Origin of the sequence: Alistipes sp. DJF_B185 (genome assembly GCF_964250025.1) — a bacterium.
GTDB classification, from domain to species: Bacteria; Bacteroidota; Bacteroidia; order Bacteroidales; family Rikenellaceae; genus Alistipes; species Alistipes finegoldii.
The window spans coordinates 1-57,671 of the sequence record NZ_CAXUDY010000003.1; the positions used below are offsets into that span (position 1 = coordinate 1).

Sequence of the window (57,671 nt, forward strand, 5' to 3'; positions counted from 1 at the left end):
CTTGTTGCCAAAACTCCGCAAGTCGTTACTTATGAACCGCTTGGAACACGGTACGAATCCTAATTACAAATATATCGCATCTGATAATCCGGAACAAATATCAGCAGGTAAAAATGAAAATAAACCTCGTTATTTTTGATTATTACCTGCAATAATATTATATTTGCAAACAAATAAGAGTTGTTTGACAGCATGAGAAATATAGTGTATCAAAGCACTTTACCAATTTCTTATCCGTTGCCCATTCTCATGCGAGTTTCTTTTAATCTATTTGTAGTCAATTAAATACCTTCAGACTACATCAAATATACAAAAAAAGCGCCCGCTGTAACAGGGGCGCTTCTCGATTGCGTAATAATTTATTACTTGCTCATGTAGTTCTTTACGTAGTGGTGGTGCTGGCCGAAACGCTCGAAAGCGGCGCGGTCCAGCTCCTCCTGAGCCGAAGGATCGGCCACCGAGATAATCAGGCGGGCACGCTCCTGCAGCGTCTTGCCGTAGAGGTCTACGGCGCCGTGCTCGGTTACGAACCAGTGGATGTGGTTGCGGGTCGTGACGACGCCTGCGCCCGGCGTGAGCACGGGAGCGATCTTCGAAATGCCCTTGTTGGTGACCGAAGGCATGGCGATGATGGCTTTGCCGCCCTTCGAGAGCGATGCGCCGTATACGAAGTCGATCTGGCCGCCGACGCCCGAATAGAACTTCGTGCCCAGCGAGTCGGCGCATACCTGTCCCGTGATGTCTACCTGCAGGGCCGAGTTGATGGCCGTCACGCGGTCGTTCTTCGAGATGATGTAGGGATCGTTGGTGTAGCCCACGTCCATCATCAATACGGCCGGGTTGTCGTCGATGAAGTCGTAGACGCGCTGCGAACCCATCAGGAACGTCGAGACCATCTTGCCCTTGTCGATATTCTTGGCTTCGCCGTTGATTACGCCGCTTTCCACCAGCGGAAGCACGCCGTCGGCGAACATCTCGGTATGGATGCCGAGGTTCTTGTGGCCGCCCAGCTGCGCCAGCACGGCATTGGGAATGGCGCCGATGCCCATCTGCAGCGTCGCGCCGTCCTCGATCAGGGCTGCGCAGTGCTTGCCGATGGCCGTCTCGGTCTCGTTCGGCTCGGAGAAGTGCGCCTCCATCAGCGGAGTGTCGTCCTGCACGAAGTAGTCGATCTTCGACGAGTGGATCATGGCTTGTCCGAAGGCGCGGGGAACGTGCTTGTTCACCACGGCGAGCACGTAATCGGCGGTCTCCACGGCAGCCAGCGTCGCGTCTACCGAGGTACCGAGCGATACGAAGCCGTGTTTGTCGGGCGTCGATACCTGAATCATCGCCACGTTGCAGGGAACCGCGCCGCAGCGGTACAGACGCTGCGTCTCGCTCAGGAAAATCGGAATGTAGTCGGCGTAGCCGCTCTGCGTCACTTTGCGGACGTTGCCGCCCACGAAGAACGAGTCGAGCTGGAACACGCCTTCGAATTTCTCGTCGGCATAGGGCGCCGGGCCTTCGGTGTGCAGGTGGTGGATGTGTACATCCTTCAGTTCACCGGCCTCGCCGCGCGCGCACATGGCGTTGATAAGGCACTGGGGAGCCGAAGCCACGGAACTCAGGTGTACGTGGTCGCCCGATTTGATAACCTTGACGGCTTCTTCGGCAGTGGTAAATTTGATCTGGGTAGTCATTTTTACTTTAAGTTTGTATTGGTTTTAGTTAGCTGGTACCTTGTTTGCGTTTTCCTGTACGTAGTTTTTGATGGCTTTGTCGGAGTAGGTCCAGAAGATCGGCACGTTACGCATCGAAATGATGTTCAGCGCGTTGAGCGCCAGACCCATGCTGACGTCCACGCGGTCGAGCCGCTCCACGCCCGGCGCGATGTTGTAGAACGTCACCACGATATGTTCGGGCTGGCCGCTGCGCATCGTGTAGATGCGGCCGTAATGGTCCGACGAAGGGTAGGCGAGACCTTTGGCAAAGGCGTAGGTGCCGTTGCGCTCGCCGCCCATGTAGAGCCGGAAGCCGCCGTAAAGCGGCGTGATGTCGAAATGCAGCATGACGGTGCCGGAGATGTTGTCTCCGGCGCAGATGACGTTCGAGATCCGGAAGTCGTTCACGAACGAAGGGGTGCTGATGTCCGAGGGCTGGTGCTCGCGGGCGAACTGCACGACGGCGTTGTTGCGCAGGCTCTCGAAGCGGCGGGCTTCCTGACGGATCTTCTTCTTCTGAGCCTTCTGCAGCGCCTTCTGCTCCTTCTGCGTGAGGTCGGTCCGGGGCTGAACGGCCGATGCCGCTCCGCACAGGGTGCAGAGCGACATCAGCAAAACAATCAGACGTTTCGGCAGCATAGCGTAGCTATTTGCGTTTCACTTCTACCTGTTCGTATCCCTCGACGATGTCGCCGACGCGGATGTCGTTGAACGATTCGATGTTCAGACCGCAGTCCTGACCGTTGGTGACCTCCTTGACGTCGTCCTTGAAACGTTTGAGCGAGCCGAGCTTGCCCGTGTAGATGACGATACCGTCGCGGATGACGCGGATCGGGGTGTTGCGCTGGAGCCTGCCTTCGCGGACGACGCATCCGGCGACGGTGCCGACCTTCGAGATTTTGAAGATCTCCAGCACTTCGACCGAAGCGACGATCTCCTCCTTCATGACCGGTTCGAGCATGCCCTCGATAGCGTCCTTGATGTCGTTGATGGCGTCGTAGATGATCGAGTAGAGACGGATTTCGATCTCCTCCTTCTCGGCCAGCTTGCGCGCCGAAGCCGACGGACGTACTTGGAAGCCGACGATGATGGCGTTCGAAGCGGCGGCCAGCAGCACGTCCGATTCCGAAATCTGACCCACGGCGGCGTGGATGACGTTGACCTGCACGGTCTCTTTCGAGAGCTTGATGAGCGAACCCGACATGGCCTCGATCGAGCCGTCCACGTCGCCCTTGACGATGATGTTCAGCTCCTTGAACGAGCCGATGGCGATGCGGCGTCCGATCTCGTCGAGCGTCACGTGCTTCTGGGTCATGATGCCCTGCATGCGTTGCAGCTGCTCGCGCTTGTTGGCGATTTCGCGCGCCGAACGGTCGTCCTCCATGACATTGAACGTATCGCCGGCCTGCGGGGCGCCGTTCAGACCCAGCACCTGAACCGGTGTCGAGGGGCCTGCGGACTCCACTTTCTTGCCGTTTTCGTTGAACATGGCCTTCACGCGGCCCGTGTAGGTTCCGGAGAGGATCACGTCGCCCACGTGGAGCGTACCGCTCTGTACGAGGATCGTCGAGACGTATCCGCGGCCCTTGTCGAGCGTCGATTCGATGACGGTGCCCTGCGCCTTCTTGTTGGGGTTGGCCTTCAGGTCGAGCATCTCGGCTTCGAGCAGCACCTTTTCGAGCAGTTTGTCGAGGTTCATGCCCTTCTTGGCCGAAACCTCCTGATCCTGATATTTACCGCCCCACGACTCGACCAGATAGTTCATCTGCGAGAGCTGTTCCTTGATGTGGTCGGGGTTGGCGTTGGGTTTGTCGATCTTGTTGATGGCGAAAACCATCGGCACGCCTGCGGCCTGCGCATGGTTGATGGCCTCGACGGTCTGCGGCATGACGCTGTCGTCGGCCGCCACGATGATGATCGCAACGTCGGTGACGGCGGCGCCGCGGGCGCGCATGGCCGTAAAGGCTTCGTGGCCCGGCGTGTCGAGGAACGTGATCTTCTGGCCGTTCAGCTCGACGCTGTAGGCGCCGATATGCTGGGTGATGCCGCCGGCCTCGCCCTCGATGACGTTGGTCTTGCGGATATTGTCCAGTAGCGAGGTCTTGCCGTGGTCCACGTGGCCCATGACGGTCACGATCGGCGGACGCGGCACGAGGTCCTCCTCCTTGTCTTCGTTGTCGTCGTTGATCGCCTCCTGAATCTCCACCGAGACGAATTCGACCTTGTAGCCGAACTCCTCGGCTACGACCACGAGCGCTTCGGCGTCGAGACGCTGGTTGATCGACACCATCAGTCCCAGATTCATGCAGGCCGTGATGACCTGAGTCGGCGTGACGTTCATCATCGTCGCCAACTCGCTCACGGTCACGAATTCGGTGACTTTGAGCGTCGAACGTTCCATTTCCTCGCGTTCGAACTCCTCGTTCATACGCTCGGCTACGGCGTCGCGCTTGTCCTTGCGGTATTTTGCACTCTTGCTCTTGGCGCCCTTGGCCGTCAGACGGGCAAGGGTGTCCTTTACCTGCTTCGAAACCTCCTCGTCGCTCACTTCGGGGCGTACGATCGGCTTGGGAGCCGCCTTGCCCTTGTTCTTGTTGCGGCGGCCTTCGCCCGGTCTGGGCTGGTTCTGGCCCGGACCTCCGGGACGGTTCTGGCTTCCCTGTCCGCCCTGATTGCCGCCCTGACGGTTGCCGCCCGGCGTGTTGCCTTTCGGGGCCTTGCTCACGTCCACCTTCTCTTTCTGGAGACGTTTGCGTTTATGCTTGCCGCCGGCGACGAATCCCGACACGTCCATCGTGCCGAGCACCTGCGGACCCGTCAGGGTCACGGTTTCGGGGCGGAAGATATTGTCTTTCGGCGCTGCGGGTTCGGGCTTGGGTGCCGGTGCTGCAGCCGCAGCTGGTGCCGCAGCCAGAGTCGTTGCCGGAGTTGCGGCCGGAGCGGGGGCCGCCGCGGGAGCCGGTTTTCCGGTTTCGGCCTGCGCCGCAGTCGCCGCGGCCGCAGCCGGTGCTGCGGGAGCCGCAGGTGCCGTCTTGACTTCGGGAGCTGCCGGTTTCTCTGCGGCGGGTTCGGGCTTCGCCGCGGGTTTCGGCGCTTCGACGGGCGCACTGGCGGGTGCGGGCTGGGCCGCACGGGGCTGTTCGGCCGGTTTCACCGGTTCCGCCTTCGGGGCGGGAGCGGGGGTCGGAGCCGCCTTGGGTTTGGGCGACAGGTCGATCTTGCCGAGGATCTTCGGCTGCTGGATTTCATCCTTGACGCTGATTACGTTGCTTTTGATGACCACCTCTTTTTCCTCCTCGCGCTCCTGCTTTTTAGCTTCTTCGAGAGTGATGGTCGTCTGCTTCAGGGAGATGCGCTCACGGATCGAATCGCGTGCGTTGCCTGCGGCGCGGTTCGCCCCGAACTCCTTCTCCAGAACGGCATAAGTCTCCGAATCGACCAGCGTGTTGGGCGATCCGTCGCTCTTGATACCCTTCTTCTGCAGGAAGTCCGTGATGGTATTCAGTCCCACCTTGAACTCCTTTGCAACCTGAATGAGCCTTAATTTTCTTTCGTTACCCATATCGTGTGTTTTCCTTTCTTTCGCTTGTGATTACTCTTCGAATTCCGCCTTCAGTATCGCTACGACCTTCTGGGCCTGCTCCAGTTCGAGGTCGGCGCGGGCCGCGATCTCCTCTACGGGCAGCTCCAGCACGCTCTTGGCGCTGTCACAGCCGACGCTCTTCAGGGCGTCGATGATCCAGCCGTCGATCTCGTCGGCGAATTCGGTGAGGGCGACGTCCTCTTCCTCCACTTCGCGGTATACGTCGATGTCGTAACCCGTCAGCATCTTCGAGAGACGGATGTTCAGACCTCCCTTGCCGATGGCCAGCGACACCTGATCGGGTTTGAGGTAGACCGAAGCGGTCATCTTCTCCTCGTCGATGGTGATGCTCGAAATCTTGGCGGGATTCAGCGCGCGCTGGATCATCAGCGACGGGTTGGCAGTGTAGTTGACCACGTCGATGTTCTCGTTGCGCAGCTCCTTGACGATCGAATAGATGCGCGAACCCTTCATGCCGACGCATGCGCCTACCGGGTCGATACGCTCGTCGTACGACTCCACGGCGACCTTGGCGCGTTCGCCGGGGATGCGGACGATCTTCTTGATGGTGATCAGTCCGTCGAAGATTTCGGGAACCTCCTGCTCGAACAGGCGTTCGAGGAACTGGTTGGCCGTGCGCGAAAGAATGATGCGGGGCTGGTTGTTGTTCATCTCGACCGACTTGACGATGGCCTTGATGGTGTCGCCCTTGCGGTAGAAGTCGTTGGGAATCTGCTCCGCCTTGGGCAGAATCAGCTCGTTCTCCTCGTCGTCGAGGATCAGCACCTCTTTTTTCCATACCTGATAAACTTCACCGGTGACGATCTCGCCGACCTTTTCCGAATACTTCTCGTAAAGGCTGGCCTTCTCCAGATCGAGAATGCGCGAGGCGAGGTTCTGGCGCAGCGACAACACGGCGCGGCGGCCGAACGACGAGAGTTTGATCTCGTCGGCGTATTCGTCGCCGATCTCGTAGGTCGGGTCGATGGCCTTGACCTCCGAGACGGCGATCTGCGCATTTGGATCTTCGACCGCGCCGTCTTCGACGACGGTGCGGTTGCGCCAGATTTCGAGGTCGCCCTTTTCGGGGTTGATGATGACGTCGAAATTCTCGTCCGTCTCATACTGTTTTTGCAGTGCGTGGCGGAAAACGTCCTCCAGCACGCCGATCATCGTACTTTTGTCAATGTTTTTCAGCTCTTTGAACTCGGCAAAGTTGCTGATAAGATTGAGATTGTCCATTGTGTCGTTTATCTTGTTTTTAGTTTATGCTTCTGTACCCCGCGGCTTTTTTTCGTCTGCATGCCGGATAGCGTCCCGCTCCGGGGGCTGCTTCTTGTCTGAGGGCCGCTCCAAGCCTGCGTACCGCCCCTCAGCTGCGTTTGCCTCTCATCTGCGTCCTGCTTCCGGTTTTTGTCCTGCTCCCGGTCTGCCTTCTAAGCCTGTGTTTGCTGTCTGCGTTGCCGGACGGCGGCCTATTTGAAATCCAGCCACTCCTTCGTGGACTTGATTTCGTCGAACGCATAGCGGCGCGTGACGGTCACCAGCTGCTTGCGTTTCTTGCCTTCGACGGCCTGCTTCTCCTCGTACGAGATCGTGATGCCCTCGTCGTCGGCAGCATCGAGTTTTGCGAGCATCTTGATCCCTGAATTGAGCAGCACCTCGACCGTGCCGCCGATCAGCTTGCGGTATTGCCGCAGGCTTTTCAGCTCCGAACCGATGCCTGCGGAGGCTACCGTGAGCGAAAAATCCTCTTCGTCGCGGTCGAATTCCGCTTCGACGGCCCGGCTCAGCTCCGCGCACGCTTCGATGGCTACCGACGTGTCGCTGTCGATCAGCAGTTCGATCTCGTTGCCGGGCGTGCAGGTGCAGCCCACGACGAACATATCCGTGCCCTGAAGTTTGCGTTCAGCCGCTTCGATTATCTTTTTCGTGTCGATCATGTTTCTGAAATTCGGTCGTATATGGTATAAAATAAGGGGACTTACCGTCCCCTTACCGCTTCGCTTTGTCTTTCGACACTGCAAATATAATGAAAAATTCCGATATACCAATATTTATACGAAATTTTTACTCCTCTTTGGCCTTGGATTCATAGGGTTTGATGATTCCGCGCTTCGATTCGCGGATGAATTTCACCAGTTCGTCGCGCTCGGCGCTTTGCGGGATCTGCTTTTCGACCTCTTCGCAGCCCGACATGTAGTTCAGTCCGCTCTGGAAGAGGATGCGGCAGGCGTCGTGAATCTCGGCGATGCGTTCGGGCGTGAAGCCGCGGCGCGAAAGCCCGATCTTGTTGATGCCCGCGAAGCGCATCGTGTCGTTGCGCACGATGATGAACGGCGGGACGTCCTGTCCCAGCAGCGCGCCGCCCTGAATCATGACGTGGTCGCCGATATGCGTCCACTGGTGTACGGCCGCATGGCCGCCGATCACCACCCAGTTGCCGACATGCACTTCGCCGGCGAGCGATACGCGGTTGGCGATCACGCAGTTGTCGCCGACGACGCAGTCGTGGCCCACATGGACGTAGGCCATCAGCAGGTTGCGGTTGCCGATGCGGGTCGTGCCCGTCGATGCGGTGCCGCGGCTGATGGTCACGTATTCGCGGATGTCGTTGTAGTCGCCGATCTCGGCCGTGGTCACTTCGCCTGCGAATTTCAGGTCCTGCGGCAGGCAGGAGACCGATGCGGCGGTATGGATCTTGCACCCCTTGCCGATGCGGGCGCCGTCGTGAATCACCGCGCCGGGACCTACCCAGCAGTCGTCGCCGATAACCACGTCGCCCGCGATGCAGGCGAAGGGCTCGACCGTGACGTTGTTCCCGATTTTGGCGTCGGGATGAACATATGCCAGCTTGCTGATCATCTCCTTTACTTTTTATTTTTTACGACCTGCGCCATCAGGACGGCCTCGCATGCGAGCGTTTCGCCCACGAAGGCTTTGGCCTCCACGACGGCCACGCCGCGGCGGATGGGTTCCAGCAGGTGGATTTCGAACTGAAGCGTGTCGCCCGGAACGACTTTGCGCTTGAATTTGACCCCGTCGATCTTCATGAAGTAGGTCGAGTAGTTTTCGGGATCGGGCACGTCGCCCAGCACCAGAATGCCGCTGCACTGCGCCATGGCTTCGACGATCAGCACGCCCGGCATGACGGGTTCGTCGGGGAAGTGTCCCACGAAGAACGGCTCGTTCATCGTGACGTTCTTGATGCCGGCCACGTCGGTGGCGTCGCGGTGGAAAATGCGGTCCACCAGCAGGAACGGCGGGCGGTGGGGCAGCAGGTGGCGGATGTCGTTGATGTCGTAGAGGGGCGGCTTGCGGCAGTCGTACTGGTAGCGGGGCTTCTCGCCGGCCTTGCGGATGGTGTGCTTGAGCTGCTTCATGAACTCCGTGTTGGCGTAATGGCCGGGGCGGGTTGCCCAGACGCGGCCCTTGATGCGTACGCCCAGCAGTGCGAAGTCGCCCAGCAGGTCGAGCAGCTTGTGGCGCGCCAGCTCGTTGTTGCAGCGCAGTTCGAGGTTGTTCAGGTAGCCTGCGTTGATCTCGATGTCGGGCTTGTTGAAGATCTTCTTGAGGTGCTCCAGCTGCTCGTCCGGAACGGGGTTCTCGACCACGACGATGGCGTTGTCCAGATCGCCGCCCTTGATGAGGTTCATCTTCATCAGCGGTTCCAGCTCGTGCAGGAAGACGAACGTGCGGCACGGGGCGATTTTGTCGGCGAAGTTGTCGCCGGGGTTGAAGGTGGCGTATTGGTTGCCGATCACCTTCGAGTTGTAGTCCACGTGCAGCGAGACGGAGAATTCGTCGTCGGGGTAGAGGATGATCGCCACGCCCTTTTCGGGGATCGTGTAGACCATCTTTTCGGTCACGTGGTAGAACTTGCGCTCGGCCGGCTGGTCGGTGATGCCGACTTCGGTGATGGCCTTGGCATAGGCGCAGGCCGAACCGTCCATGATCGGGGTTTCGCCCGCGTCGATGTCGATTACGGCGTTGTCCACGCCCAGCGTCCAGAGCGCCGACATGATGTGTTCGATCGTGCTTACGCGGTGACCGCCGGATTCGATGGTCGTACCGCGCGAAGTGTCTACGACGTTGTCGCACAAGGCGGGAATTATGGGTTGACCCTCGATGTCCGTGCGGCGGAATACGATTCCGGTGTCCGCATCGGCGGGGTTCACGGTCATGGTCACTTTGACACCCGTATGGAGGCCCTTGCCGGAGAAAGAGATCGGGGCCTTCAGCGTTTGTTGTTTTGTCGACATAAGCAGTGTTTCTGAATATTTGCGCCCAAAGATATGAAAAAATCGTTAAAAAACGCTATTTTTGCTCAAAATTATGACAACCTCCGATGGCCGAGAATATACCCGACAATAAACCCAAGACGGTGCGCCGTCCGCGTCTCAAATTGCCGTTCGACAACCGCAAAGAGGATGCCGGCGTGTGGGCCTATGACCACCGCATCGGCTTGTGCGTGACCATTATAGCCTATCTTGTGCTGATGATCGCCTTCGTTTCGTCGAAGATCGTCGTCGGCCGCAGGCCCCACACGCAGGGAATGTTTATCGACCTGCAGACGCTGGCCGAACTGGAGAAGGAGCGCGACCGGCTCGAACAGCAGGTCCGCGAGCGGCAGCAGCAGGACCCGATAGACTGGAAAAGCGTTCAGAATCAGGTCTCCAACGAAAACGCCCTGAACGAGAAACTCCGCGACGACCGCGGCACCAACGCCGCGGCGCTGAACGACGCCGCGGCCGAAGCCGAGCGGCGCATGCAGGCGAACCGCGAAGCCTACGAGCAGGGGCTGGCCGAAGAGCGGGCTATCCGCGAGCGCAACGGCGCGGGGAAGGACGAGGAGCGTCAGGACCGCAAGGTCAAGGGCCGCGTGACGGTCTCCTTTTCGCTGACCGATCCGGTGCGCACCTCGCGCAGCCTCAATATCCCGGCCTACCGCTGCGAGGGCGGGGGCGACGTGGTCGTCGAAATCACGGTCAACCGTGCGGGTGAGGTGGTCAACGCCCGTGTGCAGAGCGGCGGCGACGAGTGCATGCGCGAATCGGCCCTGCGTGCGGCACGGGTTTCGCGCTTCAATATCGACCAGTCGGCCCCTGCGCGCCAGCAGGGGACGATTACGTACATTTTTATCCCGCAATAAGTTCTTTTTGCCCGGCCGGAGTGGGATATTCCGCGGAAATTGTTAACTTTGCCGAAGTAAATTCCGGCTCGGACAGAGCGGTTTCGCCTGCGGCGAACCGATGCGGCCTGCATGCGGCCTGCGCTGTCTCTGTTCCTGCCGCCGACCGAATCGGAGATGCGTAAAATTCTCGTCATACTGTTGGGCCTTTTCGGCTGTCTGCTCTTTTGCGGGGGCGGCGGTCGGACGCTTGCGCATGACGCAGGGCATGTCTCCGTCACGCTTTCGGTCGATCGCGCCTCCGACGCCGTGTGGCTTTGCGAGCGCGAATACAACGCCGACCTGAACCTGCCCCGCGTGCTTGGGGAGGTATCGCCAGCTCCGGCCGCTCCGGTCTTCCAGCGCGGCGGCCATGCCGAATCCGGTCCGGCCGCCGACCGCTATGCCGCGGACCGGCATGCGAGGGGAAGCACGAAAGTAACCTCTGAATTCAAATCGTCTGACCTTTCCGTCGGTCTGCATGCGGTGGATTATTATGTCTACCGTCTGTGCCGGCTCATTATTTAGCCTACGTATTTTTGCCGGTTTCTCTGAAAAAATACTAACGTTAGATAATGAAAAGGATATGGATAAGAATAAAATCTGCGAGGCGTTGTACGCCTTGTCGGGAAATGTTGTGGTAAAACGCCGCAAGTTCCAACTGCTGCCCGCCGTGCTGTTTGTCGCCGGTGCAGCGCTGATCGTAGTGAATAACATGTATGGCGCCGATCTCACGAACAACCTGCGTTCGTCGATCGTGTTCATCGGCGGGATTATGGTCGTCGCAGGCATGATTATGGCCGCGGCCCAGATGTTCGGTTCGGGCGGAGCGCCTTTCCACCGGGAGGAGCGTTGTTTCCTGCTCTACGAGGAGCTCTATTTCGACCGCGGCATCCGCAGCGACGTGATGCAGGCCGTCTCGGACGGAGATGCGGAGCGTCTGTTCGGCATGAAACGTGCGCAGGTTCCGGCGCTGACGGTGGCCCTCTACCGCACGCCCGGCAACCGCTTCGCCGCCATGCAGGCATTCGAATATGCGGATCTGGAGTACAAGCCGCTGACGGAGCTGAAGATTGCGGATAAGACGGAACTGAAGGTCGCCGATAAAGTGCAAGCGTAAAGAAAAAGATAAGTAATGATAGACATCAGTGGTGAAAATGTAGTATTGGTAGGTGCGTTGCTGCTCTTCGTGGCGGTGATAGCGGGCAAGGTCGCGTATCGTTTCGGCGCCCCCGCATTGTTGCTGTTCCTCGGAGTCGGCATGCTGTTCGGCTTGAATTTCATCTCGTTCCGTTCGGTCGAGATGACCCAGTTCGTCGGTATGATCGCTTTGTGCATCATTCTCTTCACGGGAGGTATGGACACGAAGTTCTCGGAGATAAAACCCATCATCGGACCCGGCGTCGTGCTGGCCACGGCGGGGGTGGGCATGACGGCGTTCATACTGGCCTCGTTCGTGTGGCTGGTGGCTCCGTGGCTGGGGATCGAGATGCCGTTCGTACTGGCGCTGCTGCTCGCCTCCACGATGTCCTCGACCGACTCGGCGTCGGTTTTCTCGATCCTGCGAAGCAAGAAGCAGGGGTTGAAGCAGAACCTGCGGCCCCTGCTGGAGCTGGAGAGCGGCTCGAACGACCCGATGGCCTATATGATGACCATTCTGCTCATCAGCGTGGTGTCGCACAGTTCTGGCAGCGTGGGGATGGGCATGAGCGTGGTGTTCTTCGTCGTGCAGATGATCGTCGGCGCCCTGTCGGGGTACCTGATCGGCCGTCTGGCCGTCTGGACGATCAACCGCATCAACCTCGCCAACCATTCGCTCTACTCGGTGCTGCTGCTGGCGTTCATCTTTTTCTCGTTCGCCTTCACCGACCTGATCAAGGGCAACGGCTATCTGGCCGTCTACCTTTCGGGTCTGGTCGTCGGAAACTACAAGTTGCAGCAGAAACGTCCGCTGACGGTCTTCTTCGACGGTTTTACGTGGCTCATGCAGATCGTGATGTTCCTCACGCTGGGTCTGTTCGTCAACAGCGACGAACTGCTCGAACCCCGTGTGCTGATTCTGGGCGGACTGGTGGGGGCGTTCATGATTCTTGTGGCGCGCCCGCTGACGGTCTTCATCTGCATGGCCCCGTTCCGCAAGTTCACCGCCAAGGCGCGGCTTTACGTGTCGTGGGTGGGATTGCGCGGCGCCGTGCCGATTCTCTTCGCCATCTATCCCCTGATGGCGCATGTGGAGAACGCGGGACTGCTGTTCAACGTCGTATTCCTCGGCACGATCATTTCGCTGCTGGTGCAGGGCACCACCGTGAGCGGCATGGCCAACCTGCTGGGGCTGGCTTACGAAGAGCGCGAATCGGCCTTCAGCGTCGATATGCATCAGGATATGAAGTCGGCCCTTACGGAGGTGGAGGTCAACGAGACGATGCTCGAAAGCGGACACATGCTCAAGGACATCACGCTGCCGGAAAATACGCTGGTGATGATGGTCTGCCGCAACGGCGAGTATTTCGTGCCGCAGGGCAAGACCGAACTGCTGCTGGGCGACAAACTGCTGGTCATTTCGGACCGCAGCGAGGAGCTTGCGACCACTTATAAGGATATGGGTATCGACGACGTGATGAAGCTGGGATAGGCTTCGGCGGCGTCCGGCGCTCCGTATTCCGGAATCCTCCCGTGCGTGCGGCGCACGGGCAATGTCCGGGATTCAGTGACTTAAACCTTTACGGACATTCTATGGTCCCGGCGGCCTTTTCGGTCGCCGGGACTTGTGTTCTCATAGGTTTCGGATATTCCGGTGCGGTGCCGGCTGTTCCCGGCCAGTTGCCTGTTGTTCCCGGCCGGTTGTCTGTTGTTCCCGGCCGGTTGTCTGTTGTTCCCGGCCGGTTGTCTGTTGTTCTCGTTCGGCTCTTGTTGTCTCGTCCGATACCGGTTGTCCTGCGCAGCTTCGGGTATCCCGTCCGCTTCCGGATATTTCCCGGCTGGAACCGGAGCTGCCTGCCGTCGCAGTTTGCAGAAAAAGAACCGAATGTTTGTGCCGTTCCGTATTTTTTCATATATTTAAGGGTGTCTTTTCGTGCAGGCGGAGACCTGCCGATTTTTGTGCGCCTATGAAAACCAAACGTCGGAAAATTCTATTGTTGTGCATGCAGGTGCTGCTTCCTGTAGTGCCGGGGCTTTGGACCGTGCTGTTCAGGCCCGAAACGGCGGCGCTTTCGCCGCGCATGCTGGTCACTTGGATGCTGTGCCTCAACCTGCTCTTCATCCTCATCTATTGGCGGCGTCTGGGCTGGTCGCGCAGCGAGCGGCTGGACACGGCCCTGCTGCTGGTACTGTTCTGCTTTTTTCCGCTGCCCGGCCATTGGCTGCTCGACGGCATGCTTGACGGCAGTTTGTGGCTTCAGATCGCATTCTATTGCATGATGCAGGCCGGATTCTACGTGGCGATCGTGCTTGCGCCCGACTGGGTCGGCCGATTCCAGCAGCGCCGCTACGAGGAGCGTGTGTTGTCGGGCCGCGAGAAATTCGAATCCCGCAAGGAGGTGATGAAGGCCCGCGAGGAGCGTGAGAAGTCCGCGAACGACTCGAAGTCCGGCGAAAAAAGATGACTGAATCCGGGGCCGGAATGCCAAGAGGCTGTCTGACGAGTTCTGATTTTACGATTTCACCCGCGCTGCAATACATTGCAGCGCGGGTGAATTGCATTTTCCGGAGGGTAAGCAGCCGTCTCTGCGGGACTGCCTGCCGTGCGGATCGGTTGCCCTTTGCGGCCGTTAGGGAGCGTGTCTGTGCGTGCGGTTTCGGGAAGCGGTTTTGTCTCAGTGTTTCAGCATCCGGCTCGAAAACGGGATGCGCCGGCCTTCGGAGTCGATGATTCCGGCCTCCAGTACGCCGCCGTTGGTGTCGAAGTAGCGCAGCGAGAAGGAGTGCACGCCGCGCCGCAGGGCGGCCTGTCCGCTGCGTTCGGTACGGGAGTGCAGGCCGTCGTTGTCGACGACCGTTCGCCCGTCGATGGCGAGCGTGCTTCCGTCGTCGGAATAGGTGTAAAACGAATAGATGCCGTCGGCCGGAATGTCGATATAGCCGTCGCAGATCAATCCGATGTTGCCCGTCACGCCGTCGGGAATAACGACGCTGTCGGTGATGAAATTCGCCTGCAGGGGCGCTTCGTCAATATCCGCGCAGTTGTCGCCGTCGTAATCGTACCAGCGCACCAGCAGTCCGTTTTGCAGGTTCCCGGCATCGGCGCTCGGTTCGGCGTAGCGCGTGGGGCGGAACGAGGCCCGGCGAATCTCTGCCGCGACGCCGCGTCGGTTGTAGCAGCGCAGCGTGAGCGTGCAGCTGTCGGTGATGCTGAACGGCGCGGTGTAGCGTTGCGACGCGGTGTCGGGAACCGTTCCGTCGAGCGTGTAGTACAGTTCGGCCGATTCGGGCGGCAGCAGGCGTACCGTAGCGGCGCCGATAAAGACGTTGTCGTCGCAGACGCCCTCGACGTCGTCGAGCCGGTAGTTCCAGCCTGCGCGTTCCAGCTGACGCAGGTGCAGGGGGAGACGGCGCCGGAAATCGGCGAAGTCCCGCTTTTCCGGAGCGCTCCATGCCGTCTCGGCCACGGCCAGCAGCCGCGGGAAGAGCCGCTCGCCCGCCGCGTCGGCCGTCGGGACATCCTCGGTCCACATGTTGGCCTGAATGCCGAGCAGGCCCTCTTGCCATGCCCGCAGGGATTCCGGAAGGGGTTCCCAGCCGTAAACCTTGCTGAGCGTGTTGCGGTCGAGTTCGCCGTTGAGGTAGAGAAATTCCGAAGGCGACTCAATGACGCGGTGTCCGTTCTGGAGCGCCGCGGTCAGGGTGGAGGGCATCCAGCTGCGCCACCACATCACCGCGCTCTGCGGGGTCAGCCCGTCTTCGGTGATCTCGTCCCAGCCGAGCAGCGTTTTGCCGTGTGCCGCCAGAAACTGCTCCGTTTTACGGGTGAACCATGCCTGCAGTTCGCCTGCGCCTTCCAGCTTCTCGGCCCGGATGCGCCGCTGGCAGTCCGGGCACGTCTCCCACGGCGTGCGCTCCACTTCGTCGCCTCCGATATGTACGTATTGCGACGGAAAGAGATCGAACAGCTCTGTCAGCACGTTTTTGCAGAAGGCGATCGTGCTGTCGCGGCCGATGCAGAGCGGTGTCGAAAAGTGTTTGCCCCACCCGCCGCGGCCGTCGCACGCCAGCTGCGGATAACAGCCGATGGCCGCCAGCGAGTGCCCCGGCAGGTCGATTTCGGGAATGACCTCGATGCCGCGCTGTGCCGCGTAAGCGACTATCTCGCGGATGTCGTCCTGCGTGTAGTAACCTCCGTAGCGGATTTTGCCCTGTTCGCGGCGTATGTTTTTCTCCGGGAGGAGGAATTTCGGGTCGCGCTCGTCGGCCGCGCGCCGCAGGCAGACACTGTCGTGTTTGTTCGGAGTGCGCCATGCCCCGCGCCGGGTCAGGAGCGGGTAGCGTTTGATTTCGATCCGCCACCCTTGGTCGTCGGTCAGGTGCAGGTGCAGGCGGTTGAACTTGTAGCAGGCCAGCCGGTCCGTCAGCGACATGACCTCCTCCTTGGTGAAGAAGTGGCGCGCGACGTCGAGCATGAAGCCGCGCCATGCGAAGCGCGGGGCGTCGTCGATTTCGAGTGCCGGCAGCGATCCCTTTCCGCTCCACAGGAGCTGGCGCAGTGATGCCGCTGCCGAAACGACGCCCTCGCAGGAGCCGCCGCGCAGTTCGATCCGCGCCGGGGTGATTTTCAGGGTGTAGCCCTGCTGCGGCAGCCGGGGATCGAGTTCGAGCGAAAGATTGGCGTTCCCGGCGTCCTGAGCCGCCGCGACGTCTTCCTCCCGGAGCAGTTGTGCGAGGTAGTCGGCCGCCGGGCGGAGCAGCGGGTCGGCCGGGGCGATGCGGATGCCGCCGCCGAGGTCGAACGTTCCCTGTCCGGCCTTTACGGAGCGGGGCGTCGGGATGATTTCGGTGGCGGGGGAGTCTTTCCGGCAGGCCGCGAAGAGCAGGCAGCAGACCGGAAGCAGGTATGCAAAGTGTTTCATGACGTTATTCGAGTGTTACGGTTGTTTGCAGGCGGATATCTTGCGACGACGAGCCGACGGCGATGACGAAGTCGCCCTTTTCCACCACGCGGCGGCCCTGCGGGTCGATAAGCGCCAGCGCTTCGTCTCCGAGCGTAAAGCTTACCTGCCGCTGTTCGCCCGGTGCGAGCCGGATGCGCCGGAAGCCGCCGAGCTGTCTGGGCGGGCGTACCGTCGAGGCGACCATGTCCGAGATGTAGAGCTGTACGACTTCGTCGCCTTCGCGGTCCGAGGTGTTGCGTATGCGGCAGCTGACTTCGAGGACGTTGTCGCCGCTCTGCCGCGCTTCGAGGCTGCCGTATTCGAATGTCGAGTAACTCAGCCCGTAACCGAACGGATAGAGCGGCGCGGCCGTGAGATCGGTGTAGTCGTGGTTCGCAGGGCGTTTTTTGTTGTAGTAGACGGGAATTTGCCCTTCGGCGCGGGGAATGGTGATGGGCAGACGGCCCGCGGGATTGTTGCGTCCGAGGATCGTCTCGGCGACGGCGTCGCCGCCCCGTGCGCCCGGATACCACGCCATCAGCAGGGCGTCGGCCTGTTCGGAGGCCCTGCGCAGGTCGAGCGGACGGCCTGCGATGCAGACCACGATAAGCGGCGTTCCCGTCGCCTTTATGCGCCGCAGCAGCTCTTCCTGTTCTCCGAGCAGCGCGAGCGTCGCTCGGTCGAAACCTTCGCCGCACTCCATGTCGCGCACCTCGTCGTGCGCGGCTTTGGCCGCGCCCGTTTGCAGGAATTCCGTGTCGAAGTCGCGGGCGCTCGATCCGCCGATGACCACGACCGCCGCATCTGTGCCGCGGGCCGCGGAGACGGCCGCCGCGATTTCCGACCGATCGCCGCCGCGCACCGTACAGCCGCGGCTGTAGACGACGCGGTCGCGCCCCAGCAGTTTTTCCAGCCCGTCCCGGACGGTGTTCGCCGCTGTCTGCTGGGCCGTATAATCCCCTAACTGGTTGTAGATGTTGTCGGCGTTGGGACCGATGACGGCTACCCGCCGCAGGCGCCGGGGATCGAGCGGCAGGGTGCCGCTGCGGTTTTCGAGCAGCGTCACCGACTGCCGAGCCGCTTCGAGCGCCAGCTCCGAGTGGGCGGCGCATCCGACCTCCGCGGCGGCAGCTTCGTCGATATAGGGGTTCTCGAACAGTCCCATTTCGAACTTCAGGGCCAGCACGCGCTCCACGGCCCGGTCGATCTCCGCTTCGGCGACGTCGCCCGCTTCCGCGGCCTCGCGGAGTGAGGCGAAGGCGCCGCCCTTCAGGTCTGCGTCCACGCCCGCCCGCAATGCCTGCACGGCGGCTTCCCGGACGCTTCCGGCCACGCCGTGCGTCTCGTGCAGCCCTTCGATGCTCAGCAGGTCGGAGACCACGAAGCCGTCGAAGCCCCATTCGCCGCGCAGGATGTCGGTCAGCATGCGGCGGTTGGCCGTGCAGGGAATGCCGTCTACCGAGTTGTAGGCCGTCATCACCGAGCGCGCTCCGGCCTTTACGGCTGCTTCGAACGGCGGCAGGTAGGTCTCGCGCAGTTCGCGTTCGCCCAGCAGGTTGCTTCCGCCGTTCTGGCCGCCCTCCGATGCGCCGTAGGCGATGAAGTGCTTGAGTGTCGAGAGGGCGTGCCGCGACTGTGAGAGGTCGCCGGAACCCGTGCCGCGGACATAGGCTTCACCGATGCGCGCCGTCAGGTAACGGTCCTCGCCGTAGCTCTCTTCGGTGCGCGACCAGCGCGGGTCGCGCACGATGTCCAGCACGGGACCGTAACAGATATGTCCGCCCTGCAGGCGGATCTCGGCGGCGATGACCTCGCCCATGCGTTCGATCAGCTCCGGGTTCCATGTCGAAGCCTGTCCCGGCGCCGTGGGGAATGTCGTGGCCCCGATGGCCATGTGGCCGTGGGGGGCTTCCTCGGCGAGGAAGAGGGGAATGCCCAGCCGCGAGTGTTGCACGGCGTAGCGTTGCATTCGGTTGGCCAGCCGCGCCGCCAGCTGCGGGGGCAGCCCCGTCCGCAGGTCTTTCTGCGTCCATGGATCGGCGCGGAACGTACCCCATAACATGCCGATATGTCCGTTTTGCACCGCTTCGCGGAAAGCGTCGGTCAGACGGACCGAGTCGCCGTGCCGTTCGTACATCTCCCAGCCGTAAGGCGACGTCAGCTGTCCGATCTTCTCGTCGAGCGTCATCTCGGCCGTCAGCAGTTCGGCCCGTTTCTGCGGCGGAAGGCTTGTGTCGCGCCAGTCGGCGCTGCATGCCGCGGCGGCCGCGCACGCCGTCAGCAGTAAAAGTCGTTTCATAGGGGTTGCTGTTTTGTCCAGTCTGCGGGTTCGGGACCCATTTCGAAGCGGAGTTCCCCGCCTGCGGTGATCTCCGCGTAATCGATGTAATATTTTCGGTACGCTTCGCCGTTGAGCGTAATGCGCTGTATGTAGATGTTCTCCGGCGAATTGTCCGCAGCCGTGATGCGGAATTCCCCGCCGCGGACCCGCAGCGTCGCGCCGTCTACGGCGGGCGAGCCGAAGAAATAGCGTCCGCCGGCCGGCTCCGTCTGATACATGCCCAGCGCCGAGAGTACGTACCATGCCGACATCTGCCCGACGTCCTCGTTGCCGCAGAGTCCTTCCGGACGGTCGTGGTAGAGTTCGCCGAGGATGCGGCGCACCTTCTCGGCGCATTTCCACGGTTGCCCGATCATCGTGTAGATATAGGTTATGTGGTGGCTCGGCTCGTTGCCGTGGGCGTACTGGCCGATCAGCCCCGATATGTCGGGCGAAGCGTGCGCGCCCATGTCGCCTTCGGCGAGGAACAGCGAGTCGAGCTTCCCGACGAAGCGTTCCCGGCCGCCGAAGCACTCCATGAGTCCTTCGATGTCGTGCGGCACGAGCCATGTGTACTGCCATGCGTTGCCTTCGGTGTAGTCCTGCTCCATGTGGCGCGAGTGGAACGGATCGAAAGGCGTGCGCCATGCGCCCGACGCCGATCTGCCGCGGATAAACCCGGTCGAGGGGTCGAAATAATGGCGGTAGGCCTTGCTGCGGGCGAGGAAATAGTCGTAATCCTCCCGTTTGCCTTCGCGCTGCGCGGCCTGCGCCAGTGCCCAGTCCGCGATGGCGTATTCGAGACAGTATCCGACCGATTCGTTGAACTCATAGGGAATATATCCGTACCTCTTGTAGAGGTCCAGCCTCCGGTCGTCGCGCATGGCCGAACTCTTCATCGCTTCGTAGGCTTTCGCCCGGTCGAAGCCGCCGAATCCTTTCAGCAGGGCGTCGGCCACCACGGGGATGGCCGGATTGCCGACCATGCAGTCGGTTTCGCAGCCCATCAGGTGCCAGACGGGAAGTTTGCCCTGCTGTTCGTGGATGCGCAGCATCGTATTGATCAGGTCGCCGACCTTTTCGGGATGGATGAGCGTCATTAGGGGATGCGCCGCGCGGTAGGTGTCCCAGAGCGAGAAGGTGGTGTAGTTGGTGAAGGTCGTGTCGCGGCGGACCGCTCCGTCGGCGCCGCGGTAGTCGCCGTTCAGGTCGCAGAAGAGCGACGGCGCGATCATGGTGTGGTAAAGCGCTGTGTAGAAGATCCGTCGCACCGCCGGGTCGGCGGTTTCGATGCGGATTTTCGACAACTCGCCGTTCCATGCCTCGCGGGCGGCTTCGCGCACGGCTTCGAAATCCCAGCCGGGGCACTCCGCCTGCATGTTCTGCCGGGCATTTTCTGCGGAAACGGCCGAAAGTCCGACCTTGACGGTGATGCGCTCGTCCTCCTCCGTCCGGAAACCGAAGCGCCCGTAGAGCTTCCGCCCGCGGGCCGAGCGGCCGTCGGCTGAGAGCGTATCCGCGCCGGTGAAGACGATCCGTTCGAAGGGCTTCGAGAATTCGGCGTGGAAGTAGACGCGCTGGTCGTCGGCCCAGCCCGTCGAATAGCGCCAGCCCTCGACCGTACGGTCGCTGCATGCGGTGATGCTGCAGTCGGTGGAGCGGTCCCAGCCCTGCCCGTTTTCGAGGTCGAGGACGATGCCCGCATCGTCCGAGGCGGGAAAGGTGTAGCGGCTCATTCCGACGCGCGGCGCGGCGGTCAGCTCGACGCCGATGCCGTAGCGCAGCAGGCGCGTGGCATAGTAGCCCGGCGCGCACCGTTCGTCGGCGCGGCTGAAACGGGACCACATGCCCGACGACGGATCGCCGGCCGTGCCGCGTCCCGGCGTGACTTTGCCGACGACCGGCATCAGCGAGATGTCGTTCAGGTCGCCGATGCCCGTGCCGCTCAGGTGCGTGTGACCGAACCCGATGACGGTCGTGTCGGCGTAATTGTACCCGGAGCACCAGTCCCATGTCTGCGGGATGCTCGTCGGACCGAGCTGTACGAATCCGAACGGGACGTTGGCGCCCATGAAGACGTGTCCGTGGTCGCCCGTGCCGATGTAGGGATCGACGTATTGCGTGTAATCCTCCGGCACGGCGGAACTGCATGCGCCGCAGAGCAGCGCGGCGATTGCCGGGAGAAAGATGATGCGTTTCATAATTCGTGTCGTTATACAGCGGATGCGGCGGACGCAGCCGCGCCGGCCTTCGCGGGTCAGGCGGCATACGGCCGCGGTCCGTGCCGTGAGCACGGTCGCGCTGTTATGTTTTTTATTGCCGTCTACCGGCCGACGATCTGTCCCTTGACCTCTACCGGGATCTCTTCGTCCTGCGTGCTGACGGTGCATTTCAGGACGAATTGTCCGTCCGGCATGTTTCGGGGATCGAGCGTGAATTCCAGCACCGCTTCCTTGCCGGGGGCGATTTCGCCGGGACCCGACAGGGCGAGGTGTCCGCTGTCAGTCCGGTAAGCCAGCCGCAAGGTTTTCGCGGAAGTGTTCAGCAGCCGGAGCTGCCGTGTGCGTTTGGGGTCGCTGCGGCTCAGCTGCCGCATGCCGATCGCCCTGTTGTCGGCGCGCAGCGCCGCGGAGAGTGCATAGGGATACCTGATTTCGGCTTCGGGAATCCGGCTGATTACGTAGCCCTTGACGACCAGCGTGTTGAATTTCCGGTAATTGCCGTTGCCCGCGATGACCGTCAGCCCGATGGAAAAATCCCCGTATCGGTCTTTGGGGTCGAAAGTCACTTCGACGATTCCTTTGTCGCCCGGCTTTACCGGCTTGCGGCTGAATTCGGGGCGCGCGCAGCCGCATTGGGTATGCACGTCGAGCAGCGTCACCTCTCTGTCTGCGATGTTCGTGTATTCGAAGCGCAGTTTTACCGTTCCGTCCGTTTCGGCTACCTTTCCCAGATTCTTCACCGGCTCTTCGAAATGCAGCAGCCGCGGATTGGCCGCCGGCGCCAGCAGCGGCGCCAGTATTGCCGCAGTGAGAGCCATTGCCTTGAACATGCGCATTAGTTTACTGTTTTTAAGGGTTGCGGGCGGCCGCCGGAAAAGCGGCCGCCCGACCCTTCGATTGATTCGGATTACTCGATGACGGGGCATTTGATTTCGCCGGTCCATGTGGGATTCGACGAAGCCTTGCCGTGATAGCCGTTGCCGGAGAGATCGGCAAACGTCCTTCCGTCGTCTTCGACCTGATCCAGACGCCAGTAGCCGATAAGTCCTTCGGCCGTCGTCGGATCGACGTAGCACTGGTTGTTCTTGAGTTCGGTCGGCGTCAGGGCGCGTTTCCATACTCTGGCCTCGCTGACGTAACCGTTGAAGTAGCGGACGTCGGCGGCGGACATGCCGATGGCGAACGGACTGTTATAGTAGAATCCGAGATTGATGGCCTTGCTGCTTGACGAGTCTACGCTGATTTCGGCGTTGCCGTCGATGTAGATCGTCATTTCGGAGCCGTTGTCCACCACGGCGATGTGGTACCAGCGTCCCAGACTCAGGGCGTTCGGAGCCGTGATGGAGGTTCCGCGTCCGGCGAGCTGCAGCTGCGCGGGATTCTTGATGCTCTCGTCGCCGACGCGCAGCAGGAAGTTCTCCTCGACGCCGATCAGCGACGAGATCATATGTCCCGAAGTTCTCCAGCCGTTGGCATACATGCGGATTTCCATCGTGCAGGCCGGCAGATCTTTCAGCGCGGGATCGTCCACCATGCCGTCCATGGTTATATACCAGCTGTTCTTCAGGTTGATGCCGCGCGTGGTGGTGATCTGGCTGATGAAGATATACTGCGTTCTCGACGCTTCCAGAACGCCCATGCCGTTCGAGGTGCCCGTGATCTTCAGCGGCACGCAGTAGTTTGCGCCTTCGTCGAAATCGTCCATGGAGACGATTTCGAACGAGGAGGGCGTCGAGACGTTGGTGCCTTCGGCGATGGTTACGGCCTCGTCGGAGAGCCGGTAGCTGCCGGCGGGCAGCATCCGGTAGTCCGTGCCGTGTAGGGCGTTGTAGGCATCGACGGCCGCTGCGTCGACCGCCAGCGAAACCTGCACGTCGGCCGCCATCTTGCACGACGAGGTGACGGTGACGCCCATGGACGAAGGACCGTCGACGTACATGTTGGTGATGTTCGAATTTTCGGTACCCGTGAAATAGACCACGTCGGAATATTCCAGCGATTTCTGGCAGCCGGCGGCCAGTACGGCCGCGGAGAGCGCCAATCCGGAAAGAATATGATTGAATTTCATAGCTCTGTTTAGGTTTATTTTGCGTAAATGTTGAAGTCGCCGACGCCCATGTTGCTGCCGTACGATGCCGTGATACGGATGTACTTCATCTTCTGCGAACCGTAGAGCGCGACATAGGACGAGGGGACGTTTTTCAGCAGACTGCCGTCGGCGCTGGCCGCCGTGCCGAGTTCGGTGTAGTCTTCGCCGTTGAGACTGTATTCGATGGTTATGGCGTTGGGCTGGTAGTTCTGATACGATGCGTTGTCCGTGCGGGCCGTGATGCGGAGTCCCGTCATCTCGTACTCTTTGTCGAAGGTTATCGTAAACATGATGGGGCTTCCCCACGGACGCATGAAGGTGTCCGTGCTGTCGTCGATTACCTCCGGCCAGCTTCCGCTGTGGTAATCGCCGCCGGTGATGCTCCAGCCCGAACGGTCGGCCACGAGCGCGCCCGTGATGTCGGCCACGGTGAAGTTCTTGCGGAAAAGCTCTTCGGCCGGGATGATGACGAGGTAGACAACGCCGCGGCCGCTGCTGGTCACCGCATCCTGCGCCGAGAGTTTCAGCGGCACGAGATAGCCCTTGGCGTTGGTCAGGCCCGTCAGGTCGCCCGTGAGCGAGGCTTTGATCTGGCCGTCGGACTTGTTGTTGTTCGGGCCGATGGCGCAGGGGTTGTTCTCCAGCAGCAGGTGTCCGTCGGGAAGTGCGGCGTAGGAGGTGCCGTTGGCCGAGTTGTAGGCCGCGATCAGCGAGTTGTCGGGTGTCGCCGATACCGAATATCCGCTTGCCGAGGATACCGTGCAGTAGACGTTGAACGCCGCGTTGAGTTGGTTGAACGAACCGCCCGGCGTGTGGGCTATGGCGCCCGTCAGCACGTTGTCGCTGCCGCACATGGCATAGACCGTGGGTTCGTCGCTCTCGATCTCATAGATGTTGAATTCGCTGACGTATTTGCTCCAGCTGCTTGAGAAACTGATGGTCAGGCGCAGATAGCGGGCTTCGAGGTAGTCGTAGAAGGCGATGTAGCGGTTGGAACCCGACGTCGCGTATTCGTTCGATGCGGGAGTGCCGGCCGTCAGGAAGGTCTGTCCGTCGGTGCTGTATTCGAACGAAACGGACGAGATGCCTGCGCTGTTGAGGTCGATGCCGGTCACCATGTGCGTCGATTTCATGTCGATGGTCACCACGTTGTCGTTCTGGCTGGTGAAGTTGGTACGCGTCGAGGTGCTGCCGTCGAACAGGTTGGCGTAATCCGGGCAGTCGGCAGTCCATGCCGTGCGGCCTGCGGCGGGGAATCCGACCATGTCGTCTACCGACGTGATGGGGCGGATCTTGTTTTGCTCGACTTTCACGGCCAGATAGACCACGCCGCGGCCGGCGCTGGTGCCGGCGCCCGAAGAGGAGAGTTTCAGCGGCGCGAGATAACCGTTGAGGTCACCCAGCCGTGTCAGGTCGCCCTTGAGCGAAACCGTCACTTCGCCTTCGGATTTGTAAGCCCCGGCGGCGATCGTCAGCGTGCTGTTGTCCAGTTGCAGGTATTCGGCTGAAAGCGCCGCGTACGAAGTGTCGTGGGCCGTGTTGTAAGCGGCGACCAGCGAGTTGTCGGCTGCGACCGACACCGTGTAGCCGCTCGTCGAAGCTACCGTCGCATATGCGCTGAACGAAGCGTTCACGTCGCTGGTCGAACCGGTCTGCCGGTGCGTGATTTTACCCGTGATGAGGTTTTCCGTGCCGGTTACGGCATAGACGGTCGGATCTTCGCTGTCGATCTTGTAGATGTCGATTTCGGAAAGGGTTTTGCTCCAGCTGCTCGAAAAGCCGATGGTCAGCCGCAGGTAGCGGGCTTCGATATGTCCGTAGAATGCGGCGTACATTCGGGAGCCGCTCGTCACGTATTCGCCCGATACGGGAGTTCCGGCCTGCGAGAACGTCTCGCCGTCGGCGCTGTATTCGATCGACACCGAGGGCACGGAGCCGTATCCCAGACAGAGTCCGGTCACCAGTTGCGGCTCTTTCATGTCGATATTGAGCACGTTGCCGTACTGTTCCGGAAAATCGACCGACGTCGAAGTGCTGCCGTCGAACAGATTGGCGTAATTGCCGCAGTCGGCCGTCCACGCGCTGCGGCCCGTGGCGGTGAAGCCGACCATGTCGTCGGTGGATTCGATGGCGCGGATGAGGTTGATCTCGGTCGCTACGGCCACATAGACCGCTCCCATGACTTCGCTGGCGTCGATGCCCTCGGCCTTGATGCGCAGCGGCGCCAAGTAGTTGCGTTCGGTCAGCAGCGAGAGGTTGCCCGTGAGCGTCACCTTGACCGAGTCGGCCGATGCCGTCGCGTTTTCAGGCACGGTCAGCGTCGTGTTTTCGAGCGTCAGGTACTCGGCGGGCAGCGCCGCATACGAGGTCTTGTGCTCGGCATTGTAGCTCTCGACCAGCGAAGCGTCGTAGACGAAGGTCGCCTTGACGCCCGCATGGCGCGTGGTGTTGCAGCGGACGGGGAATTCGGTGAAGAATTCGCCGGTCGAGCCGGTGGGCTTGTGTACGACCCGGATCGTGTAGAGGTTTTCCGTGCCGGTCTGGACGTAAACCAGTCCCGGAGTGCCGTCGATGGTCTTGTCGAAGTCTTCGAACTCCTGACACGCCGTGAGCGACGAGAACGCCGCTGCGGCCGCGAGTATGTATTTCGTGATATTTTTCATGGTTCAGGTTCTGTTTCAGGTTATTTCGTTACGGCAGGGTTCTGCAGCTGAATCGCGCGGCGCAGGTGGCCGTAGGGTATCTCCTTGTCGGCGCCCGAATCGGAAGTGTGGTAGTCGCGCAGGCAGAAGAATGCGCCGAAACCGCCCTTGAAATGGCCTTCCGGGGCCTTGGCCGCCGCCTGCGCCTCCATGCCGCCGCCGGTCTGCCAATAGGCGCCGATGTTCTCCGTGAATACCTGCTTCTCATAGGGGAACGTCGAGGTGAAGGAGACGCTGCTGCTGCCGTAGTTCTGTTTCACATAGTAGTCGAGGTAAGGCTCCGTCTCTGCGGGCGGGGTGTGTCCGTCCACGATCAGCAGTTTTTCGGGGTTGGGCGACATCGGGCCGATGAACTGGCCGAGATACTGCACGAACAGGGTCATGCGATCGCCGTAGATTCCGTAGTTGCGTTCGTCCGAGGATTCCGGCTCGTAGTCGAGATCCAACCCGTCGATGCCGTACTCCCATACGTCTTTGAGCAGGTGGTTGCCGTAGAGCACGCACCAGTCGGGATAAACGCCGTCGGGGTCGATCGTGGTCGTCTGATTGACCATGTCTTCGTATGTGAGTCCGAAGTTGGCGAAGTTGTCGTTCTCCATGATTCGGATGATCGTGGGCATCACCAGCCGGGTGCCCTTCTTGTTGCGCATCTCCCACATCTCCTTGTAGGCCAGCGGATTCTTGACCGGATCGGGGTAGCCGCCCCAGAGCGAGCAGATGTCCACGCTGTCGGGAAGCCCCGCGAAGCGGTAAGCCATCGAGTAGCTCTGGTCGTAGTCCGAGAACCATACGAAGCAGAGCGAGCGTTCCTTGAAGGTATCCTTGTAGGCGCGCAGGTTGGCGTAATATTCTTCCGAGTATTTGTAAGCCGGCTGCAGGTTCAGCGGCTCGGCGTCCGTGTCGCATGCCGTAAATCCGGCGCATACCGCAAATATGACGGCAAGGGTCGTTATTGTCTTTTTCATGGTTGTTCAGGTTTTCGGTTTATAATCTTGGGTTCTTGTCCCACCATACGCTCGTGCCGCCGTTGTCGCCCGTGGGGTTCGACGATTCGCTGTTGAGTGTGTGCGTGGCCGTTGCGACGGCTTCGGCGTTGGTGCTGTACTCCGTCGAGGGGTAGTTCAGGCGGCGGATCTGCTTGGAGGTGCTGATCTTGCCGCCACTGTTGTTGACGAGGACCGGCAGGATGCGCGGATAACCCGTGCGGCGGAACTCCGACCAAGCTTCCTGCCCTTCGGGGAACATGGCCAGATACTTCTGGGTGATGATCTGTTCGAGATGGGTCTCGAAGTTGCTGCCCGCTTTCCAGCAGATGGGAATCGAGGCGAGCGGGCTTTGATTCGAGTTGCCGCCGGTGACCATGTCGGTATAACTGCCGGGCGTCAGCTCCTTGTCGGCGATGTAGTCTTCGGCTCCGCTGGCGCCGAGCGTCGAGAACGAAGTGCGGATACCTTCGGCGTAATAGGTTGCCGCGTCCGACTCGGAACCCCAGCGCAACTCGTATTCGGCACGCAGGAACCATGCTTCGGCGGGCGTCATCCACATAATGTTGTCGTTGTTGGTGCAGTTTACGCGCGAAAGGTCTTCCGAATCGGCATAGGACGAAGTCGGCGTGATGCCGGTGCGTACGCCGTGGTACTCACCCTTGGCCGTCGCCACGAAGTACTTGCCGCGGCGCGGGTCCTGATAGCCGTTCATGTAGGCTTCGATCGTGGCGCCGATGCGCGAGTCGTCGAAATTGTACTGGATCATGTAAAGCGGGTATTCCCACGAACCGGTGGCGGGTTTGTGCAGCTCCGCGAGGTCGGCGGCGCCGGTCATCAGGCCGACCGGATTGCCGATGGCGGCCGCAGCCTGCTCTTGGGCCAGCGCCGCGTCGGCATAGACCACGCGCATGGCCAGACGCAGGCGCAGCGTATTGGCGAATTTGATCCAGCCGCTCACGTTGCCCGAAAAGACGTTGTCGTAAGCCTCCAGCAGTTTGGTGCCGGGTTGTGCCTCGTAAAACGCGGTCAGTGTCGTGATGGCGGCGTCCAGCTCCTCGAAGAAGCGTTTGTAAACCGCCTGCTGCGGATCGTAGGCCTTGTTGATGTCCCCGCTGCTGATGTTGAGGTAGGGGATGGGGCCGTAGGTATCGGTTACGCGGTGCATCGCGGCGACCTTCACGATGTCGGCGAGGGCGACCACTTCGGGGAATTCGCCGCGCTGGGGATCGAGCTGGTTCCATGCGCTGATGACGCGGGTGTAGGCGTCGTTGAACATGGCGTTGTACCAGTCCTTGCCCGTGACGTTGTAGAGGTTGTTGCCCGTGAAGCTGGTGTTGATGACTCCGGTGTAGCCGGCGAAGATGTTGCCCGCGAGGTCCTCGATGACCTGATAGTTGGCGCTGCCGTACTCCTTGTCGCCGACCAGCTGGAAGGAGGGGATGACGTTCTTGGTCATCTGCGCGAAGGCCGAACCCGTTGAGAGGTTGTCCCACGACAGCATCTCGTCGGTCGCTTGGTCGGGGTTGGTGTTTTTATTCAGAAAATCGCCCGTGCAGGCCGCGGTCGCCATAAGACCGGCCAGCGTCAGGAGTTTTATGCCGTTAGCTTTTTTCATAAGACTGTAATGTTGAAGTTAGAAGGTCACTTTTACCGAGAATCCGAGGTTGCGCGTACTCGGCTGCATGAAGTAGTCGATGCCGGAGGAGAAGGTGCCCGTACCGGCGACCGTTTCGGGATCGAACGGCGCTTTGCAGTAGAGCATCCAGAGGTTGCGGCCGATGAACGAGACGTTGAGTCCCTTGATCCACTTGCACCACTTCTGGACGGGGATGTCGTAGCCGAGGGTCAGCTCGCCCAGCCGGACGTTGGTCATCGAGTAGACATAGCAGGCGCCGATGGCGTCGGCACCGTTGCCGCCGATGGTCTGGTAGTAGTTTTCGGCCGGAATGCGCTGGCCGTTTACGAGCGCGCCGCCGTTCAGACGGTCGGTGGCCGTGCGTTCCGAGACGCCGAAGTAGTCCATTGCGGCCTGCGTGAGCGATACGCCTACGCCGCCTACGCGGGCGTTGAACATGAAGCCCAGCGAGAGACCTTTCCAGTTGAATTCGTTGCGCCACGAAAGCGTGTAGCTCGGATTGCTGTTGCCGGCATATATCCATGTGTCCTTGGCCGGGGCGACGTTGCTGCCGGTGGGCGATACCCAGATCGCGCCGTGCTCGTCGGTCTTGAGCGTATTGACGTAGATGTCGCCGATCTGGCCGCCTTCGCGCAGCACCATCTTGACGCCCGTCGTACCGCCCATGACCATCGAATCCTGCGAAATCACCGTGCCGTTCGACAGTTTGTAGGAGTCGAGCATGTCGACCACCTTGTTGCGGTTGCGCGAGTAGACGAGGTTCGAAGACCACTTCACGGGATCGAGGTTCTGGTTCAGCTCGGCCGACACCTCGACGCCCTTGTTGTCCACGCGGCCGGCGTTGACGTAGAGGCTGCTGTAGGTCGATGTCGATGAGATGTCGGGGTTGAAAACCTGATTGTAGGTGCGCGAACTGTAGTAGGTTGCGTTGAGTATGAGCTTGTTGCCCCACAGACGGACGTCGGCGCCGACCTCCCACGATTTGGTGCGTTCGGGTTTGAAGTCGTCCGAGGTGAGGTAGGTCGATGTCTGCGGCGTGCCGTCCGATACGGGGTAGGTCGGAATGGTGATCCAGCGCATCGGGGCGTTGCCCACTTCGGCGTACGATGCGCGGATCTTGGCGAACGACAGTACGCGCGAATCGACCTTGAAGATGTCGGTCAGCACGGCCGAAAGACCTACCGACGGGTAGAACATCGACGTCTTGGAGGTATTGGCCAGCGCCGTCACCCAGTCGTTGCGCGCCGTCACGTCGAGGAATACCATATTCTTATAACCCAGCTGCAGTGTGGCGAAAAGCGACTGCGTCTGGTCGTTGATGGTCTCCTTCGCCTGACTCTTGTTGGTGGTCATGTTGGCCAGCGTGAAGAGGTTGGGCACGCCCGTCAGGTCGCCGCCGAGCAGTATCGCGCGGTGCTTGTAGTCCTCGATCGAGGCGCCGAGGGTGGCGTTGAGCGAGAACGCTCCGTCGGCAAAGGTCTTGTGGACGTTGGCCAGCACGTCGGCGTAACGCTGCGAGGTGGTGTAGGTGTTGTTGTAATAGCGGCCCTTGTCGCCGGCGAAGAGTCCCAGCGTCGAAGCGTAGTTCTTCTGCTCGGCCGTGATGTGCGTGTAGTCGATGCGGGCGCGTCCCGTGATGTCGAGCCAGTCGGTCACGTCGTATTTGAGCGAGGCGCCGAACAGGAAACGGTCCTTGCCCGTGTTGAACATGTTGCGGTTGGTGATCCAGTAGGGGTTCTGCATCTGCAGGCTCTGCGATCCCCACGGCCAGTACTGCACCGGGAAGTTGCGCGAAGCGTTGTAACGCTCGTAGACGGCGTATTTGCGGATGTCGTCGCTCGGCGACATGAGGTAAACCGGGATCATCGGGTTGTAGTACTGGCCCGACGAGAGCATGTTCTGCTCATTGACGTTCATGTACATGCCCAGCACGCTCAGGTGCATGCGCTCGTCGAGGAACGACGAGCTGTGGTTGGCCGTGAAGTTGTAACGGTTGTATTCGTTGTTCGGAATGATGCCCTCGGCCGTCACCACGCCTGCCGAAACATAGGTCTGGCTCTTCTTGCCGCCGAAGGAGAGTCCCACCGAGTTCGAAGTGTTGTATCCCGTCTGGTAGAAGTCGGTCGGCGTCCACGACTGCTTGGTGACGAGCTTCGAACCCCACGAAGCGTAATAACCGTCCTTGGCTCCGTAGGTGTTCTGAAAGGCCGGGGTTAGGAACGGCGACATGAAGGTCGTGTTGTTGCTGTAATTGACCGAGACGCCCTCTTCTCCGTTGCGTGTGGTGAGCATCAGCACGCCGTTGGCAGCCTGCGAACCGTAAAGCGCGGCGGCCGAAGGGCCGGTCAGCGCGGCCATCGACGCGATGTCGTCGGGATTGAAGTTGGAGATGCCGTCGCCCGTGAGGTTGTTCTCGCGCATGATGGTGAACTCGTCGCCGGGGTTGGTCAGCGAGAGCGACGGCAGCGGAATGCCGTCGAGCACGTAAAGGGCGTTGTTGCTGCCGGCGATGGATTTCGAACCGCGCATCACGACCTTCGTTTCGCCGCCGACGCCTGCGGCGCTGGCGTTGATGGTTACGCCGGCGATCTTGCCCGCGAGGCTGTTGACCATATTGGCGTCGCGCGTCAGGAATACTTCGTCCGATATCTTCTGCACGTTGTAGGATACGGCGCGCTCCTGCCGTTTGATGCCCAGCGCCGTCACCACGACCGCTTCGATCTGCTGGTCGTCCTCTTCGAGCGTGACGGAGAGCGACGTGCGGTTGTTCACGGAGATGCGCTGCGGCTTGTAGCCGATGAATGAAACGTCGAGGACCATGCCGGCGGGCGAGACGTTGGACTGGAGTGCGAACGTTCCGTCGACGCCGGAGGTCGTGCCCTGCGTGGTGCCCGAAATCATGATCGTGGCGCCGATGACGGGCACGCCGTTCTTATCGACGATCCTGCCGGTGATCTGGCTGGCCTGCTGCGGCTGCGCGCCCCCGCGGGCCGAGAGGATGATGCTCTTGTTGTCGATCGAATAGCTGACGTTGGTGTTGCGGAACAGTTCGTCGAGTGCGGCGCGGATGTCCTTGTTCGCGACCGAAAGGGTGACGTTCCGGTCGAGCGGAATATCCTTGGTGTTGTAGAAGAAGGTGTAGCCGCTCTGCTCCTCGATCTGCTGCATCACCGTCGAAACGGGGGTGTTCGAAGCCTTGAGCGTGATGTTTTTTACCTGAGCCTGTACGGGGACGGCGGCGATTGCGAACGCCATGCACAACGCCAGTGCATACGACCGGACCGAGCGGCTGACTCCGGCTGCCGGGGTACGGTGTAAATTTCCCCCCCCCATAATTTGGGTGGAAAAGATTTTTTTCATAAGTTTGTAAGAATTGAGTTTTAGGTTAGTCCGGCCGTTTCATGCGGCCGGGTGATCTTAACGATTCGGCATACGGGAGGACGTGCAGGTCTTTCCGTATGTTTTTTTGTGTCAGGTCGGTGTCATGGTGTCATTCGGTTTTTTGGTTTATGGTTGTAGGCAAATCGGTTCGTGCGGTTTTTCAGTAGACTTCGAATACGGCCCGGCCCGCCGAGGCTTTGTCGCCGGCCGTCTGGTCGATCCGCCGGAATTTGATCTTCGACGAAATGGAGAAGTGTTTGAGGATCAGGTCGAGACTCTGGTTCGAGAACGTACCCGTGAAGGTGTTGCCGAGCAGTTCGTCGTTGCGGATGTTGAACGAGACGTTGTATTTGTTACCGATCATGCGCAGGGCGTCCTTGAGCGGGGTGTTGCTGAGGACGATCTTGCCCTCTTTCCACGAGGTGTTGCACGGAATGTTGGCCGTGTTGAGGTAGATTACCCCCGTGCGGGCGTTGTAGGTTATCTGCTGGTCGGGCATCATCTGCACCAGCTGGCGGCGGTGGTTGGCGTCGTCGTACTTCATGCCGATGCGTCCCGATACGAGCGTCGCGCGGATGTATTCGTCGTCATAGGCTTCCACGTTGAATTCCGTGCCGTAAACCTCTATTTCGGTCGATTGCGCTTCGACCACGAATTTGCGTTCGGGGTCTTTGGTCACGTCGAAGTAGCCTTCGCCGTAGAGCACCACGCGGCGCTCCTTGCCGGTAAACTTGGCAGGGTAGCGCAGGTAGGAGTTGGAGTTGAGCCATACGCGCGTGTCGTCGGGAAGGGTGACGGAACTGACCATGCCCGTTGTGGAGCGGATTTCGACCATGCTGTTGTATTTGTATCCCACCTGCATCAGCAGATAGGCCGACAGGCCGACTAAGGGCAGCAGCATGACGGCAGCCGCGCGCTCGGTCTGCCGGAGCATCCGGCGCCATTTTTCAGTCCGGATGCGGCCTTTGACCTTCCGCAGCGCGGCGGCGGTGTCGAGGGCGGCTTTTGCCTCCTGCGTTTCGGCGGCGAAACAGATGTAATAGACTTGTTCGGCGATTTTGCGGTTCTCCTCGCTGGCGGCGATCCACGCCGCGACGCGGGCCGTCTGGTCGGCCGGAAGTTCGTCGTTGTAATACCTGACAAGGAGTTTTTCTATGTTCGGGGTGTTCATCTTTTTTCCTGCTTTTTATATTACAGACTATTCAAAAACAAAAGTTCCTAAACGAAAATCATAAAATTTCAATTTTTTTTATTCCGGGGAATCAAACCCCGAATTTTTATTAATTTCGCATTATGCCCGAACGGAAAAAGATATCCGACACCTGCTTGCTGAACCGGCTGGTCGACGGCGAGATGAAGGCGTACGAGGAGATTTTCGTACGTTATTATCCGACGCTCTGCGCCTACGCCCGCATGTATGTCAAGCGGGAGGAGACCGCTGAGAATATCGTGCAGGACCTGATGCTGTGGCTGTGGGAAAACCGCACGGTGTTATGTATCAGCACTTCGCTCCCCAAATATCTATTCGGCGCCGTGCGCAATAACTGCCTGACCTATCTGGGGCACGAGTCCATCGAGCGGCGCGTGCTGGGCAATATCCGCAATAAGATGTGCGAGCAGTTCGAAGTCCCCGACTTCGACGTCGTCGAGGAACTGCGCGAAAATATCCGGGCGGCCGTGGCGGAGCTGCCGGCCTCCTACCGCGAAGCGTTCGAAATGAGCCGTTTCCAGCGCAAAACCTACGAAGAAATCGCCGCCGTGCTGGAAGTTTCGCCCAAAACGGTGGATTACCGCATCCAGCAGTGTCTGAAAATCCTTCGTGTCAAACTCAAGGATTACCTGCCTTTGCTGACGATGCTGCTGGTCGTGAACGAATAGGCGGTTTTACGGTCTCACCTTGGCTGAAAAAAACTTGTCGGACTATTTCGATCTCACCCGGCGCGATCAATTCGGACCGGATGCTTGTGTCTGACGCGGAAAATTGCTAATTTTGAAGATTGGAGCGCAAAACGGCTCCCGGCTGTTTTTATGATTAGAACTTTTCTGTTGATTGCTTGTCTATTGACCTCCGTTGCCTGCAGGCAGCGGGGTGGAACTCCGGCCGATGCCAATATCGTTGCCAATGCCGGAAATCACTCCGCGGAGACGATCCGGCCCGATACGGTGGCACGTCCGCCTTTGGCGTTCGGCCATGAAACGTGGGATTTCGGGACGATTCCCGAAACGGGCGGTCCTGTCGTGCATGTGTTCCGCTTCACGAACAGCGGTACGAAACCCGTCGTCGTCGAGCGTGTCGGCGTGACCTGCGGATGTATGAAACCGACCTTTTCGCAGGCGCCGGTCCTTCCCGGCGGCAGCGGCGAAATCGGGATCGCTTACGATCCGGCGGACCGTCCGGGAGCTTTCGACAAGGCGGTATACGTCTATACCGACGGCAGCCGCATGATGCCGCTCCGTATCCGCGGCAGTGTGGCGGCGCGTCCCGAAACGGCTGCCGACCGCTTTCCCGTGGAGTTTGGCGGCGGAATCCGCCTTAGCGTTAAGGAGGTCAACTTCCGCATGGTGGAGCAGCGGCATGACCGGCGTCTGACGTTGCGCTGTCTCAATACGTCACCGTACGAGGTGCGGCTGAGGGCGGAATTCGCTGAACCGCTTCCCTTTCTGCGGGCCGAAGCTCCTGCCGTACTGGCGCCCGGTGCGGAGGGAGAGATCGCTTTCATCTGTGACTTGTCCGCTGCCGAGGTGTGGGGAACGTTCGTTGATTCGTGTTATCTGACCGTTTCCGGACGGCGGCTCGAAGGGGCGGTCGTGGTGCGCGGAACCGGTGTCGGTGACTTGGCCGAATTGCGCGAAATGCCGCGCGGGAAACGTCCGCAGGCGGAAATTGCCGAATCGTTGCTGGATTTCGGAACGTGCGCCGCCGACGGCACGGCCGAGTGCCGGTTTACGTTGGAAAACAAGGGCGGTTCGCCGCTTAGGATCTATGCGGTGAAATATCCCGAAGGGGTGACGGGGCAGATTACGGCGGGCGAAGAGATTGCGGCGGGTGGCTCGAAAACCTTTGTGCTGCGCGTGGACGGCCGCACGGCCGGGTGTGGGAATTACTTCGCGCACGTCGAATTATTGGTGAGCGATGCGCTCAGTCCGTTGTGCGACCTCCGGGTGCGCGGCCGCTTCGAGTAATCCGAAGCCGGAAATCGGAAAAATAAACAAGCTGCCCGAAAAGGCAGCTTGTTTGTTGTTCGTATTACGTCGGTCGTCATTCGGGACAGCGGACGTTGTCCACCCATTTCATGGCCGAGCTGGAGTAGGTTGCCTTGTATCCGTGTCCGGTCAGGTCGTCTTCCACCTTTTTGCCGTCGGCTTTTTCGTTGAAGCGCCAGTATGCCAGCAGGCCGTCCGTCGCCGGGTCTACATAGCACATGTTGTTCTTCAGGTCGTTGCCGTTGAGAGCCTTGGCCCATACGCGGGCTTCGCTGATGTAACCCTTCAGCTGGCGGCCGTCGTTGCACGAATTGGCGATGCGGAACGAGTCGTCCTGATATACCTGCGTGAGGTCCAGCGAAGTCTTGTTGGTGTCGGCCGAGCAGGCGAGTACGCCGTCGATGTAGATGCTCACCTTCTTGTTCGGACCGTCGAATACGGCCGCCACATGCGTCCACTTGTTGAGGCTCACGGCGATTCCGCCCGTAGGAACCATCAGTGTGCCGCCCCATCCGGAGAGCTGCAGCTGACCTTTGAAGTCGTCCTGTACGAAACGCAGGCAGAAGTTCTCTTCGAGGCCCATCACCGTATTGCACCAGCCGCCCCAGCGCTGCAGGTTGATGCGGGCTTCGTAAGTGACTTCGCCCAAGTTGTAGATGTCGTATTTGTCCTGCTCGCCCTCGGCGAAATCGACCTTGAAATAGGTGCTGCCCGAACAGTCGGCAGCCGGGCCGATGATGATACGGCCGATTTCGACGAATACCGTCCGGAATCCCTCCTTGACTTTCAGATCGCCGTCCACGCTCTCGATACTCAGCGGAATGACATAGCTGACGCCCTCCTTAAGCCCTTCGTCTTTGGTTACGCTCACTACGAGCGGTTCGGCTGCGGAAAACGAACCTGCTGGAATGGTCAGTTCGGTGTTCTTGAGCACGAAGTTCGTTTCGGGGAGCATTACGCCCTTCTTACCGTACTGCGTGTTGTACTCTTCGATTTTCGAAGGGTCGGTTACGAGCCGGACTTTGGTATCGTGTCCGACGACGATCGACGACGAGACCTTTACGCTCAGCTCTTTGGGAAACTGGTCGTCGAGTGTGAGCGACAGGGTGGGGACTTCGCCTTCGGCTCCGGCGATGTAGACCACATCGTCGTAAACCGGGGCTTTCTGGCAGCCTGCGACCGCCAATGCGATCAGTGCGAATAAACTATATTTCAGTTTCATGGCAATTTCTTTTTTTTGTCCGTTAAACGATTACTTCCGGGCGGGGTTCTGAATCTGTATGGCCTCGATCAGGAACTTGTAAGGTTCGGGATTGCGGTATTCGTACTCCATATGATAGGTTCCGCAGCCGCCTTTCATCACCTTTTCTCCGTCTATGATCGGCTGCCACTGCGCCATGCCGGCCACCGATTTCATCGACTCGCCGTCGCGGGTCGTGTAGTTGGCACCGCCGTTGGTGCGGTAGGTGATGTTCTCGAAATTCTCGGTAACGATAAACCTGCGGGCAACGTCCTTGAATGGAACCTCCGAGAAGTAGTTGGCACAGCTCTGCAGACGTCCGTCGAGGTTCGAATCGCCGCTGCATCCGTACGCCTGCGAGATGAAGTAGTCGAAACACTTGCCGAATTCGCGGGGCATGTTGGCGTTCAGCTCGCCGTCGATGGCCAGTATGCGTCCCGTGCCCGAAGTGCGGCCGAAATAGGTGACCACGACATCCATGAAGACTTTGTAGCGGTTGGGGAAGCCCGATATGCCGTAGGGTTTCTTGCCGGTGCCGATGTTCGGCTCGTTGTCGATATCAAGTCCGTCGTATCCGTTGTCGATGATGCGTTGGCAGAAAGCATGCGCAAAACGCTGGATAGCCGCGATATTGCCTTCCGTGAGGTTGTCGTTGCCGTATGAGCGGTAGGGACCTTCCCAGCCCCAATAGGCCAGCATCTCCTCTTCGGTGGCCGCCGTCGCGCCGTCGGGCGCCACGCCCATTTCGAATCCGTCGAAAAGCGAAGTGGCGATCACTTTCAGACCGCGCTTGTGCTGGGAATCCTCCATATCCTTACGCTGGGCTTCGGTGATTGTCTGCCAGCCGCCCCACAGACCGACCATGTCGATGCTGTCGGGGAGGGATTTCATGTAGTTGGACGCCGAGGCTCCCGTGGCGCTCCAGTTTCCGAACCAGCCGAAGACGATTTCATGGTCGCTGTTCTTATAGTCGCGCAGATCGGCGTAGTACTGATCCGACTTGGGGTAGGGCTTGACAATCTCCAGTTTTTCGGGATCGGTCTCACACGAGAACAACAGGGTGCCTGCCAATGCGATACATCCTAATTTTATGAGTTTGTTCATGGTTTTCAGACTTTTTGAGGTTCGTAATTTATTTGGCATCCCACCAGAGTTTCTGCGCGCAGTTGTCGTTGCCGCCGAGGAATTCATTTACAGCTTTGGCCACCTGCTCGGCATTGCCGTCGTACTCCTGCTGCGGCAGGGGCACGCGGCGGATCGTCGCGCCGGAGGGCAGTACGCCGCCGCTGCGGTTGGTCTGCGAGGGGAATACCTTCGGGTAACCCGTACGGCGGATTTCGCTCCACGCCTCCTGTCCGTTGGGGTAGAGTGCGATCCATTTCTGCACCATGATGCGTTCGAGTTCACGGCCGTCGGCGGCCCACTTGACGGTGACGCTGCTCGGACTCTCGATCGAGCCGACCTGCCCCAAGCCGGGATATTTCATCGGAGTGCTTTTGCTGTCGGACAGATATTTGTCGGCATTTGGCGCGCCCCATTGGGAGAACGACGTGCGGATACCTTCGTTGTAGAGGTTTTCGGCCGTGCCGCCCATGTTCCAGCCGAGGAGTGCACCCTCGGCCCGCAGGAAGCAGACTTCGGCGGCGCACATCCATGTCAGCGGCGAGGTGAAGCCCACTTTGGGACAGCTGGCCAGCGACTGGTAGTCCTTGGGGTTGGAGATGATGCCGTTGGGGATTCCGTGGTAGGCGCCGTCCTTTTCGGCGGGCGAGAAGTAGCTTTCCAGACGCGGATCGCCGTATCCCGACAGGTAGCTCTCCATGGTTGCGCCCATGCGGCATTCGTTATATTCGCCCCATAGGTATTCGAGCGGGTGTTTGTACGAGAAGCCGATGCCCGTGCGGGTGAGCAGCTGGGCCGAGTGGGTATTGTCGGTCATCACGCCGATGTTGTAGGCTCCGAACTGGAAATTTACGGCCTCCTCGGCCCAAGTCTGGGCATCGCCGGGAGCGGCGAAGCGTGCGCGCATGGCCAGACGCAGCTTGAGCGAGTTGGCGAAGCGGATCCACTTTTCCAGATCCGAATCGAACACCACGTCGAAGTCGGCGATGGGCTTCGCGCCCGAATCGGCTTCGTATGCGGCCTTGAGCGTTTTCAGCGCATGGTCCAGTTCCTTGATGAAGGTGCGGTAGACGGTCTCCTGCGAGTCGTAGGGCAGGCCGCTCGACATTTTGCCGAAGGCGGTGTAGGGCAGCGGACCGTAGATGTCGGTCACACGGTGCATGGCCTGCACCTTGACCACCTCTCCCAGCGCGAAGACCACCGATGCGGAATCGACCTTCTGGCGCAGGATGTTCCATGAACTCATCACGTTGTTGTAGGCCTGCTTGTAGGGTTCGTCCTTCCATTTGGCCGTGGGAAAGGCGTAGCAGGTCGAGTTGCTGCCGCTGTCCCAGTCCTGCGCCTGCCCGAAATATCCGGCATAGCTGTCGCCCAGCAGGTTGTCGGCCAGCTGGTAGGCGTTGGCGCCCTCGGCGAAGACGTTACGCTGCATGGTTTGGATGAACGCCGCCCATGCGTTGTCGCGGTCCACGTCTTCGGGGGTGGGTTTGTCTTTGCTGGTGTTGATATTGTCGAAGTCGCCCGTACACGAAGTCAGGCCCGTTGCCAAGAGTGCGAGTGCCGCAACTCCGCAAGCGATCGTATTGCGTAATTTTTTCATAACCTGTCTCTCCTGATTTAGAAATTAACTTTTACGCCGAAACCCCATGAACGCAGCGACGGCGGCATGAAATAGTCGAAGCCCTGATAGTACGTCCCGGTGTTTGAGGTCAGTTCTGGATCGAACGGCGCCTCGTTGTGGAGCATCAGCACGTTGTTGGCAATGAGCGAAAGGGTGATGCGCAGGCGTTCGCGGGCCAGTGCCGGGAGCGTGTAGCTCAGCGACAGTTCGCGCAGGCGGACGTTGGTCGCACTGTAGACGTAGTTCGAAAGTACGCCCGTGGTGCCGCTGGCGGCTACCGAATAGAACGTCTTGGCGTCCATGCGTCCGCCGTTGACGATCGCGCCGCCGTTGTCGCGGTCGCGGGCCGTCGATTTCGATACGCCGTACTGGTCCATCATCGCCTCGGTGCCCGACACGACCACGCCGCCGACGCGGGCGTCGATCAAAAATCCGAGGTTCAAGCCCTTCCATGAGAAGGAGTTGTGCCATCCCAGCGTGTATTTGGGGTCTATCGAACCGACCTTGACATAGGAGTTAGGCTCGATTTCGATGCCGTTGGTCATCGGGTTCACATAGATGTAGCCGTTGGGGTCCTGCTTGAGGTGTGTGGCGTAGATGTCGCCCATCGTGCCGCCCTTGGTCAGCACCATGCGGTACGACTCGGCCGTCGAAACGATGAATTCCTGCGGCGCCTTGACCGTGGTGCCCGTTACGGGGTCGGTCACGTATTCGTCGAGCAGTTCCTTGATCTCGTTGCGGTTGCGCGTGTAGGTCAGCGTCGTCTCCCATTTTACGGGACCGATGTTCTGGTTGAAGCCCGCTTTCAGCTCGATACCGCGGTTATTGACCTTGCCGGCGTTGGCGTAGGCATAGGAGTAACCCGACGACGAGGGAATCTCGTACTTGAAGAGCTGGTTGTGGGTGTTGGTGTTGTAGTAGGTGAATTCGAGGCTCAGCTTGTTGTTGAACATGCGCAGCTCCGTACCGATCTCGAACGATTTGGTAAGCTCCGGCTTGAGGTGCGAAGCGGCAGCGAAACCGTCGGTGCTGATGTTTTGGTCCTCCAGCGGAATGTAGGTGTAGGTCAGGTAGGGCGACGGGGGATTGCCCACGCCGGCGTACGAGCCGCGGATTTTCCAATAGTTGAGGATCTTGTTCTGCGGAATCAGCTCCGAGAGGATCAGCGATGCACCGACCGAAGGATAGACCGACGACATGGAGGGCGTGCCGGCCAGCGTCGAGAACCAGTCCGAGCGGACCGACGCATCGACGTAAACGAAATTCCGGAAGCCTACCTGCACCGATCCATAGACGGCCTGCGTCTGCTGGCGGATGTGTTCACGGGTCATTTCGGTCGTCGGGTCCGACATGTTGATGTTGCTGACGTGGAAGAAGTTGGCAAGACGCAGCAGGTTGCCGCTCTGTCCCATCATGTCGTATTTTTCGTCGTAGAGGCTGGCGCCGATGTTGGCCGTCAGGCGGAAATCGTCGCTGAGCTGCTTGTCGATGTTGAGCAGTACGTCGGCGTAGAGCGCGTTATTGGTCATCTTCTGCTCGCGGTAGTGGCCTTTCGACTGGCAGAACAGTCCCGGCGTCGATGCGTAGAGTTTACGCTCGTAGTCGGTGTCGGCATGGTCCATGCGGATACGGCCCGAAAGGTTGATCCAGTCGGTGATCTTCCACTTGAGCGAGCCGCTGACGATATAGCGGTTCTGCGTGGTGTTGAACATGTTGCGGTTGGTGATCCAATAGGGGTTCTGGCTCAGGGCGTCGAGTCCCGTATTGCTGTAGGGCCAATACATCGTGGCGAAGTTGCGGCCTGAGTCGTAGATTTCGTAGGTCTTCAGACGCTCGAAATTCTCCGAAGGCGGGAATAGGTAAACGGGCAGCAGCGGATTGTAGTAGAGTCCCTGCGCCACGCCGTTCTGCGACTCGCTCTTGGTGAAGAAGAAGTCGGTATCGAGTTCGAGTTTGTCCTTGACCAGCTCGCGTCCGTGGCGGATCGTGAAGTTGTAACGCGAATATTCGTTGTTGGGAATGATGCCGCGCGAATTGACCGAACCGGCCGAAACGAACGACTGGCTGCGCTCCGAACTCGATGCCACGCTGACGGTGTTCTGCGTGTTGTAACCCGTCTGGAAGAAATCGTTGGGGTCGTACGACGAGGGCTTGCCGAGCTTCTCGCCCCAGCTTTTGAAATCGCCCGACTGACGGCCGTAGGTGTTCTGGAACTGATGGGTGACGAACGGATTCGAAAAGGTCGTGTTGTTGGAGTAGGAGACGTGCGTCGAGTGGTCCGCACTGCCTTTTTTGGTAGTGATGAGGATCACGCCGTTGGCGCCGCGGTTGCCGTAGAGCGCTGCGGCCGAAGCACCCGTCAGCACCGACAGCGACTCGATGTCGTCGGGATTGATGCTCGAAATGCCGTCGCTGTCGCCGACGCCCGCACCTTCGTAATAGTTGTCCGACTGGGTCGAGCGGAGCGACATCATCGGAATGCCGTTGAGTACGTAGAGCACGTTGTTGTCGCCGAAGAGCGATTTGGCGCCGCGCATTACCACGCGGGTCGAACCGCCGGTACCCGACGACGACTGGTTGATGCGCACGCCGGCCACTTTGCCGACCAGACTGTTCACCACGCTTACGTCCTTGACGATGCTGATGTCGTCGCCCGCAATCTGCTGTACGTTGTATGTCAGTGATTTCTGATCGCGCTTGATGCCGAGCGCCGTTACCACGACCGCGCCGATCTCTGCGGTGCTTTCCTGCAGCGCAAGGTTGATGACCGTCTGCGAGCCGACGATCCGCTGCTGGCTCTGATAGCCGATATAGGAGTAGACGATTTCGGCTCCGCTGCCCGGAACTCGGACCGTATAGCCGCCGTTGACGTCGGTCACGGCGGCGAAATTGGTGCCGGTGACCAGAACCGTCACGCCGACCAGCGGCAGCCCGGCCGCGTCGGTGACTTTGCCGGAAATCGAACGCTCCTGATCGTCTGCGGCGTCACCCCCCCCCACGAACAGGACTACCCGGTTGTCCGTAATCCTATGGGCGATGTCGGTTCCCTTGAGGACGGCCGTGACGACCGAATTGATGTCGCTGCTGGCGATGTGCGCCGAAACGCTCTGCGTTACGTCGATGTCGTTGTTGTAGAAGAAGGTGTAGCGGCTTTGCGTTTCGATGCTTTTCAGCACCTGCGACAACGCCGCATCGTTGAAGTCGAGCCGTATTTCCTGCGGATTATTCTGCGCGGCGGCTTGTGTGGCAAAAGTTGTTATTGCTGTAATTGACAGGCTGATGCGAACAGCGAGTCGGGTCTGAACGCAAAATTTTCGGCAATAAGTCTTGAACTTATCAAAATTTGTCATACCTTTACTGATTAATGGATTGATAGATCCGTGCGGGTAGCGGCCCGCCGGGTTTGTGTTTGATTCATTAAGGGAGCGGGAACTTCGGCAGAGGTTCCCGTGTTTTTTTTTATGACAGGCTTATTTCATAGGCAGGTTCGGGTTTTAGGTTGTTTGCAGTAGGTTCGGTTTTTATTTGAGGATGATCGTATCCTCCTCGCGTTCGTAAGTGAACGGTGTGGTTATTCGGATGACTTCGAGGATCGATTCCAGCGAATCCCCGAAACGGAACTCTCCGGTAAATTTCTTCCCGATGAACTTGTCGTTCATAATCACGATCTTGACATTGAACATCTGTTCCAGCCGGTGGCATACTTGTGTGAACGGCGTCTGGTGCAGCACCCAGACGTTGTCTTTCCAGCGTACGGGCTCTTTCGAGTCGGAGATCGTGCTGAGTTTCATTTCGCCGCTCTGAATATCATACGAGAGCTGCTGGCTGGGAACCATGCGGATACACTCTCGGCTGAGCCGGCTCTCCACTTCGACGGAACCCTCCAGCAGCGTGGTGGTGATGGTCTCCGAATCGGGGTAGGCCTCGATATTGAATTTCGTACCCAGCACCTTGATCTTCAGATCCCCGGCCCGAACGATAAAAGGATGTTTTTTGTCGTGTGCCACGTCGAAATAGGCTTCTCCCGACAGGAATATCTCGCGGGTCCGGCCGGCGAATTTTTCGGGATAGATCAGTTGTGCGCCGCGGTTGAGCGTAAGCTGCGTGCCGTCGGCAAGCGTCAGGTTCTCCACCTTTTCCCATGCGTTGTTGCGGATGAGCATTTCGGGTGCGGGACGCAGGGCGGTCGCCAGCCAGCCGGAAGTGAGGAAAACGATCATGAGCGATGCCGCGGCCAGCCAGATGCGGTAGGCTTTGGTGTAGTTGCGCTCCGGCCGAGCCTTATTGACTGCGTCGGCGTGGATGCGCGTCATCAGGCGCGCGAAGGAATTCCCTGCGCTGTAACGCTCGTCTGCACAAGGACTTTTTACCTGAATACGGGTGAATAATGAATTGTTGTCGTTCGTATGTTTCGAATCAGTCATTGGGTTCCGTCTATTGTCCGTTTACAAATAAGACAAGACGGACCTGAGAAACCACTAAGCCGATTTGCGATTTTTTCAGATTTTTTTCAGGAAAGGGGCTGCGGCGGCCTTCAGACGGCGCATGGCGATGGCTAGCTGTCCTTCGACGGTGCTTGGGGAGATGTCGAGTGCCGCGGCGATCTCTCGGTGGCTCATGCCGTCCTCCTTGGCCAGCTTGAAGATGATGCGGCAGCGTTCGGGGAGCTGTTCCACAGCGTCGGTCAGCGCGCTGTTCAGCAGTTGGAAGTCAACCACCTCGTCCGCCGGGACCGCAGGATCGATGCAGACCTGCAGTTGTACCTGTGTAAAGCCGGACATACGGTTCCGGTAGCCGCTCAGCAGGTAGTTGGTACAACTGTTGCGCACGGCGCGGTAGATATAGGCATTGAAGTTTTCGATGCCGCCGAGCATTCCGCGGCTTTTCCACAGTTGAAAAAAGAGATCGGCAACGACGTCTTCGGCCGCCTGCTGCTGGTGCAGATACATGCGTGCGAATTGGAAAAGGCGGTCGTGATAGTGCAGGTAGAGTTGCTGGAATGCCTCTTCGTTCCCTTCGGTGACTTGCCGGAGAACGTCGTCGAACGCTATTTGTGCACTTTTTTTTGTCATGGATCGGCCCTTAGATCGCATAAGGGTAATTACAAATTTAATTATTTTATTCCGGTTCGCAAATTTTTTACAGATCTAGGCTTCCCTCTGCAGCCGCATATCGTTTTCTCCGGTATTCCGGCCGCAGCGTTTTTTCATCGGCAGAATCCGGGCCTATAGCCGGTATTTTGCAGTTGACTGCGGATTGCCGCAGCTTTTTTTCGCCGGACGAACCGGAAGCGGTTATCATATATATAAGAGTGGGACGGGGAAGGGGACGGACGCATGCCATTCAGCGATTTCAGGCGGAAATCAGGAACCTTCCGTGCCGCTTTATCCAGTCGGGGAGGGGGCCGGCGGAGATTCTTGGGGGCAACTTTTTCGGAACCGGGTTTTCTAGTCTGAAAATAATAAGCTATTTTTACTCCATTGAATTTTGCAATCCCACGATGAAAGACCGCAACGTCATTACCCCCCCCCTGCATAAGGAGGCCGAGTTCGGCGAGCTTTATAAACGCTACAAAGCCCGTTTCGAAAGTTTTGCCGTCGGATATGTGCAGGACCGGCTCATCGCCGAGGATGTCGTCACGGATGCTTTCATCTACTATTGGGAAAACCGCTCCCGGCTCGATGCGGACTGCAATGCCGCGGCCTATATCCTCACGACCATACGCCACAAATGCCTGAATTACCTGCGGGCCCTGCAGGTGCGGATGCGGGTCCACAACGAAGTGGGGGACCTTCAGCGTCGCGTGGTGAGCGAGAATATCCGCTCGCTGGAGCTTTGTGATCCTCAACACCTTTTTGCCGGCGAGATCGAGAAACTGGTGCGTGATTGCATGGCTGAAATGCCGGAACTGACGCGGCAGGTTTTTACGGCCCGGCGCATCCACGGCAAGTCCTACCGCGAAATCGCGGCCGAGTGCGGGATCACCGAGCGCCGTGTGGAGACCGAGCTTGAGAAAGCGCTCGGAAAACTGCGCGAAGTCCTGCGTGATTACCTGCCACTGGTGCTTGCCGCAGGCGTTCTGGAGCGCATTCTGCGATAAAATCAAAAAAAATGTTCTTTTTTCCGGGAAACCGGGCCGCCGGGGTGCTTTATTAATGTAAAGCCCCGGAACGGGCGTGTCGTAATATGGAAAAAGAAACCTTATATCGTTTTTATAAAGGCGAAGCCACCTCCGACGAACAGCGGCGTCTGATGGAGTGGCTCGATGCCGATCAGGAAAACCGGCGTATCTTCGACCGCGAACGCGGAATGTACAATGCATTGCTGCTGTTCGCTCCGGAGGAAAAGGCCGCGCGCGGCCGTCTGCTGAATTGGCGCCGTGTAACGAGGTATGCCGTACAGGCGGCGGCCGTCGTTATATTGGCCGTCGGCATCGGTTGGGGATATGTTTCCTATAAGGAGCGGAGCTGGGCGAATCTTATGACCCGCGTGGCTGCGCCCGAAGGACAGCGCATCAATCTCACGCTGCAGGACGGTACCAATGTGTGGCTCAATTCGGGGGCCGAGATCGAATATCCGTCGCTTTTCGCAGGAAATTCCCGGCAGGTACGGCTTTCGGGCGAGGCGCTGTTCGATGTCAGCCGTGACACCCGCCGGCCGTTCGTGGTTGAGACGTTCGCCTGTAAGGTTGAGGTGCTCGGCACGCGCTTCAACGTCAATGCTGACGAGCGGCACGATGTATTCTCTACGGCGCTCATGCGCGGCAGCGTCCGGGTGAGTTCCCTTGCCGACCCGCAGCAGCAGGTCGTGCTCAAACCCCACGAAAAAGTGCAGTTGAGCGGCGGGCAACTGTCGCTCCGTACGTCGGACGATCCCAACGAATATCTCTGGGCCGAGGGCCTTATTTCGGTGAGCGGCCGCAGTTTTGCAGATATACTCCACCGGTTCGAACACTGTTACGGCGTGCGTTTCGATGTGAAGCTCGACCGTATGCCCGATATTGAAGCGATGGGTAAGATCCGCATTTCGGACGGCATCGAACACGCCCTGCGCATCCTGCAGCGCAGTTGTTCTTTCCACTACGCATACGACCAAGAAACCAGCACGATAACCATATACTGACCGAACGTATAACTTTAAAACTTTGCCTGCCTATGAGATAATCCCGCATTTTGTCTTTTGCCGTTATCCCGGAAAAGGAAGCCCGAAACTGTTGGAGCAGTTCCGGGCGGAAAGGACAACGGTCTCTCGCATGATTTGCGACTAACCAAAACTATTATCCTTTAATCTACAAAGATATGAAGAAAAAAAGTATCAGGCAATCAAAGAACCTGATAATCTCCCTTTTTGCTGCGTTTTTGTGCCTTGCCGCCGGGACCGTCCGGGCGCAGGCAGGCCGTGTGACTATTGATATGCAACAGGTGAAAATGACGCAGATAATGGATGAGATCGAAAAACAAACCAAATTTCTGTTTATTTACGACAAGAATATCAGCGTTGACCGCACGGCCAGCGTGCAGGTGCGCGAACAGCCGGTTGCCGAGGCTCTCGCGCAAATGCTCGCAGGCACCGATCTGACGTATGAGATCAACAGTTCGAACATCATTCTTTCGAAGCGTTCGGCGGATGCGGCGGCATCCTCATCCCTGCGCAATGTCGCGGGTGTGGTGCTCGATGCACACGGACAACCCATTATCGGCGCGTCGGTCGTTATCAAAGGTACGACGATCGGTATCAGCACCAATGTCGACGGCAGTTTCGGACTGCAGATTCCCGCTTCGGTGAAGGACCCGGTGCTCGTGGTCAATTATTTGGGCTGCGAACCGCAGGAGATCGCTGTGGGAAGCCGCGCCGATTTCCGTATCACGATGGTCGAATCGGCCGTCGCGCTGGATAACGTGGTGGTGACGGCCCTCGGTATCAAACGTCAGGAAAAGGCGCTCTCGTACAACGTCCAGCAGGTGAAATCCGAGGACATCGTTACGGTTAAGGACGCCAACTTCATGAATGCCCTCAACGGCAAGGTCGCCAGTGTGCAGATCAACTCCTCGGCGGCGGGCGTCGGCGGCGCGGCCCGCGTGGTAATGCGCGGTGCCAAATCGCTCTACAAGGACAACAACGCCCTCTATGTGATTGACGGTATTCCGATGTCGAACGTCAGCTTCGGCTCGAATGACGACGGCCTGCAGGGCAATTACATGGGGTCGGACGGCGTGGCGGACATCAACCCCGACGACATCGAGTCGATTTCGGTACTGACCGGCCCTTCAGCCGCGGCTCTCTACGGCTCGGACGCTGCCAACGGCGTGGTGCTCATCAACACCAAGAAGGGACAGGCCGACAAAACGTCGGTGACCTTCTCCAACAGCACTACCTTCTCGTCGCCTTTCGTGATGCCCCGCTTCCAGAATACCTACGGCAATGTTTCCGGGTCCTACCAGAGCTGGGGCGACAAAACCTTGCGCCGCTTCGATCCCGAAGGATTCTTCAACACGGGGTCGAACGTCAACAACTCCCTGACCTTCTCGACGGGTACGCAGAAGCACCAGACCTATTTTTCGGCCGCGACGACCAATGCCCGCAACATCCTGCCCAACAGCGGCTACAACCGTTACAACTTCACGTTCCGCGACGTCACCAAGTTCCTCAAAGACAAGCTGACCGTCGATCTGAGTGCGAGCTACATCCTGCAGGACAACAAGAACATGATCGCAGCGGGCAAATACTTCAACCCGCTGCCGGCGCTCTATCTCTTTCCGCGCGGCGACGACTTTGACAACGTGCGTCTCTACCAGCGTTGGGACGAATCGCGCAACCTCTATACGCAGGCATGGGATTACGGTTCGGGCGACATGTCGTTCCAGAACCCCTACTGGATCATGAATAAGATGATCAACCAGACTAAAAAGCGTCGTTATATGCTCAGTGCCAACCTCAAGTACGACGTAACCGATTGGCTCGACGTGACGGGCCGCGTCAAGGTCGATAACGCCGATATGGACATTACCGAGAAACGCTATGCCGGCACCGACACCAACTTCGCGGGCGAGAAGGGTATGTATTCAATCATCAAGCGTAACGACCGTCAGATCTATGCCGATGCCATCGCCAACATCGATCTTACCTTCGCCGGGGACTACCACCTGAGCGCCAATGTCGGTGCGTCGCTCAAGGACGTCCGCATGGATTTCATGGGCTGGGGTGGCGACCTGCGCAAGATTCCCAACTTCTTCTCGATTACCAATATATCGACCACCAACTACAAGGAGCGTGAGGACGGTTCGCACATTCAGTCGCAGAGCATCTTCGCCAACGTCGAGCTGGCGTGGAAGAGTATGCTTTACCTGACCGTCACCGGTCGCAACGACTGGGAATCGGCTCTCGCCTTCTCGAAATACAAGTCGTTCTTCTATCCTTCGGTCGGACTTTCGGCCGTCGTTTCCGAGATGGTCGATATGCCGGAATGGTTCTCCTTCCTCAAGGTGCGCGGTTCCTATTCGGCCGTAGGCTCTTCCTATGCGGCCTACTTGACCAAACCCTACTATGATTACAAGGGACAGACGCACGAATGGGACTCGCTTCACCGCTTCCCCAACGAGAACCTCAAGCCGGAGAAGACCAAATCGTGGGAAGTAGGTCTCAATGCCCGTTTCTTCGGCGGCAAGCTCAACTTCGACGCTACATGGTACCGCTCGGATACCTTCAACCAGACCTTCGAATCGACCCCTTCGTCCACGTCGGGTTATTCGTCGGTACTCGTGCAGGCCGGTCAGGTCCGTAATTCGGGTCTCGAAATGCTGCTGAACTACCATAATACGTGGCGTGACTTCACATGGAACACGAGCGTGACCTACACGATGAACCGCAACAAGATCATCAGGCTCGCCAACGGCGTCATCAGCCCCGTCGACGGACAGCCTATCGATATGCCCTATCTAGAGAAGGCGACCCTCGGCGATGCCGGTTCGCCGCAGGTCATCCTCTACGAAGGCGGCAAGATGGGCGACCTTTACATCAACCGCGAACTGCGCACCGACCTCAACGGAAACATTTATGTCGATCCGCAGACCAACAAGGTAGAACTGACCACCACCGAGCGCCGCAAGGTCGCCAGCCTGCTGCCCAAGGGCAATATCGGCTGGAGCAACAGTTTTGCATGGAAGGGACTGAACCTGAATGTGATGTTCGCGGCCCGTCTGGGCGGTTCTGTCGTTTCGAATACCGAGGCGTTCCTCGATTACTACGGCGTTTCGGAACGTTCGGCGGCAGCCCGTGAGGCCGGCGGCGTGCGGATAAACAACGGCATGGTCGATGCCCAGAATTACTATCAGACCATCGGTGCCGGCACGGGTGCCGGCGCATACTACATTTACGATGCGACCAACGTACGTATGCAGGAGCTGTCGCTGGCCTATACGCTGCCCAAGCGCTGGTTCCGTCAGAAGATGGCAATGACCGTTTCTCTTGTGGGCCGCAATCTGTGGATGATTTACAACAAGGCTCCGTTCGACCCCGAACTGACGCCCTCGACGGCCGACAACTTCTTGCAGGGCGTGGACTACTTCATGCTGCCCAGCTTACGGAACATCGGATTTACCGTGAAGTTACAATTCTAAAATCCTGACCAAGATGAAAGCAAACACTATAATTCGTCGATTCGGCCGTTTTGCGGCTTGTGTGGCCATGCTCGCCGCCGCGGCCTGCACCGGTAATTTCGAAGATTACAATACCAAACCTTTCCGCCCGTCGGACGACGACCTGAATGGCGACAACGTCGGCGTGGGCATTCTTTTTCCCGCGATGATGGAGTTCGTCACCCATTTTCAGGTCAATGCTTCGCAGATGCACGACGTGCTTGTGGCCGACGAACTGGGCGGTTACACCTCTGCCGTGAAGTCCTACCAAGGACAGAACATCGCTACCTACAATCCGTCGGACAAATTCAACGACTATATTTTCGAGCAGACATTCGCCAATTTCTACGGCAACTACTTCAAGGTCGAGACCCAGACTGGCGGCGAGGGGCCCGTTTACCAGCTGGCCCGTATCCTGCGCGTGGCGGCCATGCTGCGCGTGACCGACGCCTACGGTCCGATTCCCTATTCGAAGATGCAGAACGGCACCTTCTCGGTGCCTTACGACAGCCAGCGCGATGTCTACATGGCGATGATCGACGATTTGGATGCGGCGATGGAGACGCTCTACACGTTCGCGTCGGCCGGTGACGGCATTCTGATGCGCGATTTCGATATCAGCTCTTTCAAGGGCGATTCGCGGCTGTGGGTGAGCTTCGCCAATACGCTCAAACTGCGGATGGCCATTCGCATGAGCGGTGTGGAGCCGGAAGCGCGCCGCATCGCCGAAGAGGCTGTGCGCGATATGGCGACATACGGTCTGATAGACGCCAATGCCGAGAACCTGAGCTTCTCGTCCGATTCCCGTCAGAATCCGTTCTACACGCAAGCGACGAGCACCTCTTGGCAGGACCTGCGGTCGAACGCCAGCATCGTGATGTACATGAACGCCTACGAGGATCCGCGCCGGGCTTCCTATTTTTCGAAGTCGGGCTACGACGGGATCTACGTCGGTGTGCGTGCGGGCATTCAGAATGTGACGCCGACCGACTATGCGACCTACTCTTATCCGCTCTTCGCCGAAAAGGACCCCGTGCCGGTGATGTACGCTTCGGAAAGCTGGTTCCTGCGCGCCGAGGGCGCTCTGCTGGGCTGGACGATGGGCGACACGGCCGAAAACCTCTATAACACGGGTGTCAAAACCTCGCTCGAACTTTGGGGAAACGGCTCTTCGTACGAGACTTATATCGCTTCCGAAACGGCTCCCGCGCTCTCCTATGCGGATCCGCGCAACAAGCATAACGTTTCGGATTTCGGTACGGCCGTATCGGTCAAATGGGCTGACGACGGCAACGAAATGGAGCGCATCATCACCCAGAAATGGATCGCCAACCATATGATCGGCCACGAAGCATGGGCTGACGTGCGCCGGACGGGCTATCCCCGCCTGTTGCAGGTGGTCAACAACCTGAGCGGCGGCATGTGGGGCAATGTAGACAGCAGCAAGGGAATGCGCCGCCTGCACTATCCCCAGTCGGAGTACGACAACAACCGCGAGAACGTACTCAGGGGCGTCGAATTGCTCGGCGGCAGTGACCTGCACGGCACCGATGTGTGGTGGGCGAAGAAATAAGACCTTAAAATGAAAATACCAAGTGTGATATGAAAAAGAAGATAATTTCTCTGATGATAGCGGTCCTCGCGGCCGGGGCCTTTGTCTCGTGCAGCGACTGGACCGAACCCGAAGCGCGGGACTTCACGCAGCACAAGCCCGCATCCTATTACGAGAACCTGCGTGCATGGAAAGCCGACAAGAGCCATCCAATCGCCTTCGGCTGGTTCGGCGGCTGGGACCCCACGGGGGCCACGACGGCGACCAGCCTGATGGGGATTCCCGACAGCGTTTCGCTGGTGGCCAACTGGGCGACTTTTTCCCTTACGCCCGAACAGATGGAAGAGGTTGTTCAGGTCAAGAAGCTGAAAGGTACCGACGTGGTCGTGACCATCCTGCTGACCAACGTCGGCGCCAAGGCGACGCCCGAAGAGGTGACCGCCGGTGTCGAGGATACATGGGAGCAGGTGCGCCTGATGCGCGAGTATTGGGGCTGGACGGACGATGCAGATGCCGCCCAGATCGAGGCGGCCATCCGCAAATACGCCAACGGGTTGGTCGACGAGGTGCTCAAATACGGTTATACGGGTCTTGATCTCGACTATGAACCCGGTTTGGGGTCTTACCACAACGGCAATATCGTGATGAATCAGTCCCAGCAGGGCGATATCTATGCCGGCACCTCCCCCTCGCAGCGTACGACGTGGTTCGTCGATGAATGCTCCAAACATCTCGGCCCGAAATCGGGAAGCGGCAAACTGCTGATCGTTGACGGACTGGTGTCGTCGATGCCTAAGGAGACAATCGAATGCTTTGATTACTATATTCTGCAGACATACGCTTTGACAGCCCAGTCTTCGCTGGATTCCTACCGTTTGGCCGGGCTGGTCAACGCCTTCGGTGACATAATCGACGAGGAGACCATCACCAACCGCACTCTTGTTACCGAGAATCTCGAACCCGAAGCGATGTGGAAATACGGCGGAACGAGTTGTCGCCTTCCGGACGGGACCTACACCAATTCGCTGCAGGCCATGGCGCTCTGGCAGCCGGCCAACGGATTTCGCAAGGGCGGCATCGGCGCTTACCAGATGCAGAACGACTTCAAGAATGACTGTTACAAATATTTCCGCGCCGCCATCAACGCCATGGACAAGTTGGAAAAGGGCGGGGCGGAAGCTGACGACCAGCAATAATAAAACCGAATGAGATTATGAAAAATATGCTGAATATCTGCATCTGCCGGGCCTTATTCGCAGGTGCGCTGCTGACCGGGCTCGTTACCGGCTGCGACAATGCCGATCTCGGTGCGCTCGACAATGCCGCCTATATCAAAGAGGCTCAGAAAGCGTCGAGTACGACCGTCAAGGTCGAGGATGACGGCGGTAAGACTTCGCTTACCGTTCGTCTGGGCGGCAAGGGCGATACAGAGACCGCTTTCCGCTTCGAGATGAATCCCGACGTGCTGGAGCGTTATAATGCACTTAACGGAACTTCGTACGTACAGTTGCCGGAAACCTGTTTTGAACTGCCTGCCGATCCTGTCATAGTTCCGGCCGGCGAAGTGGCTGCCGCACCTGCGCAAATCGACATCCTGCCCTTCTCCGAAGAGATGGATGATTCGGGTTCTGTCTACGCTCTGCCCGTGACGCTGCGCTGTGTAAGCGGCGGTATGAAGATGTTGGGCGATGCGTCCGATTTCCTGATCGTCTGCGAGCGAAAGAAGATCATTCCCGTTCCGATCTTCAATAGCGAATACCGGACCGGAGGCTCCAGCAAACTGAACCGTGTGATGCTGAACATGAAGGATGCGCCCATCACCTTCAATGCCTATACCATCGAGTTCAAGATGTACAAAGAGGAGTTCACGGCCCGTAACTACATGATCGTCGGTTTCGACAACGGCGAGGGAAATATCAACAACCGTATGTGGGTCCGCTTCGAGGCTTCGTCCACCACTTCGGATGTGGTGAACCGCTGGATGCAGATGAACACCATGGCCCAGCCCGGCCAAACTGCTGTGACGCCCTGCGAGGCGAAGAAGTGGCAGCATGTGGCCATCGTCTTTGACGGCTCCGCGACGAGCCTTTACCTCGATGGTGAGCAGGTCGTACAGAAATCGGCTCCGCGCAATACCGTTACGTTCAAGTATTTTGCCCTGCTGCCGCAGCCCAGCTACTGCAATACGACCATCTCGTTCAGCGAAGTGCGCCTGTGGAACGTGGCCCGCACCTCCACTCAGCTCAAGAACAACGTGAATAACGTCGATCCCAAGAGCGAAGGCCTGCTGGGCTACTGGAAGATGAACGAAGGCCATGGGTACACGTTTGAGGACGCCACTGGCAACGGCAATACCGCCGAATGCGAATATTCGCGTGCCGGCGACTTGTGGGACCCGCAGTCTTACGGCCCTGCGACCGGATTGGAATGGGCGCCCGATATGGACAATATGTAACTCTTGTTCCGTTCGCTCTTTTTTGCTAATTTAGAACCGAGTTAATGGAGCGCAGGGGCCCTGCAATACGCCCCTGCGCTTTTTCAGCGATAAAAACTACTGGAATATGGAAAAAAGACTCTTTCTGTTCGGCGGTTTGGCCGCCGTCGCTGCGACGGGATGCGCCCGGCAGTCCGAAGCGCCGGCCCGTCCGATGAACATCCTCTATATCATGACCGACGACCATACGGCGCAAATGATGAGCTGTTACGATACGCGTTACGCTTCGACGCCCAATCTCGACCGCATCGCCGTCGAGGGCGTGCGTTTCACCAACAGTTTCGTCGCCAATTCCTTGAGCGGTCCCAGCCGCGCCTGTATGCTTACGGGCAAGCATTCCCACAAAAACGGTTTTTACGACAACACGACCTGCGTCTTTGACAATACGCAGCAGACTTTCCCCAAGCTGTTGCAACAGGCCGGATACGAAACGGCTGTCGTCGGCAAATGGCATCTCGAAAGTCTGCCCACCGGGTTCAACCATTGGGAGATCGTTCCCGGACAGGGCGATTACTACAATCCCGATTTTATCCGCCAGACGGGCGATACGGTGCGTTCCGAAGGGTACATAACCAACCTTATTACCGACAAGAGTCTCGATTGGCTGCGTTCGGGGCGTGATCCGGAGAAACCTTTCTGCCTGCTGGTGCATCATAAGGCCCAGCACCGCAATTGGATGGCCGACACCTGCAATCTGGCGCTTTACGAAGAGCTGGACTTTCCGCTTCCCGATACTTTTTTCGATGATTACGAGGGGCGTCCGGCCGCCGCAGCGCAGGAGATGAGCATTATGAAGGACATGGACCTGATCTATGACCTCAAAATGTGGCGGCCCGATAAGCGGAGTCGCCTGAAAGGCACCTACGAAGCGTTTGTCGGGCGGATGAATCCCGAACAGCGGGCGGCGTGGGACCGATTCTATACGCCGCTGATCGAGGATTTCTACCGCCGCAATCCGCAGGGCCGTGAACTGGCTCAATGGAAATTCACGCGTTATATGCGTGACTATATGAAAGTACTGAAATCGCTCGATGACAATGTCGGCCGCCTGCTGGATTATCTCGACGAGTCGGGGCTGGCCGAAAACACGCTGGTGGTCTACACTTCCGATCAAGGTTTCTACATGGGTGAGCACGGCTGGTTTGACAAGCGTTTCATGTACGAGGAGTCGTTCCGCACGCCGTTGGTGATGCGTCTGCCGGGCGGTGCCCGCGGCGACATCGTCGAAATGGTGCAGAATATCGACTATGCGCCGACATTCCTCGAACTGGCCGGAGTCGCCGTGCCCGACGACATACAGGGTGTTTCGCTGCTGCCGTTGCTGCGGGGCGAACATCCTGCTGGCTGGCGGCGCTCGTTGTACTACCATTTCTACGAATATCCGGCCGAACATATGGTCAGGCGCCATTACGGCGCGCGTAACGACCGCTGGAAGCTGATCCATTTCTACAATGACATCGACCAATGGGAGCTTTACGACCTGCAGGAAGATCCGCACGAACTGCGGAACCTTTACGGCCTGCCGGAATATGCTGCGCCCCGGCGGGAAATGACGGATGAGCTGGTGCGCCTGCAGACTCAGTACGGCGATACGCTGGCTCTGCGCAGGAACGGACGTGTAACGGCCGCAAACGGCAATTGATCGTGACCGGGCGCATGACACATGTTCGCATTTATGCTGCGTTGGCTGTGGGAATGTGGCTCATGGCCTGCACCGGGCCTGCGCCGGATGAACGGCCCGTGCTGATTCCCGTTCCGCAGAAAACGATATGGGGCGACGGGACCTACCGGCTCCCTGAACGGTTGCAGTTGGGCATTGCCGATACGGCTCTCATCGCCGCGGCCGGCTACGTGAACGAGGTGCTGGCGCCCTATGGCACTGTCGCCGTAGATCGGTGCGACCGGGGAGATATCGTGTTGGAACTCGATTCGGCCGCCTTGCCGCCTGAAGGGTACCGCCTGTCGGTGACGCATGCCGGCGTACGGATCGGGGGCGGTTCCTACCGGGGCGTCGTCAATGGCATCGCCACGCTGCGGCAGCTGCTGCCAGCGAAAGCCGGAAGCGGAGCGAAGATTCCTTATGCGGAGATCGCCGATCGGCCGGCGTTCGGATGGCGCGGCGTGATGCTCGACGTGAGCCGGCACTTTTTCGACAAAGAGGAGATTTTTACGCTGCTGGACCAGATGGCCCGGCTCAAGCTCAACAAATTTCATTGGCATCTGACCGACGATCAGGGCTGGCGGATTGAGATTCCGTGTTATCCCGAACTCACGCAAGAGGGGGCATGGCGGCTTTTCAATCGGCAGGATACGTTGTGCATGGGCCGCGCGGCGCGGGAACAAAACGACGATTTCCTGCTTCCCGTCCGGCGGCTGCGGACCGATGGCGCCGACACGCTTTACGGGGGATATTATACACGGAAGGATATCCGCGAGGTGGTGGCCTATGCCGCGGTTCGGGGTATCGACGTGATTCCCGAAATCGATATGCCCGGACATTGCTTGCAGGCCATCGACAGCTATCCGTGGCTGGCCTGTTTCGGACGCGGTTCGTGGGGGCAATCCTTCTCCTCGCCGCTGTGCGTGGGCAAGGACCGGACGCTGGCGTTCTGCGAAAGCGTCTGGGAAGAGCTTTTCGAACTTTTCCCCTATGAATATGTTCACATGGGCGGCGACGAGGTCGATAAGAGCAACTGGAAACGTTGTCCCGACTGTCAGACCCGTATGCGTGCCGAAGGGCTGCCTGACGAAGCGGCTCTTCAGGCGTGGTTCATGCACCGTATGCAGCGCTTTTGCGAAGCCCGCGGACGCCGCATGATCGGCTGGGACGAGATACTGGAAGGCGGAGCCGTTCCCGGTGCTACGGTCATGTGGTGGCGGCCGTGGGAACCGCAGTCCGTGAGTGCGGCCACCCGGCAGGGCTGTGAGGTCGTCCTCTGTCCGCAGTCGTGGTTCTATTTCTCGTTGGAAGAGGACGCAAACTCGCTCGCGCGCATCTGTCGCTTCGATATGCTGCCGGACTCGCTGTCCGATGCGCAGAAAAGGCTGATCAAAGGCGTGCAGGGCAACCTCTGGACCGAAAAAATCCCTGCGTGGTCCCGTGCGGAATATATGTTTTACCCGCGCCTGCTCGTTTTGGCCGAGAAAGGGTGGACCGAGCCGGGCAAGTTTGACGAGGACGCTTTCATGTCGCGGCTGCTGGACTATTGCCGACGGCTGGATGATGAGGGTGTCAACTATCGGATTCCGTCGCTGACGAATTATCATGCTGTCAGCGTCTTCACCGATTCGGTCCGGACTGCCGTCGTCTGTCCGCTGCCCGGTGCCGTTTTGCGCTATACGCTCGACGGCTCGGTGCCGACCGTAAACTCGCCGCGTTACGACGCCCCGCTGGTTATCCGCGACGATTGTACGCTGCACATCCGGCCCTACCATGCCGACGGCCGTACGGGCGACTGGATAATCGTCCGCTATGAGAAGCAGGATTATGCGCGGCCTTTGGAGCCGCGGGACACTGAACCCGGTTTGTGCGTCGATTGGTACTTCCGCCGTTTTCCCGGTTGCGACGCGATCGGCATTCCGGAGACTCTTTACGCTGCCGGCGGCCGTTGTGTCGTCGATTCGGTCTGTTTCCCTCGTGCGGCTGCCGGCCGCCGGGCCGTCGGGATGATTTTCCGGGGGTATATCGACATTCCGGCAACCGGGATCTATACCTTTGCGCTCGCTTCCGACGACGGCGCCATCCTGCGTATCGGCGGCAGGGTGGTGGTTGATAACGACGGAGAACATCCTCTGCTCGAAAAGAGCGGACAGGTTGCGTTGTCTGCGGGCCTGCATCCGCTCGAACTGCGCTATTTCGATTACAACGGCGGCGAGATTCGTCTTGTCCTGCTCGGCGACGACGGTGCCCGCCACCCGCTCGATACCGA

General features: G+C 59.1%; 38 protein-coding genes (1 of these 38 running past the window's edge). 15 read left to right on the forward strand and 23 right to left on the reverse strand.

What is annotated here, in order from left to right; all coding sequences use genetic code 11:
* Positions 1 to 362: 362 nt before the first annotated feature.
* The 7 genes from ACESTR_RS05165 to ACESTR_RS05195 form a co-directional block, all read right to left on the reverse strand.
* A complete protein-coding gene (locus ACESTR_RS05165; RefSeq protein WP_009597260.1) occupies positions 363 to 1,682 on the reverse strand; it encodes an acetyl-CoA hydrolase/transferase family protein in 1,320 nt (439 codons plus the stop codon).
* Between the two features lie 24 nt (positions 1,683 to 1,706).
* Positions 1,707 to 2,342: a hypothetical protein gene (locus ACESTR_RS05170; protein WP_227042755.1), complete on the reverse strand. Its 636-nt coding sequence runs from the start codon at positions 2,340 to 2,342 to the stop codon at positions 1,707 to 1,709.
* A 7-nt stretch (positions 2,343 to 2,349) separates the two neighbouring features.
* Positions 2,350 to 5,265 carry a translation initiation factor IF-2 gene (gene infB, locus ACESTR_RS05175; RefSeq protein ID WP_278713818.1) on the reverse strand — a complete coding sequence of 972 codons (2,916 nt, stop codon included), beginning with the start codon at positions 5,263 to 5,265 and terminating at the stop codon, positions 2,350 to 2,352.
* 30 nt (positions 5,266 to 5,295) lie between these two features.
* Complete coding sequence (gene nusA, locus ACESTR_RS05180) at positions 5,296 to 6,528, reverse strand: transcription termination factor NusA (protein ID WP_009597272.1); 1,233 nt, start codon at positions 6,526 to 6,528, stop codon at positions 5,296 to 5,298.
* A gap of 233 nt (positions 6,529 to 6,761) precedes the next feature.
* Entirely contained in the window at positions 6,762 to 7,229 is a 468-nt protein-coding gene (gene rimP, locus ACESTR_RS05185; RefSeq protein ID WP_014774338.1) for a ribosome assembly cofactor RimP, read from the reverse strand.
* A gap of 127 nt (positions 7,230 to 7,356) precedes the next feature.
* Entirely contained in the window at positions 7,357 to 8,151 is a 795-nt protein-coding gene (lpxA, locus tag ACESTR_RS05190) for an acyl-ACP--UDP-N-acetylglucosamine O-acyltransferase (protein WP_009597261.1), read from the reverse strand.
* Positions 8,152 to 8,156: 5 nt separating this feature from the next.
* On the reverse strand, positions 8,157 to 9,548 hold the full coding sequence (locus ACESTR_RS05195) for a bifunctional UDP-3-O-[3-hydroxymyristoyl] N-acetylglucosamine deacetylase/3-hydroxyacyl-ACP dehydratase (protein WP_009597269.1): 1,392 nt from the start codon (positions 9,546 to 9,548) through the stop codon (positions 8,157 to 8,159).
* Positions 9,549 to 9,634: 86 nt separating this feature from the next.
* Between ACESTR_RS05195 and ACESTR_RS05200 the strand changes: the two genes are divergently transcribed.
* The 5 genes from ACESTR_RS05200 (at position 9,635) to ACESTR_RS05220 (ending at position 14,061) form a co-directional block, all read left to right on the forward strand.
* Complete coding sequence (locus ACESTR_RS05200; RefSeq protein WP_009597254.1) at positions 9,635 to 10,438, forward strand: energy transducer TonB; 804 nt, start codon at positions 9,635 to 9,637, stop codon at positions 10,436 to 10,438.
* A gap of 156 nt (positions 10,439 to 10,594) precedes the next feature.
* Positions 10,595 to 10,984, forward strand: a complete 390-nt coding sequence (locus tag ACESTR_RS05205) for a hypothetical protein (RefSeq protein ID WP_039940000.1) — start codon at positions 10,595 to 10,597, stop codon at positions 10,982 to 10,984.
* A gap of 58 nt (positions 10,985 to 11,042) precedes the next feature.
* Complete coding sequence (locus ACESTR_RS05210; protein WP_302575302.1) at positions 11,043 to 11,576, forward strand: hypothetical protein; 534 nt, start codon at positions 11,043 to 11,045, stop codon at positions 11,574 to 11,576.
* A gap of 15 nt (positions 11,577 to 11,591) precedes the next feature.
* Positions 11,592 to 13,088: a potassium/proton antiporter gene (locus ACESTR_RS05215; protein ID WP_302575305.1), complete on the forward strand. Its 1,497-nt coding sequence runs from the start codon at positions 11,592 to 11,594 to the stop codon at positions 13,086 to 13,088.
* Positions 13,089 to 13,563: 475 nt separating this feature from the next.
* Positions 13,564 to 14,061: a hypothetical protein gene (locus ACESTR_RS05220; RefSeq protein ID WP_227042749.1), complete on the forward strand. Its 498-nt coding sequence runs from the start codon at positions 13,564 to 13,566 to the stop codon at positions 14,059 to 14,061.
* A 210-nt stretch (positions 14,062 to 14,271) separates the two neighbouring features.
* Here the strand turns inward: ACESTR_RS05220 and ACESTR_RS05225 are convergent, their stop codons facing one another.
* The 10 genes from ACESTR_RS05225 to ACESTR_RS05270 form a co-directional block, all read right to left on the reverse strand.
* Positions 14,272 to 16,518, reverse strand: coding sequence for a family 20 glycosylhydrolase (locus tag ACESTR_RS05225; RefSeq protein WP_302575311.1), 2,247 nt, complete (start codon positions 16,516 to 16,518; stop codon positions 14,272 to 14,274).
* Positions 16,519 to 16,522: 4 nt separating this feature from the next.
* On the reverse strand, positions 16,523 to 18,838 hold the full coding sequence (locus ACESTR_RS05230; RefSeq protein ID WP_227042745.1) for a glycoside hydrolase family 3 N-terminal domain-containing protein: 2,316 nt from the start codon (positions 18,836 to 18,838) through the stop codon (positions 16,523 to 16,525).
* Positions 18,835 to 21,060 (reverse strand): GH92 family glycosyl hydrolase, encoded by a 2,226-nt coding sequence (locus ACESTR_RS05235; protein WP_373178934.1) that lies wholly within the window; start codon positions 21,058 to 21,060, stop codon positions 18,835 to 18,837. The genes ACESTR_RS05230 and ACESTR_RS05235 overlap by 4 nt, the downstream gene beginning before the upstream one ends.
* Positions 21,061 to 21,182: 122 nt before the next feature.
* The gene (locus tag ACESTR_RS05240; RefSeq protein ID WP_373178936.1) at positions 21,183 to 21,917 is read right to left on the reverse strand and encodes a DUF1573 domain-containing protein; all 735 of its coding nucleotides are present in this window, start codon (positions 21,915 to 21,917) and stop codon (positions 21,183 to 21,185) included.
* A gap of 71 nt (positions 21,918 to 21,988) precedes the next feature.
* Positions 21,989 to 23,149 (reverse strand): DUF1735 and LamG domain-containing protein, encoded by a 1,161-nt coding sequence (locus ACESTR_RS05245; protein ID WP_130062959.1) that lies wholly within the window; start codon positions 23,147 to 23,149, stop codon positions 21,989 to 21,991.
* Between the two features lie 14 nt (positions 23,150 to 23,163).
* Complete coding sequence (locus ACESTR_RS05250; protein ID WP_373178938.1) at positions 23,164 to 25,833, reverse strand: BT_3987 domain-containing protein; 2,670 nt, start codon at positions 25,831 to 25,833, stop codon at positions 23,164 to 23,166.
* Positions 25,834 to 25,853: 20 nt separating this feature from the next.
* Positions 25,854 to 26,837: a glycoside hydrolase family 18 gene (locus ACESTR_RS05255; RefSeq protein WP_009597267.1), complete on the reverse strand. Its 984-nt coding sequence runs from the start codon at positions 26,835 to 26,837 to the stop codon at positions 25,854 to 25,856.
* 19 nt (positions 26,838 to 26,856) lie between these two features.
* On the reverse strand, positions 26,857 to 28,473 hold the full coding sequence (locus ACESTR_RS05260) for a SusD/RagB family nutrient-binding outer membrane lipoprotein (RefSeq protein ID WP_009597263.1): 1,617 nt from the start codon (positions 28,471 to 28,473) through the stop codon (positions 26,857 to 26,859).
* A gap of 18 nt (positions 28,474 to 28,491) precedes the next feature.
* Positions 28,492 to 31,854 carry a SusC/RagA family TonB-linked outer membrane protein gene (locus tag ACESTR_RS05265; RefSeq protein ID WP_373178940.1) on the reverse strand — a complete coding sequence of 1,121 codons (3,363 nt, stop codon included), beginning with the start codon at positions 31,852 to 31,854 and terminating at the stop codon, positions 28,492 to 28,494.
* 181 nt (positions 31,855 to 32,035) lie between these two features.
* Complete coding sequence (locus ACESTR_RS05270; protein ID WP_130062961.1) at positions 32,036 to 33,046, reverse strand: FecR domain-containing protein; 1,011 nt, start codon at positions 33,044 to 33,046, stop codon at positions 32,036 to 32,038.
* 122 nt (positions 33,047 to 33,168) lie between these two features.
* On the opposite strand from ACESTR_RS05270, the gene ACESTR_RS05275 reads away from it, so the two are divergent.
* Positions 33,169 to 33,753: an RNA polymerase sigma-70 factor gene (locus ACESTR_RS05275; protein ID WP_130062962.1), complete on the forward strand. Its 585-nt coding sequence runs from the start codon at positions 33,169 to 33,171 to the stop codon at positions 33,751 to 33,753.
* A gap of 285 nt (positions 33,754 to 34,038) precedes the next feature.
* Positions 34,039 to 35,058 (forward strand): DUF1573 domain-containing protein, encoded by a 1,020-nt coding sequence (locus ACESTR_RS05280; protein ID WP_373178941.1) that lies wholly within the window; start codon positions 34,039 to 34,041, stop codon positions 35,056 to 35,058.
* A gap of 76 nt (positions 35,059 to 35,134) precedes the next feature.
* Here the strand turns inward: ACESTR_RS05280 and ACESTR_RS05285 are convergent, their stop codons facing one another.
* The 6 genes from ACESTR_RS05285 to ACESTR_RS05310 all read right to left on the reverse strand — a co-directional run bounded on the left by ACESTR_RS05285 (position 35,135) and on the right by ACESTR_RS05310 (position 44,134).
* A complete protein-coding gene (locus tag ACESTR_RS05285) occupies positions 35,135 to 36,301 on the reverse strand; it encodes a DUF1735 and LamG domain-containing protein (protein ID WP_195290563.1) in 1,167 nt (388 codons plus the stop codon).
* Positions 36,302 to 36,331: 30 nt separating this feature from the next.
* Positions 36,332 to 37,423 carry a glycoside hydrolase family 18 gene (locus ACESTR_RS05290; RefSeq protein WP_009597289.1) on the reverse strand — a complete coding sequence of 364 codons (1,092 nt, stop codon included), beginning with the start codon at positions 37,421 to 37,423 and terminating at the stop codon, positions 36,332 to 36,334.
* Positions 37,424 to 37,451: 28 nt separating this feature from the next.
* Positions 37,452 to 39,041, reverse strand: coding sequence for a RagB/SusD family nutrient uptake outer membrane protein (locus ACESTR_RS05295; protein ID WP_009597279.1), 1,590 nt, complete (start codon positions 39,039 to 39,041; stop codon positions 37,452 to 37,454).
* 17 nt (positions 39,042 to 39,058) lie between these two features.
* Positions 39,059 to 42,412 carry a SusC/RagA family TonB-linked outer membrane protein gene (locus tag ACESTR_RS05300; protein WP_009597282.1) on the reverse strand — a complete coding sequence of 1,118 codons (3,354 nt, stop codon included), beginning with the start codon at positions 42,410 to 42,412 and terminating at the stop codon, positions 39,059 to 39,061.
* 171 nt (positions 42,413 to 42,583) lie between these two features.
* Positions 42,584 to 43,486: a FecR family protein gene (locus ACESTR_RS05305; RefSeq protein WP_009597280.1), complete on the reverse strand. Its 903-nt coding sequence runs from the start codon at positions 43,484 to 43,486 to the stop codon at positions 42,584 to 42,586.
* Positions 43,487 to 43,561: 75 nt separating this feature from the next.
* On the reverse strand, positions 43,562 to 44,134 hold the full coding sequence (locus tag ACESTR_RS05310) for an RNA polymerase sigma-70 factor (RefSeq protein WP_302269146.1): 573 nt from the start codon (positions 44,132 to 44,134) through the stop codon (positions 43,562 to 43,564).
* Between the two features lie 428 nt (positions 44,135 to 44,562).
* Between ACESTR_RS05310 and ACESTR_RS05315 the strand changes: the two genes are divergently transcribed.
* The 8 genes from ACESTR_RS05315 to ACESTR_RS05350 form a co-directional block, all read left to right on the forward strand.
* Positions 44,563 to 45,162: an RNA polymerase sigma-70 factor gene (locus ACESTR_RS05315; protein WP_009597299.1), complete on the forward strand. Its 600-nt coding sequence runs from the start codon at positions 44,563 to 44,565 to the stop codon at positions 45,160 to 45,162.
* 86 nt (positions 45,163 to 45,248) lie between these two features.
* Positions 45,249 to 46,184, forward strand: a complete 936-nt coding sequence (locus ACESTR_RS05320; RefSeq protein WP_014774318.1) for a FecR family protein — start codon at positions 45,249 to 45,251, stop codon at positions 46,182 to 46,184.
* Positions 46,185 to 46,360: 176 nt separating this feature from the next.
* Entirely contained in the window at positions 46,361 to 49,678 is a 3,318-nt protein-coding gene (locus ACESTR_RS05325; RefSeq protein WP_373178944.1) for a SusC/RagA family TonB-linked outer membrane protein, read from the forward strand.
* 13 nt (positions 49,679 to 49,691) lie between these two features.
* Positions 49,692 to 51,269 (forward strand): SusD/RagB family nutrient-binding outer membrane lipoprotein, encoded by a 1,578-nt coding sequence (locus ACESTR_RS05330; RefSeq protein WP_279064071.1) that lies wholly within the window; start codon positions 49,692 to 49,694, stop codon positions 51,267 to 51,269.
* Positions 51,270 to 51,298: 29 nt separating this feature from the next.
* Positions 51,299 to 52,444, forward strand: coding sequence for a glycoside hydrolase family 18 (locus ACESTR_RS05335; RefSeq protein ID WP_227042735.1), 1,146 nt, complete (start codon positions 51,299 to 51,301; stop codon positions 52,442 to 52,444).
* 17 nt (positions 52,445 to 52,461) lie between these two features.
* Positions 52,462 to 53,703, forward strand: a complete 1,242-nt coding sequence (locus ACESTR_RS05340) for a BT_3987 domain-containing protein (protein ID WP_237959129.1) — start codon at positions 52,462 to 52,464, stop codon at positions 53,701 to 53,703.
* A 106-nt stretch (positions 53,704 to 53,809) separates the two neighbouring features.
* Positions 53,810 to 55,384: a sulfatase gene (locus ACESTR_RS05345; RefSeq protein ID WP_373178946.1), complete on the forward strand. Its 1,575-nt coding sequence runs from the start codon at positions 53,810 to 53,812 to the stop codon at positions 55,382 to 55,384.
* 14 nt (positions 55,385 to 55,398) lie between these two features.
* Positions 55,399 to 57,671 carry the 5' portion of a family 20 glycosylhydrolase gene (locus ACESTR_RS05350; protein WP_373178948.1) on the forward strand. 22 nt of this gene lie beyond the right edge of the window, so 2,273 of the gene's 2,295 nt are visible here — the first part of the coding sequence; the start codon lies at positions 55,399 to 55,401; its stop codon lies beyond the right edge, outside the window.

Coding starts and splice junctions, on each gene's coding strand:
- ACESTR_RS05165 (WP_009597260.1), bottom strand. CDS start 1,682: ATGACTACCCAGATCAAATTTACCACTGCCGAAGAAGCCGTCAAGGTT.
- ACESTR_RS05170 (WP_227042755.1), bottom strand. CDS start 2,342: ATGCTGCCGAAACGTCTGATTGTTTTGCTGATGTCGCTCTGCACCCTG.
- infB (WP_278713818.1), bottom strand. CDS start 5,265: ATGGGTAACGAAAGAAAATTAAGGCTCATTCAGGTTGCAAAGGAGTTC.
- nusA (WP_009597272.1), bottom strand. CDS start 6,528: ATGGACAATCTCAATCTTATCAGCAACTTTGCCGAGTTCAAAGAGCTG.
- rimP (WP_014774338.1), bottom strand. CDS start 7,229: ATGATCGACACGAAAAAGATAATCGAAGCGGCTGAACGCAAACTTCAG.
- lpxA (WP_009597261.1), bottom strand. CDS start 8,151: ATGATCAGCAAGCTGGCATATGTTCATCCCGACGCCAAAATCGGGAAC.
- ACESTR_RS05195 (WP_009597269.1), bottom strand. CDS start 9,548: ATGTCGACAAAACAACAAACGCTGAAGGCCCCGATCTCTTTCTCCGGC.
- ACESTR_RS05200 (WP_009597254.1), top strand. CDS start 9,635: ATGGCCGAGAATATACCCGACAATAAACCCAAGACGGTGCGCCGTCCG.
- ACESTR_RS05205 (WP_039940000.1), top strand. CDS start 10,595: ATGCGTAAAATTCTCGTCATACTGTTGGGCCTTTTCGGCTGTCTGCTC.
- ACESTR_RS05210 (WP_302575302.1), top strand. CDS start 11,043: ATGGATAAGAATAAAATCTGCGAGGCGTTGTACGCCTTGTCGGGAAAT.
- ACESTR_RS05215 (WP_302575305.1), top strand. CDS start 11,592: ATGATAGACATCAGTGGTGAAAATGTAGTATTGGTAGGTGCGTTGCTG.
- ACESTR_RS05220 (WP_227042749.1), top strand. CDS start 13,564: ATGAAAACCAAACGTCGGAAAATTCTATTGTTGTGCATGCAGGTGCTG.
- ACESTR_RS05225 (WP_302575311.1), bottom strand. CDS start 16,518: ATGAAACACTTTGCATACCTGCTTCCGGTCTGCTGCCTGCTCTTCGCG.
- ACESTR_RS05230 (WP_227042745.1), bottom strand. CDS start 18,838: ATGAAACGACTTTTACTGCTGACGGCGTGCGCGGCCGCCGCGGCATGC.
- ACESTR_RS05235 (WP_373178934.1), bottom strand. CDS start 21,060: ATGAAACGCATCATCTTTCTCCCGGCAATCGCCGCGCTGCTCTGCGGC.
- ACESTR_RS05240 (WP_373178936.1), bottom strand. CDS start 21,917: ATGCGCATGTTCAAGGCAATGGCTCTCACTGCGGCAATACTGGCGCCG.
- ACESTR_RS05245 (WP_130062959.1), bottom strand. CDS start 23,149: ATGAAATTCAATCATATTCTTTCCGGATTGGCGCTCTCCGCGGCCGTA.
- ACESTR_RS05250 (WP_373178938.1), bottom strand. CDS start 25,833: ATGAAAAATATCACGAAATACATACTCGCGGCCGCAGCGGCGTTCTCG.
- ACESTR_RS05255 (WP_009597267.1), bottom strand. CDS start 26,837: ATGAAAAAGACAATAACGACCCTTGCCGTCATATTTGCGGTATGCGCC.
- ACESTR_RS05260 (WP_009597263.1), bottom strand. CDS start 28,473: ATGAAAAAAGCTAACGGCATAAAACTCCTGACGCTGGCCGGTCTTATG.
- ACESTR_RS05265 (WP_373178940.1), bottom strand. CDS start 31,854: ATGAAAAAAATCTTTTCCACCCAAATTATGGGGGGGGGAAATTTACAC.
- ACESTR_RS05270 (WP_130062961.1), bottom strand. CDS start 33,046: ATGAACACCCCGAACATAGAAAAACTCCTTGTCAGGTATTACAACGAC.
- ACESTR_RS05275 (WP_130062962.1), top strand. CDS start 33,169: ATGCCCGAACGGAAAAAGATATCCGACACCTGCTTGCTGAACCGGCTG.
- ACESTR_RS05285 (WP_195290563.1), bottom strand. CDS start 36,301: ATGAAACTGAAATATAGTTTATTCGCACTGATCGCATTGGCGGTCGCA.
- ACESTR_RS05290 (WP_009597289.1), bottom strand. CDS start 37,423: ATGAACAAACTCATAAAATTAGGATGTATCGCATTGGCAGGCACCCTG.
- ACESTR_RS05295 (WP_009597279.1), bottom strand. CDS start 39,041: ATGAAAAAATTACGCAATACGATCGCTTGCGGAGTTGCGGCACTCGCA.
- ACESTR_RS05300 (WP_009597282.1), bottom strand. CDS start 42,412: ATGACAAATTTTGATAAGTTCAAGACTTATTGCCGAAAATTTTGCGTT.
- ACESTR_RS05305 (WP_009597280.1), bottom strand. CDS start 43,486: ATGACTGATTCGAAACATACGAACGACAACAATTCATTATTCACCCGT.
- ACESTR_RS05310 (WP_302269146.1), bottom strand. CDS start 44,134: ATGACAAAAAAAAGTGCACAAATAGCGTTCGACGACGTTCTCCGGCAA.
- ACESTR_RS05315 (WP_009597299.1), top strand. CDS start 44,563: ATGAAAGACCGCAACGTCATTACCCCCCCCCTGCATAAGGAGGCCGAG.
- ACESTR_RS05320 (WP_014774318.1), top strand. CDS start 45,249: ATGGAAAAAGAAACCTTATATCGTTTTTATAAAGGCGAAGCCACCTCC.
- ACESTR_RS05325 (WP_373178944.1), top strand. CDS start 46,361: ATGAAGAAAAAAAGTATCAGGCAATCAAAGAACCTGATAATCTCCCTT.
- ACESTR_RS05330 (WP_279064071.1), top strand. CDS start 49,692: ATGAAAGCAAACACTATAATTCGTCGATTCGGCCGTTTTGCGGCTTGT.
- ACESTR_RS05335 (WP_227042735.1), top strand. CDS start 51,299: ATGAAAAAGAAGATAATTTCTCTGATGATAGCGGTCCTCGCGGCCGGG.
- ACESTR_RS05340 (WP_237959129.1), top strand. CDS start 52,462: ATGAAAAATATGCTGAATATCTGCATCTGCCGGGCCTTATTCGCAGGT.
- ACESTR_RS05345 (WP_373178946.1), top strand. CDS start 53,810: ATGGAAAAAAGACTCTTTCTGTTCGGCGGTTTGGCCGCCGTCGCTGCG.